Below are 53,402 nucleotides of genomic sequence, written 5' to 3'. Positions count from 1 at the left end.
AGATCGTCGGCGTGCAGACCGAGCGCTTTCCGGCGATGTACAACGCCATCAAGGGCACCCACCTGCCACAGGGCAGCAGCACGATTGCCGAGGGCATCGCCGTCGGCACGCCGGGTGTGATCACGCAGGCGATCATCCAGGACAAGGTCGACGACCTGCTGCTGGTCGACGAGGGCGACATCGAGCAGGCCATCGTGATGCTGCTGGAGATCGAGAAGACCCTGGTCGAAGGCGCGGGCGCCGCCGGACTGGCCGCCGTGCTGAAGCACCCGGAGCGTTTTGCCGGCCGCAAGGTGGGCCTGGTGCTGTGCGGCGGCAACATCGACCCGATGCTGCTGGCCTCGATCATCGAACGCGGCATGGTGCGCGCGGGCCGGCTGGCCCGCATCCAGGTGAGCGCGCGCGACGTGCCGGGCAACCTGGCGCGCATCACGGCCATCGTCGCCGAGGCCGGCGCCAACATCGACGAGGTCCACCACCAGCGCGCCTTCACCCTGCTGGCGGCGCAGAACGTGGCGGTCGAGCTGGTGCTGCAGACGCGCGGCCGCGAGCATGTGCAGCAGGTGATCGACGCGCTGCAGGCCGCCGGTTTCGACACCCAACGGATGTGACCACCCCATGAATGCGCCCGACGAGCCCCTCAGCACCGACATCCTGCAGACCTGCCTGTCCGACTGGTTCGCGCCCTGGGTCCAGGCCCTGGGCCTGCGCGTCGAGTCTTTCCAGACCGACGAGGTGGTGCTGCGACTGCCGCAGAACGATCAGCTTTCGCGCATCGGTGGCATGGTCTGCGGCCAGGCCATGATGGCGGCCGCCGACACGGCCATGGTGCTGGCCATCGTGACCCGGCTGGGCACGCGCCGACCGATGACCACCGTGCAGCAGAACAGCAGCTTCCTCAAGCCGCTGTCGAACCAGGACGCGCTGGTCACCGCCCGCGTGGTGCGGGCCGGCAAGAACCTGGTGTTCGGTGAAATCGACATCGCGGGCGCCGACGATGGCAAGAGCGTCTGCCGCGCCAGCACCACCTACGCGCTGCTGTGAGGGTTCGGCCAGGTGCGGCCTGGACCCGTCGGCTTTAGAATCCGCGTTGATTTTTCTCAATCCCGGAGACGCCCCATGGCCCACGCCCCCCACGACAGCCACGCCGATCAGCCCCAGGACGTGGTCGAGTCCATCGTTCCGCTCATGCCGATCGTGCTGCCCATCGCTGGCGGCGTGCTGATCTTCCTGCTGGCCTTCATCGCCGTGTTCATGGCCTGAAACCCGGACGATCCAGGGAACTGAAAGCCGCCCGGACGGGCGGCTTTTCTTTTGGGTGGCACTCAGCCGACGACCACCGTGCCCTGGTGGTACACCGTCTGCCAGTGCCCGGCCTCCCGACGCCACAGCGTCATGCGCCGCGTGACCCGGCCAGGCTGGTGGAGGCGGTAGGTCAGCAGCCAGACGTCCGCACCCACCCGCTGCAGGTGGTGCTGATCGGTCTGCCATGTCGCGGGAGCGGGCCGTCCCGAACGCTGTTCCAGCACCTGTCGGGCGAAGGCCCGGCTGTACCGGCGGCCGGTGGCCCCGGTTTCCCAGAAGCCGGGCGCCACCAGCCGGTCGAAGTCGGCCAGGGTCGCGTCCGGGTAGGCCGCGTGATAAAGGTCTTCCAGTGTTTTGAGCTCGGCCAGCAAGGGCGCCAGACCGGGTTCCAGGGGGAGTTCGGGTTCCATGGCGCCACTCTAGCGGCTGCGCCACTGCGTACCCCGGCCAGCGTCCATGCATCAGGTTATGCATGTCTTGCATGTAACTTGCCGGTAACTGACCGGCCTTCTTTTTTAAAATTGATTGGTTAGGCCGACACGCGGACCAGAACCCGGGATCACCCGCCCCCTTTCTGGCTGTCGCGCTGCATCCGCAACCGCCCTGCAGCCCCGAGCGCCGACCGCCCTTTTTGCCCAAGGGATCTTGCACAGCCGCCCGCCATCGTTCCGTGGCCCGCGGCTGTTGGTGTCTCTTGGCCGCCGCTTTCAAACTACCGGAGCCTTTTCGATGAACTCTCCCGTGATGCAGGGCCTCAACCTCAACACCCCCGCCTACGTCAAGCACGCCCGGCTGATCGCCTGGGTGGCCGACATGGTGGCCCTGTGCAAGCCCGACAACGTGGTCTGGTGCGATGGCAGCCAGGAAGAATACGACCGCCTGTGCCAGGAACTGGTCGACGCCGGCACCTTCAAGAAGCTCAACCCGGCCAAGCGCCCGGGCTCCTTCCTGGCCTGGACAGACCCGTCCGACGTGGCCCGCGTGGAAGACCGCACCTACATCTGCTCCGAAAAGAAGGAAGACGCCGGCCCGACCAACAACTGGATGGCCCCGGCCGAGATGCGCGCCACCCTGAACCCGCTGTTCGACGGCTGCATGAAGGGCCGCACCATGTACGTGGTGCCGTTCTCCATGGGCCCGCTGGGCTCGCACATCGCCCACATCGGCATCGAGCTGACCGACAGCGCCTACGTGGTGGTGAACCAGAAGCTCATGACCCGCATGGGCAAGGCCGTGTACGACGTGCTGGGCGACAGCGGCAACTTCGTGCCCTGCATGCACACCGTGGGTGCCCCGCTGGCCGAGGGCCAGAAGGACACCACCAGCTGGCCCTGCAACCCGACCACCAAGTACATCGTGCATTTCCCCGAAACGCGCGAGATCTGGTCCTATGGCTCGGGCTACGGCGGCAACGCGCTGCTGGGCAAGAAGTGCTTCGCGCTGCGCATCGCCTCCAACATGGGCCGCGACCAGGGCTGGCTGGCCGAGCACATGCTGATCCTGGGCGTGACCAACCCCGAGGGCAAGAAGTACCACGTCGCCGCCGCCTTCCCCAGCGCCTGCGGCAAGACCAACTTCTCCATGCTGGTGCCGCCCGAGAGCGCGTTCCCCGGCTGGAAGGTGACCACCATCGGTGACGACATCGCCTGGGTCAAGCCCCATGACGACGGCCGCATGTACGCCATCAACCCTGAAGCGGGTTACTTCGGCGTCGCCCCCGGCACCAACATGCACACCAACCCGAACTGCATGCGTTCGCTGGACAAGAACGTGATCTTCACCAACGTCGCCCTCACCGACGACGGCGATGTGTGGTGGGAAGGCATGGAGAAGGACACCGGCACGCTGCCCGAACACCTGATCGACTGGCAGGGCAAGGACTGGACCCCGGCCATCGCCAAGGAAAAAGGCACCAAGGCCGCCCACCCGAACTCGCGCTTCACCGTCGCCGCCACCAACAACCCGGCGCTGGACCCGCAGTGGGACGACGCCAACGGCGTGGCCATCGACGCCTTCCTGTTCGGCGGCCGCCGCAGCACCACCGTGCCGCTGGTGACCGAAGCCCGCAGCTGGACCGAAGGCGTCTACATGGCCGCCACCATGGGTTCCGAGACCACCGCCGCTGCCTTCGGCGCGCAGGGCGTGGTGCGCCGCGACCCGTTCGCCATGCTGCCTTTCTGCGGCTACAACATGAGCGACTACTTCCAGCACTGGCTCAACGTCGGCGAGAACGTGGCCAAGTCGGGCGCCGCCCTGCCCAAGATGTTCTGCGTGAACTGGTTCCGCAAGAACGCCGAAGGCAAGTTCGTCTGGCCGGGCTACGGCGACAACATGCGCGTGCTCAAGTGGATGATCGACCGCATCGAAGGCAAGGCCCAGGGCGAGGCCACGATGTTCGGCACCGCCCCCGCCTACGCCGAGATCAACTGGACCGGCCTGGACTTCAGCCCCGAGCAGTTTGCGCAGGTCACGAGCATTGACAAGGCCGCCTGGGCCGAAGAGTTCAAGCTGCACGACGCTCACTTCGAGCAGCTGGCCTATCACATGCCCCAGGCCCTGATCGACACCAAGAACGAACTGGAACAGCGCCTGACCGCCGCCTGATCCCGGCCCGCTAGGGCTGACCCAAACAAAAAGCCCCCCGGCATCTGCCGGGGGGCTTTTTTCATGTGCAACAGCGGTGGATTACAGGTAAGGCAGGTAGCCCGTCTGGCGGCGCACTTCCATCTGAGCCCAGCGGCGCAGCGGTGCCGAGAAGCCCGTGTCCAGACCCATGGGCGCCAGCGCGTCCGAGTAGTCATCCTTGGCCACGACGGGCGAAGGGTTCAGCGCTTCGGCCAGCTCGGCTTCGCGGGCACGGGCCTGCATGAGCTCGGCCTTGAGGCGCGGATCGGTGCGGGCCAGGTCCCAGAGGCGGGCTTCGGCACGGGCCTCGGCCAGCGACCGCGACCAGCTGTCGAGCGAGCGCAGCGTGACCTGCGCCGCACGGCGGGCCGTGCCTGCGAACAGCGCCGAGCCAGCGAAGATCACGACCCAGAGGGCGACCCAGCCCAGGAACAGGTGGCCATCGGCCCAGGAACCGATCATCTGGTCGGCCAGCACGACCAGGGCGGCCACGGCGGCGGCCAGCAACATGGTGGCCAGGCTGCGCGAGCCATCAAAACGACGGGCGCGACCGGCGCCCTTTTCGGCGGCGGGGCCCATGCCGACGGAGGAGGGAGAGGGAGAGAAGACGGTGCTCATGGCGAACTCCTTGGATAGACAGTCTTTTGGACAGGCGAATACTAGGGTGAACCCTGATGTCACGCCACTTTATTTTTGTGATGAATTACATTCACCTAAATGATGAATGAGACCAACTTCCGCACGCTGGACCTCAACCTGTTGAGGGTGTTCGACGAGGTCATGGCCGAGCGCAACCTCACCCGCGCAGCCCACAACCTGGCCATGACACAGCCGGCGGTGAGCAACGCGCTCAAGCGCCTGCGCGAGCACCTGGGCGACGAACTGGTCCGACGTTCCGGCTATGGGGTGGAGGCCACACCGGCCGCGCTGGCCCTGTGGCCGACGGTGCGCGACGCGCTGGCTCAGCTGCGCGAGTCTCTGTCGCCGGCCGACTTCGACCCGTCGACCGCGGGCAAGGCTTTCGTGCTGGCCATGGCCGACGCCACAGCCGCCAAGCTGGTGCCCGGACTGGTGGACCTGCTGGAGAAGGAGGCGCCGGGCGTGAACCTGCGCATCGTGCCGCTGACCACGCGCGACCCGCGCGAGCTGCTGGAATCCGGTTCGGCAGACCTGGCGGTCGGGCATTTTCCAGGCGTCATCGCCGAACTGACCGCGATCCACCTGCAGGAACACACCCCACGCTTCCTGCACCAGCGGCTCTACGACGGCGAGTACGTGGTGGTGATGCGCCGCGACCACCCGCTGACAGAACAACCGCTCACCCTCGACGCCTACTGCGCCGCGCGCCACCTGCTGGTGAGCTTCTCGGGGCGGCCCTTCGGCTTTGTCGACGAGGCGCTGTCGGCCATGTCGCGCCAGCGGCGCGTGGTAATCACCGTCAACCAGTTCTTCACCGCCGGACGCGTGGTAGCCAGCACCGACCTGCTGACCGTGCTGCCGCGACACTTTGTCGAGGTCACCGGCATCGAGTCGGCTCTGACCACACGCGACCTGCCGCTGCCGGTGCCGGCGGTGCACGTCGACGCCCTGTGGCACCGGCAGTCGGCGCACAGCGGCGCACACCGCTGGCTGCGGCAGGCGGTCGAGCGGGCGGCGCGGCAGGGCTTCGCGGAAGCCGCGGCAGACGCAGCACCGACAATCTCGCCATGAAGCTCCAACTGCTCAGCGACCTGCACCTCGAGACCGACGCCAGCTTTGCCGCCACACCCGCAGCAGACGCCGACCTGCTGGTGCTCGCGGGCGACATCGGCTCGTACCAGAAGCGCCGCGACGGCACGGTGATGGGCGAGCCCGACTGGGGCCTGCGCCGCTTCTCGCCCCTGCCGCAGCACGGTGGCTGGCCGACCCCGGTGCTGTTCGTGCCGGGCAACCACGAATACGACAACGTCGACTGGGACGAGGCGCACGCAGATCTGCGCCGCGCCTGCGACCGGCTCGGCATCGCCTGGCTGGAGCGCGAGGCGCTGCAGATCGACGGTGTGCGCTTCATCGGCACCACGCTCTGGAGCGACTACGACGCGCTGGCCCCGGCGAACGCCACCGAGACCGAGCGCCTGCGTCTGCGCGAGAAGGCCTTTCGCGCCGCGAACTTCTATCTGCACAAAATGGCCGGACTGCGCGGCGGCGCTCTGTTCGACGCGGCCGCCATGCGCGAGCTGGCGCTGGAATGCCAGGACTGGCTGCGCGAGGCGCTGGCCCTGCCGCACGAAGGGCCCACCGTCGTGGTGACGCACTTCGCGCCCACCCTGCACAGTGCCGACCCGCGCTATGGTCTGCCGCCTGGCACGGCCGGCTTCTGCAATGCCCTGGACGACCTGCTGCCCCTGGCCGACCTCTGGCTGCACGGACACCTGCATTGCGCGACCGACGTGCAGGTAGGCCGCTGCCGCATCGTGGCCAATCCACTGGGCTACGCGCGCAAGGGTGAGCAGGACGATTTCAGGCCCACCCTGACGGTGAATGTGGAAATCCCATAGGAAAAACCCCACACCCCGCGCGTACACTGGCGCGATTCGCCCGCCTCAGGGCCACACAACCGGAGAGAGACCATGAAGATCCTGCTCGCTGTGGACGGCAGCGCATACACCAAGAAGATGCTGGCCTACCTGACCACCCACCTGGAGGTCTTCCACGCCAACAACGAGTTCACCATCTTCACCGTGCAACTGCCGCTGCCTCCGCGCGCGCGCGCCGCCGTCGGTGCCGAAGTCGCCAACAGCTACTACGCCGAAGAGGCCGAGAAGGTGACGGCGCCCGTGGTCAAGTTCCTCAAGCGCCACGGCATCGAGCCCAAGGTCGTGCACAAGACCGGTACTCCCGGCGAACAGATCGCGAAGCAGGCCGACACCGGCAAGTTTGACCTGGTCATGATGGGCTCGCACGGCCACAGCGCCCTGGGCAACCTGGTGATGGGTTCCGTCGCCACGCAGGTGCTGGCGCACTGCGGCGTGCCGGTGATGCTGGTGCGCTGATGCGCCGCGCCAGCATCAGCGCTGGCGCAATCCGTCGAAACAGGTGCTGAGCACCATGTCGATGATCTGGCCGTCGCTGTACAGGCCGGACCCCTTGAGAAACCCCAGCACCGGGTCGCAGGCCCGGGCATAGAGGGTGTACAGCACCGCGATCGGCGGCAGGGCCGGGTTGACGCTGCCCTGCTGCTGGGCCGCCTCGATCCAGGCGCCCAGCCGGTCGCTCACATCCATCAAGCCGTCCACATAGGCCTTGTTCGTCGTCAGCGACGCACGCAGGCTGGAGTTCTCGCTGGGCAGCGAGGGCATTTCCCCGGCCAGTTGCACCTCCATGGTCCAGCGCGCCACCTGGCGCAGCAGGTCCAGCGGCGGCGCCTTCGGGTCCAGTGTGTCCAGGAAGGCACGTGCCCGGTTCATCACCTTGACCATCGCGGCAGCGGCCAGGTCTTCCTTGCTCGGGAAGTGCTTGTAGAGGCTGGCCTTGGCGATGCCCACCTCGGCGGCGACCTCGTCCACCGTCATCGCTTCAAAACCCTTTTCGGCCAGCAGCCGGTTCACCACCGAGACGATGGCGTCCTCACGCGCCAGATGCATCTGTTCGCGAAAACTGCGCTTGGGGGAAGAACGGGGGGTCGGAGAGGAAACGGCAGTGGTCATGGTCAATCTTTGGGCAGCAATCGCATTGTGCCCCAAATGGACGCCGAAGTAGATAACCATACTGACAAGTGCATCTTCTATACTGATTGGTCGCTTTTTGATCTTATGAGACTAATATCACGCCCGGACAGCAACGGACTCTGAATCCGGAGCACCCCGCCCCGGCGCCGGCTGTCTCTACACACCCCACACGCCTGAAGGAGACCGAGATGCCGATCCCGAGACGTTCCCTGTTGCTGGCCGGTGCCGCAGCGGGCCTGCTGACCGCCTGCGGTGGCAGCGACGACGACCACGCGCCGCCCAACATCGTGGCCACCGCCCAGGCCACCCCCAACCTGAGCATCCTGGTCGAGGCCGTGGTCGCCGCCGGCCTGGTCGACGCCCTCAGCGCGCCAGGACCTCTGACGGTCTTCGCCCCCACCAACGCCGCATTCGCCGCGCTGCTGGCCGAACTGGGCGTCACCAAGGAAGCGCTGCTGGCCGACAAGCCGCTGCTGACCGCAGTGCTCACCTACCACGTGGTGTCTGGCCGGGTGCTGAAAGACCAAGTGCCGGTCAACACCCCCATCGCGACCCTGCAGGGCGCGACTTTCAGTGTCGGCGGCGACCTGCGCATCACCGATGGGCGCGGTCGCCAGGCGGCCATCGTGGCCACCGACATCCTGTGCAGCAACGGTGTGGTGCACCTGATCGACCGGGTCATCCTGCCGCCGGCCTGATACCCCATTCTTTTTCCCGTCCCCTGTCCTCAACCCCTCCTAGGAGTTACCCATGAAGAAGTCCCTGATTGCCTCCGTCATCGCCCTGGCCACACTGGGTTCTGCCCACGCCAAGGACATCGTCGACACCGCGGTCGCGGCCGGCTCGTTCAAGACCCTGGCCACAGCCCTGCAGGCCGCCGGTCTGGTCGACACGCTCAAGGGCAAGGGCCCGTTCACCGTGTTCGCGCCCACCGACGAAGCCTTTGCCAAGGTGCCCAAGGCCGACCTGGACGCCCTGCTGAAGGACAAGGCCAAGCTGACCGCCGTGCTGACCTACCACGTGGTCCCGGGCAAGGTGATGGCCGCCGACGTCAAGGCCGGCAAGGTCAAGACCGTTCAGGGCAGCGAGATCACCGTGGCCACCACAGGTGGCGTGAAAGTGGATGCGGCCAACGTGGTGAAGACGGACATCGTGGCCGACAACGGCGTGATCCACGTCATCGACAGCGTGATCATGCCCAAGTGATCAGGCCGTTCCCCTGCGCTTCGAACCCCGCCCCGGCGGGGTTTTTTGTGGCGTGCCGCTTTTGAGGTGGCGCGCAGCGGCTTCGGTGAGCGCCTGCGTCAGCGCCTCCAGCACATCGGAGCTGAGGTTCCAGCAGTGCCAGTACAGCATCACGCTCAGCCGGTGGTTCGGCACCAGGTTGACCAGCTCGCCACGGGCCAGCAGATCGCGCACCAGCAACTCCGGCAGCACGCTCACGCCCCAGCCGGCCAGAACCGCGCGCAGCTGCCCGTCGCAGGACGGCACATACAGCTGCTTGAGCCCGACACGCGGCAGGCTGAAGGCATGCTCCACGAAGCCGTGCTGCTGATAGTCCTTGCGGTTGAACGCGACAAACGGCAGCTGGTGGAAATTGTGGGCGTTCAGGCCCTTGGGACAACGGCTGCGCGCGAAATCCGCCTGCGCCACGGCCACATAGTCCATGGTGCCCAGCGGCACCATCTTGCAGCCGCGCAGCGCCTGCCCCAGCGACGTGACGCAGCCCAGCACCTGGCCCTCGCGCAACCACTCCTGGGTGAATTCCTCGTTGTCGGTGATGATTTCCACCGGCAAGCCCTGTCGCGCCAGCGCGTCCAGCGCGGGCAGTGCCCAGGTGGCAATGCTGTCGGCGTTCATGGCCACCGAAATGCGCTCTTCGTCGCGGCTGGCGCCGGCCGCGCTGGGCGCCAGTTCCTTGAGGTCCTTTTCCAGGTCGGCGCGCAGCAGCCGCATCATCTTGGCGTGCTTGAGCATCAGCTGCCCCGCGGGCGTGGGCTTGAGCGGCCGGCTGCGCACGATGAGCACCGTGCCCACCTGCGCCTCCAGCGCGCGCAGGCGCTGCGACACCGCCGACTGCGTGATCGACAGGCGCTGCGCCGCGCGTTCAAAGCCGCCCTCTTCGATGATGGCGGCCAGACACTCCAGGGCGTCGGGATCAAAGGTGCTCATGCATGCTTCACTTGGGCTGTGTGGTGCAGGCATTCTAGAGAGACCCTTCCCAGGGCCCACCCGAGGGGCAAGGTCAGACCGCGAGGGCGCGCATCTCTCGGATCAGGTCGCTCTTGCCTTCGAAGCCGATGCCCGGCAGCGGCGGCAGGGTCACGTGGCCGTCCACCACCTTCACGCCATCGGGGAAACCGCCGTAGGGCTGGAACAGGTCGGGGTAGCTCTCGTTGCCACCCAGGCCCAGGCCGGCCGCAATCGCCAGCGACATCTGGTGCCCGCCGTGCGGGATGCAGCGGCTGGGCGACCAGCCGTGTTCCTTCAGCATGTCCAGCGTGCGCAGGTACTCCACCAGGCCGTAACTGAGCGCGCAGTCGAACTGCAGCCAGTCGCGGTCCTTGTGCATGCCGCCGTGGCGGATCAGGTTGCGTGCGTCCTGCATGGAGAACAGGTTCTCGCCCGTGGCCATCGGACCTGTGTAGACCTCGCCCAGCCTGGCCTGCAGTTCGTAGTCCAGCGGGTCGCCGGCCTCTTCGTACCAGAACAGGGGGTACTGCGACAGGGCCTTGCCGTAGTCGATGGCGGTCTTCAGGTCGAACCGGCCATTGGCGTCCACCGCCAGCTGCTGGCCCGGGCCGAGGATCTTGAGCACGGACTCGATGCGCTCGCAGTCCTCGGCCAGCGTGGCGCCGCCGATCTTCATCTTGACCACGCTGTAGCCGCGCGCCAGGTAGCTTTCCATCTCTGCGCGCAGGCCGTCCAGGCCCTTGCCCGGGTAGTAGTAGCCGCCAGCCGCGTAGACGAAGACGCGCGGGTTCGGCGTGCCGTTGCCATAGCGCTCGGCCAGCAGCTGGTACAGCGGCTTTCCGGCAATCTTGGCCACCGCGTCCCACACCGCCATGTCGATGGTGCCCACCGCCACCGAGCGTTCGCCATGGCCGCCGGGCTTCTCGTTGATCATCATGCGGGCCCAGACCTTGTGCGGATCCAGGTTCTCGCCCGTTTCGTCGAGCAGGCTGGCGGGATCGGCTTCAAGTACGCGCGGGATGAAGCGCTCGCGCATCAGTGCGCCCTGGCCGTAACGCCCGTTGGAGTTGAAGCCGTAGCCGATGACGGGCTTGCCGTCGCGGACCACGTCGGTGACCACGGCCACCAGGCTCAGGGTCATCTTGGAGAAGTCGATGTAGGCGTTGCGGATGTCGGACTTGATCGGCCGCGTGGATTCGAGGATGTTGACGATCTTCATGGTCGGGATCGGGAAAAGGGAAGTCAGTGCGGCAGCGAGGCGCCACCGCAGATGGCGATGTCCTGCCCGGTGATGGCGGCGGCCGCCGGCGACAGGAGGAAGTTCACGAGCGCGGCGATCTCGGCCGGTTCGATCAGCCGGCCGATGGGCGGCAGGCGCGGTGCGCTGGCGGCGCGCGCCGGATCGGCCAGCATGCCGGTGGCGGTGGCGGCGGGCGAGACCACGTTGAGCGTGACGCCCTGAGGCGCCACCTCGGCGGCCCAGCTGCGGGCCAGCGCGACCAGCGCCGCCTTGGTGCCCGCGTACAGGCCGCGCCCGGGCATGCCCTGGGCCACGCGGCTGCCGATGAACACCACACGGCCGTCGCCGCGCGCCGCCATCGCGGGCACCAGCGCCTGGCACAGACGGGTCGCGGCGTCCACATGGATGCGCCACATGAGCTGGCCGTCGTCGGCGTCGAGGCTGTCGAGCCGGCCCACGCGGAGCACGCCGGCCGCGTGCACCAGCGCTGTGGCGTCGCGCAGACGCGCTGCCACGCGCGCCACCTCGGTCGCATCGCTGAGGTTGACCTGCACGGGCTCGAACGCCTCATGGGTCAGCGTGGGCGCAGCGAGGTCCAGGCCGGACACCCGCCAGCCGCCGTCCAGCAGCGACTGCGCGATGGCGCGACCGATGCCGGCGCTGGCACCGGTCACCACCGCATGGCGCGCGTCATTCGGCACGGATGTTCCCTTCGGTGATGATCTTCTGCGAGAGCGCCATGTCGTCGGTCTGGAACTTCACGAAGTCGGCCTGCGAGCCGGAGGTGACCACCAGTCCCTGCTGGGTCAGCTTCTCCCGCATCTCGCCCGCCAGCGCCTTGTTCACCTCGGCGTTCAGCCGCTGGGCGATGTCGGCCGGCGTGCCCGCCGGCGCCCAGACGCCGTACCAGCTGTACGCCTCGAAACCCGGCAGGGTTTCCGCCACCGTCGGCACGTCCGGGAGGCTGGCTGCGCGCTTGTCGCCGGTGATCGCCACCACCCGCAACTGCCCGCTCTTGTGGAACTGCAGCGAGCCCAGGATGGGATCGATGAAGCCGTCGATGTTGCCGCCCAGCACGTCCTGGAAGGCCGGCGCCGTGCCCTTGTAGGGCACGATCATCGTCTCGAAGCCGCCCGCGCGGCGCAGCCGCTCGGTGGCCAGGTGGCCCGCCGAACCGATGGAGCCCACCGCGAACTTCAGACCGCCGGGCACCGCCTTGGCGTGCGCGATCAGCGACTTGATGTCGGTGACCGGCAGGTTCTTGTTGATCGCCACCGACAGCGGGGCCTTGGCCACCAGCGCCACTGGCACGAAGTCCTTGACCACGCTGTAGGGCACGGACTTGAGCGTCATCGGCGCCGTCGTGAATGTCGAGGCGTTGAACAGCAGGGTGTAGCCGTCGGCCGTGGACTTGGCCACGGCATGCGCACCGATGGTGCCGCTCGCGCCCGCCCGGTTCTCGACGATGAAGCTCTGCCCCATCTGTTCGCTGAGCTTCTGCGCCAGCATGCGGCCGACGGTGTCGAGCGTGCCGCCCGGCGGGAACGGGATGATGAACTTCACCGTCCGGTCGGGATAGGTCTGCGCGAAAGCGCCGGCGGCGAAACTGCCCAGCAGGGCGGCGGCGGCGAGGGTGCGGATGAAGGGGCGTCGTTGCATGGTGTTTGTCTCCGTTGGATGTTGTGGATGCGTCGCTTCAGGGGAACCGGTTCAGCGGGCCAGCAGCCCGGCCTGCTGCACGGCCGCGCGCAGGGCGGCCATTTCTTTCTCGTTCGGTGCCTCGGTCGGCGGCCGCACGGTGGGCGCGTCCAGCACGCCGGCCAGGTACATGCCGCCCTTCATGCGGGCGTGCGCCTCGCCCGTGGGTTCGCCACCGCCGTAGACCGCGTCCTTGAGCGGGGTGATGACCGCCTGGACCGCCTGGGCCTTCCTCAGGTCGCCGGCCTTCACGGCGTTCCACAGGTCGATGATCAGCTGCGGGATGAAGGTGGCAAAACCCACCAGGGCCCCGTCCACGCCCTGGACCATGGAGGCCAGCAGGTATTCGTCGTGGCAAGTCAGGATGGCCTTGCTGGCGTCGGCCTCTCGGATGGCCTGGATGTCGCGGGCGTACTTGTTCATGTCGCGCTGGCCCACCTTGAAAGCCTGCAGGTAGGGCAGCTTCGCCAGGTCGGCCAGCAGCTGCGACGAGTAGGAGGCGCGGGTCCATGCGGGGTAGACATGGCAGACCAGGTCGCAGTCGGGGGCGGCCTGGTGGATGGCCTCGAAGTACTGCAGCGCGTGGCCGGACGTGAAACCGAAGCGCAGCCAGTGGTGCGGGGGCATCACGTCCAGTGCCACGGCACCGGCGGCGCGGGCGGCGCGGGCGTGGTCCGCGGCGTCGGACAGGCCTTCGCAGACGATGGAGGAGATGACCGGGAGGCGGCCCTGGAGCTCGTCGGCCACGATGCGCGTGACTTCGGCGCGCTCGGCCGGCGTGAGCGAGAACACCTCGCCGGTGTGGCCGTTGGTCATGACGGCGACCACGCCCTCATGGCCGGCCAGCCAGCTCGCGAGCTTGCGCAGCGCGGGTTCGTCGATACGGTGATCGGGCGTGAACGGGCAGGAAATGGCGGGGATGATGCCGCGATAATTTGTGATGCTGGGCACTGCGTGTCTCCGTTGGAATGGATGTGAGGACCGCATGATTCCGCGGCGGCCCGGCAGCGTCCAATACTCGAATCGCATACAACTATCTGCAGACAGGCAGCGGAGACAAGGCACGCATGGGCCCCGGCAACCGACCGCTCGACATGGAATGGCTGGAAGACTTTCTGGCCCTGGCCGAGACCGGCAATTTCTCGCGCGCCGCCAAGGTGCGCTTCATCGCCCAGCCGGCGCTCAGCCGCCACATCCGGTCGCTGGAGGAATGGGTCGGTGTGGACCTGTTCGACCGAAGCGCGCACCCGGTCGCGCTCACGCCCGCGGGGCAGCGGTTCCGGCCGCTGCTCGAAGACGTGCTGAGCGGCCTGGAGGCCGCACGCATCAAGGCGCGCGCCGCGCACGACGAGGCCGCCGCGGGCCTGCGCTTCGCGGCCACGCACCTGCTGTCGCTGGTGTTCTTCCCGGGCTGGTTCTCGCGCCTGGAGCAGACGCTGGGCCCGCGCACGGTGCAGATGTATTCGAACAACCTGGAGGCCTGCGAAGACCTCATGCTCCAGCGCAGCGTGCAGTTCCTGCTGTGCTACGGCCACCCCGAGGTGCCCGGCCGGCTGGAGGCCGCCGGCTATCCGGTGGGCCTGATCGGCCACGACGCCCTGGTGCCGCTGGCGTCCACCCGCACCGGCGGACAGCCGCTGTGGCGCCTGTGCGCGCCGGCCGACGAGGAAGCGCCGGTGCTGGGCTACCACGCCTCGTCGGGGCTGGGCCGGGTGCTGGGGGCCTGTCTGCGGCCCGAGGCCCAGCAGCGCCTCCACGACCACACGGTCTTCACCTCGCACCATGCGGTGGTGCTCAAGGCCATGACGCTCGAAGGGCGGGGCGTGGCCTGGCTGCCGCAGAGCCTGGTGGAGGCGGAACTGCAGGACGGGCGGCTGGCGCTGGCCGGCGACGGGGACTGGTCGGTTCCGCTGGAGATCCGGCTGTACCGCCAGCCCGCGGCCATGACCGCAGCGGCGGAAGCCCTGTGGACCGAGGTGGTCAGCCGGTCTTCTTCACCTTGACCGGCAGCACCTTGGCGTCGCCTTCGGCGGGGATGACACGCTCGCTCATCCAGCGCAGCAGGTCCAGCCACATCTGGCGCATCTCGGCGTCCAGCGGCGTGCGGATGGCGCTGGGCAGCTCGATGGTCACCACCGGCATGCCCTTGTGCACGCCACCGTAGTTGCCCAGGCTGCCGGGGAAGATGCCGACCTGGTCCAGGTACAGCCGGCCCAGACGCGCCGGTGGCACGGTGGGGCCGTCGAAGTCGAGCACGCCGTAAGGCGCGTGGATGCTCACGATCAGGTCGGGCTGGAAGCGCTCCATCTCTTCGTGGAAGAACTTCGACTCGGGCTCGGACAGGGGCTTGGGACCAGGCCAGCGGCGCGGGTCTTTCTTCGTCCGCTGTTCCCAGTAGATCTTGGCGTCGCGCGCCCAGTTCGGGGTCGGGAAGTTGCGGTTGAGGTCGACGCCGCGGGCGTTGACCCGCTTCGCCGGCCGGGCCATCAGGCCGTCGGGGTTGAGGGCGGGAATGAAGCGCCAGTGCACGTTGGATGGCGTCTCCACGGCGCGCTGGATCCAGTGCAGGGCCACCGCGGCCGAGGACAGCTCGTCGCCGTGCATGGCGCCGACCACGAGCACCCGCACCTTGGCGTCGGGGGCCATCACGTCGCGCTGGTACAGCGTGCGGCCCTGCACCGACACACCGCCATTGGAGGGCTTGAGCTGCGCCGCATGGCACAGCGGTGCCTTCACATTGGGCAGGCGCGCGACGAACTCGGTGCAAGGGTCGACCGGCGCCTTCGCGGCTGACTGCGCCAGCGCCGCCGGAGGAGTCCCACCTAGGCTCAGCAGCAGGGGCAGCGCCGCCAGCAGGTGGCGCACAGGGCGAATCGGGCGTTGAGGCGAAGCGGCAGCGCGGTGAGGGGTCATCCCCGCGATTCTATGGACCCGCTCCCTCACTCGTCCTTTTCGCCGGGCTCGTAAAGGGTCTCGCGCCCCATGCGGTCGAGGATCAGCTCGGCCGTCCAGGGCAGCATCAGCGCGCCACAGCGGCTGTCGCGGTACAGGCGCTCCAGCGGCAGGTGCTTGAGCATGCTCTGTCCACCGCAGGTGCGAATCGCCAGCCGCGCCAGATCGTTGGCACCCTCCATCACCGCGTGGTGCGCGGCGTAGAGGCGCAGCTTTTCGTCCTTGCTCGGGTTGGGCTTGGCCTCGAAGATCGCGCGGGTGAACAGGCTCTTCATCGATTCCAGCTGCAGCCGCATCTGCGCCACGGTGATCTGCTTGGTCGGGAACTGGCGGCGCTTGATCGGCGGCTCGCCCGGCACCTCGCCGCGCAGGTACTGCACCGTGAAGTCGTACGCCGCGTTCGCCACGCCCAGGTAGGTGGGGGAGAGGGTGAAGAACATGGCCGGCCAGGTCTGCGCGCCCTTGAAGTAGATGCCGCGCGGCATGAGCTGCTCGTCGTCGCTCACGAACACGTCCTTGAACGTGAGATTGCGGCTGACGGTGCCGCGCATGCCCAGCGGGTCCCAGTCACCGCTGATAGAAAACCCTTCGGCCGTGGCGGGCACGCTGATGTAGAGCGTGTCGCGCGCGTCGGGGTGCTGGTCGCCCTTGTCTTCGGTGCAGAGCACCCCGTAGTAGTCGGCCGCGCCCGAAAGGCTCGCCCAGATCTTGCGGCCGTTGATCAGCCAGCCGCCCTCGACCTTCTTCGCCGTAGTGCCGAAAGGCGCGCGGCCCGCCGCCGCCGCCGTGCCCTCGCTGAACGGTTGCGCGTAAAGCTTGCCCTCGTTGACGATGCGCGCGAAGTGCAGCTTGCGCCGCGCCGCGTGTTCGGCGCGCTGCTCCTCGCTCATCGCAATGCCGTCGGCCAGCACGCCGGTCCACATGGTGCTGCAGATATGCATGTTCCAGGTGAGCGCCGTGGCGCCGCAGAAGCGCCCGATCTCGGCCGCCACCATCATGTAGGTCGGGAAGTCGGCGCCGGCGCCGCCGAACTCGACCGGCACGCAGAGCTTGAGGAAGCCCTGTTCGCGCAGGTCGCCGTAGTTGGCGAACGGAAAGCTCGCCTCTTTGTCCCATTGCGCCGCACGCGCTGCGAACTTGTCGCGGCCCAGCGCGTGGGCCTTGGCCAGCCACTCGCGCTGCAGCGGCGTGAAGGGCATGTCGCCCACCGCGGGCGTGAAGTCCAGGCCGGTGACCGGGTTGACGGGGCGGGTGCTCATCGGGGTGTCTCCTCTTGTCGGGGTGGATTCAGTGCAGGTCAGGGCGCGCCCGGGGTGCGGGCTCGCGCAGGAAGTCCAGCAGGATGCGGTCGAACTCGTCGGGCGCTTCCAGGTTCATCAGGTGGCCCACGCCGGCCATCTCGGTGTATCGCGCGTTCGGGATCTGCTGCGCCATCTGTTTCATCACCGCAGGCGCAGCCACGCGGTCGAACTCGCCCCCCACCAGCAGCGTGGGCACACCGATGTGGGCCAGCGCGGCCTTGCGATCGAAGGTGACGATGCAGTCCAGCGCGCGGCGGTAGGTGGCGGCGGGCACGCGGCCCATGCATTGCTCGGCCAGGCGCACGCCTTCGGGCAGCGAGCCCGGGCCGACCATCTGCGGCACCAGCTTCGCCGCCATGTCGGCCATGCTCTGGCCGGCGTCCAGCGGCGCGGTGCGCTGCGCGATGAACTGCTGCGCCCAGACCTCCGCACGCTGGCCGTCGCTGCGTTTGCCGAAGGCGGCCGAGGTGCCGCAGAGCATGAGCTTGCGGACCTTCTCTGGGCGCCTGGCCACGACTTCCTGCGCGACCATGCCGCCCATGCTGTGGCCGACCAGCACCACGCTTTCGCACTGCAGCGCATCGATCAGGTTGATGCAGCTCTGCGCCAGCCCCTTGAAGGTGTAGGGCTCGATGGGTGCGCTGTGGCCGTAGCCAGGCATGTCCCAGGCCACGGCGCGGTAGCCCACGCTGGCCAGGGTTTCGACCTGCGGGGCAAAGGCCAGGTGCCCGCCGCCGATGCCGTGCAGCATGAGCACGGTGGTGGCGCCGTCGCCCAGCGTCGTGAACGTAGGAAGGCTGCTCACGCGACCACCTTTCCGGCGTCGACAACGACCATGCCGTCCAGCGACACGGTGCAGTCTCGCATCGGCCAGTCGAAGTGGCCGCGGGTGTAGCGGCCCGCCGTCTCGTTGGCGCCCGTGCTGTAGAGGAAATTGCCCGCGAAGGCGCGCAGCTCGGTGCCGTTGAAGTCGCGCTTGTCGTAGAGCGCCATGCTGTCCCAGCGCGCGGCGTCGTTCAGGCCGTAGCCCACGTGCGACACCGCATACGCCTCCTTCTCGCCCCAGGCCGCGAAGTAGCTGCGCAGCAGCTCGGCGTCCACGCCGCCGCCGTCGATGTGGGTCACGTAGTCGTGCTCGATGGTCAGCGTGATAGGGCGTTCGATGTAGCGCTTGAAGGTCAGGTTCACATCGCCCTCGGCCAGCACCAGCCGGCCGCTGACGCTGCCCGCCGCCGGGAAGGCCAGCACCAGGCCGCCGGGCCAGTGCGTCAGCGTGCCGGGGCGCGTGGTGCTGCCCCAGTTGCCGCCCACCACGGCGCCCTGCAGCGAGACCGTGAGCTCGGTGCCCGCGGGCGAGGCCACGCGCATCGACTTGGCACCGCGCAGGCGCTTGACGTGTTCCTTCACCCGCGCCTCGGTCGCGTCGTCGGGCAGCAGGCGCGCCAGCGCCTCGGGGTGCTCGTTGCTCACGTAGACGATGCGCGGCTGCGTGATGCCGTTGCCCTGCAGGATGGCCGGCAGCTCGGGCGCGTGCATCAGGCCCTCGACCGTGCAATCGATCACCAAGGTGCAGGCCTGCAATGCCGCGATCACCGGCAACTGCTGTTGAATGGCCGGTGATGCCCCGGTGGAGCGGGTCACGGGTTCGCCCGCGGCGCCGAACACCGAGGGCAGGGTCAGCACGAAGGCCGGGGCGCCGATGCGCGCCGCCGCGAGGCGCGCCAGTTCGACCAGCACCGGACGGCTCTGGCTTTCGCCGAGAATCGCAACCGTGTCGCCCGGCTGCAGCGCACAACGCCGCAGCACCGCTTCAAACGCGTCGATCCAGGCGGGTTCGATCCGCTCCTGCAACATGGGTCGTCTCCTGTTTTGGGGGGCCTGCCATCGGGGAAATGGTGGCCTCGGACACATTATTCATGAATTTTCATATAAATTGCAGCCATGTCCCCGTCCCGTGCCGCCGGCCACTCCGCCCAACCGCCCGATTTTTCGCCGCGCGACTTCCGCGCGACGCTGGGCATGTTCGCGACCGGCGTCACCATCGTCACGGCGCGCAACGACCAAGGTGAACCCGTCGGCCTGACGGCCAGCTCGTTCAACTCCGTCTCGCTCGACCCGCCGCTGGTGCTGTGGAGCCTGGGCAAGGCGGCCGGCTCGATGGCGGTGTTCAGCAACGGGCGGCACTACGCGATCAACGTGCTGGCCGCCGACCAGCAGGCGCTGGCCGAGCGCTTTGCCGCGCGCGGCGTCGACCGCTGGGCCGGTGTGGCCTTCAGCGACGGCGTGGGCGGCGCGCCGCTGCTCGACGGCTGCGTCGCCAACTTCGAGTGCTTCAACCGCAGCCAGTACACCGAGGGCGACCATGTGATCTTTGTGGGCGAGGTCGAGCGCTGCGCGCGCCGGGCCGACGCCTCGCCCCTGCTCTACCACGGCGGCCGCTTCTACACCGAGCACCCGCTGCACGGCGCACCGGCCGACGCGAGCGCGCCGCAGCCGCCCGACGGCCGCTTCGTCGGCAGCTACCTGGGCTACCTGCTCGGTCAGGCCAGCCACGCGGTCTACCGCGACTTCGAGAACGCCATCGCCGCCCAGGGCCTGACCCACATCGCCTGGCGCGTGCTGGCCGTGCTGCACGACGCTGCGCTTGGCCAGCCCCACAGCCACCCCAACGGCCAGGGCGCCATCACCGTCGGCCAGCTGGCGCACGACGTGCTGGCCAAACAGCCCACCGTCACCAAGCTCGTGCAGCGCATGGCCGAGGACGGGCTGCTGGAACTGCTGGCCGACCCGGCCGACCAGCGCCGCACCCTGGTGGTCACCACCGCCGAGGGCCGGCGCATTGCCGCTGCGCTGATCGAACAGGCCCGCGCGCAGGAAAGCAGCCTGCTCTCGCGCTGGTCGGCGCACGAAGCTGAAACGCTCAAACGGCATCTGCAACGCCTCGCCTCCGGACAATGACGCACCGCGCGCGACACGCGTCGCGCCGTGCCTGCGCTACCCTCCTGCCCCCATGACCGCCGTCCAACGCAAAGACCACCTCGACACCTTCGCCATCACCGTCCTGGTGGCCTGCTGCGCCTTCTGGGGCTTCCAGCAGATCCTGATCAAGTTCGCAGGCCGTGAGATCCCGCCGTTGTGGCAGGCCTCGGTGCGCATGGCCGGCGCCACCGCCCTGCTCTGGATGTGGTGCCAGCTGCGCGGCGTGACGCTGTTCAACCGCGACGGTTCGCTCAAAGGTGGTCTGGTGGTCGGCCTGCTGTTCGCAGCCGAGTTCTGCCTGATCTACCTGGGCCTGCAGCACACCAGCGCCTCGCGCCTGACCGTGTTCCTCTACACCAGCCCGTTCTGGGTGGCCGTGCTGCTGCCGCGCTTCGTGCCCTCGGAGAAGCTGCGCAGCATCCAGTGGGTCGGCCTGGTCATCGCCTTCAGCGCCGTGGGCATCGCGTTCAGCGAAGCCTTCCTGCACGGCTCCGCACCGGGCCAGTGGAAGGGCGACGCCATGGGCCTGGCGGCGGGCATGTTCTGGGGCCTGACCACCATCGCCATCCGCACCACCAAGGTCGCCACCGTCCAGGCCGAGAAGTCTCTGTTCTACCAGCTGAGCGTGACCGCCGCGGTCTGCCCGCTGCTGTCCCTGGCGCTGGGCGAGACCTGGTCCTTCGACTACTCCGCGCTGGCATGGGGCTCGGTGTTTCTGCAGACCGCCGTGGGCGCCTTCGCCAGCTACCTGGCCTGGATGTGGATGCTGCGCCACTACCCCGCGACGCAAATGTCCACCTTCACCTTCCTCACCCCGCTGTTCGCGCTGGTGTTCGGCGTGGTGCTGCTGGGCGAACCACTGACGCTGCAGCTGGTGCTGGCGCTGGTGGGCGTGGCGACGGGGATCGTGCTGGTGAGCCGGAAGGGCTGACCAGCACGCCCCTTCACGCCCTCACCGCAGGTGGTGCACCGCCGCCTGCCCGTAGACCGGCGTGTCCAGGCCCTCGTAGCGCGCCTTGAGCTGCAGCGAGAGGAACTGCGAGTAGTGGCGGCTCTGGTGCAGGTTGCCGCCATGGATCCAGAGCTGTTTCTGGTTGGTCGGCTTCCACATGTTGCGCAGCTCACCTTCCCACGGCCCCGGGTCCTTGGTCGTGTTCGAGCCCAGGCCCCAGACCTTGCCGACGCGGTCGGCGACGTCGGGTGACACCAGGTCGGCCAGCCAGTGGTTCATCGAGCCGTAGCCGGTGGCGTAGACGATCAGGTCGGCCGGCAGCTCGGTGCCGTCGGTGAGCAGCACGCTCCTGGGGTTGATGCGCTCGATGTTCACGCCGCTCTTGAGCTTGATGCTCCCGTTGGCCACCAGCTCGCTCGCGCCCACGTCGATGTAGTAGCCCGAGCCGCGGCGCAGGTACTTCATGAACAGGCCCGAGCCGTCGTCGCCGAAGTCGAGCAGGAAGCCCGCCTTCTCCAGCCGGCTGTAGAGGTCCGCATCGCGCTTCTTCATCTCCTCGTACACGGGAATGTGGAAGGTGTGCATGATTTTGTAGGGCACGCTGGCGAAGATCAGGTCGGCCTTGTGGTGGTCGATGCCGTTCTTCACCGCCTCCTCGCTGTAGAGCCCGCCCAGGGCCAGTTGCATCAGCGAGTCCGACGGCGCGATGTGCGTGCTGCTGCGCTGGATCATGGTGACGTCGGCGCCGTGCTCCCAGAGCGCCGCGCAGATGTCGTGCGCCGAGTTGTTGGAGCCGAGCACCACGCACTTCTTGCCCGCGTACTTCTCGGGGCCGGGGTGCTTGCTGGAGTGGTGCTGGTCGCCCTCAAAGGTCTCGGCGCCCGCGATCTTGGGCACGTTGGCGTAGCCGGAGACCCCCAGCGCGAACACCAGCTGCTTGGGCCGCAGCGTCACTTCTTCGCCGTTGCGGTCCACCACCACGGTCCACTCGCCTTTGGCCTCGTCGAAGCTGGCCTTCTTCGCGGTGGTGGAGCCCCAGTAGTTGATCTCCATGACCTTTGTGTACATCTCCAGCCAGTCGCCCACCTTGTCCTTGGGCGCGAACACCGGCCAGTCGTCCGGGAAGGGCATGTAGGGCAGGTGGTCGTACCAGACCGGGTCGTGCAGGCACAGGCTCTTGTAGCGGTTGCGCCAGCTGTCGCCGGGCCTCGGGTTCTTCTCCACCACGATGGTCGGCACGCCCAGGCGGCGCAGCCGCGCGGCCAGGATGATGCCGCCCTGTCCGCCGCCGATGATGACGACGTAGGGCTGCTCTTCGTAGCCCAGGCGCGCCTGCTCGTCCTGCCGCAGTTCGAGCCAGCTCTTGCGGCCCTTGTGCACGCCGTGCTCGGCGCCCTTGATGCGGTTGGCGCCCTTCTTCTCTTCAAAGCCCTTGAGCTCGACCATGGTGGTCAGCAGGGTCCAGGCCTTGTCACCTTTGAGGCGCAGATGGCCGCGGCCGCGCGAGACTTTGGTCTCGAAAGTGAACCAGGCTTCGGTCACGCCGTCGGCCTCGGTGGCCTCGCCTTCGAGCTGGAAGTTGGACGCGCCCGCGTCGGCCTGGCGCGCGGCGAGCATGTCGCGCACCGCGTCGTGGCCTTCCTGCGTGCGGATGTTCCAGGTGAAGGACACAAGGTCGCGCCAGTAGCAGTCGGCGTCAAACAGCGGCAGCACGTTGTCGGGGTTGCCGGAGGCCAGGGCGGCTCCGAAAGCGTCCAGCCAGCGCTGGGCCCGCTGGGAGGGCGTGTTTGCAGTCATGGGTTGTCTCCTGTGATGCCGGCCTCGGTGCGGGCCGGTGCCTTGTGCATCACAAGACGCGTGCCATGCGGGCGGCGCGCGCAAGTGCTTGATCTGCTTGCAGATTTCAAGCAGCGATGGGTGTCACACCCCGTGCACCTGTCACCCACCCCGAGTGACAGCTGTCACTCCCCCACGCGTTTACTCCATGCGGTTGGGCGGCACGATGCCGGCGCGCTTCATCCGGCGGTAGAGCGTCATGCGCGAGAGCCCCATCGCCCGCGCCACCGCGCTCACGTTCCAGTGCGCGGCGCGCAGCGCCTGCAGCAGCGCCTCCGGCCCGTCGTCGTGCGCCGCCTCACCCGCATCCGTGCGCGCCGGCAGCCGCGCCACCTGCAGCTCTGGCAGATCGTCCAGGTCGATGGCCCCGTCCGCGCACAGGCTGGCCGCGTAGTCGAGTACGTTGCGCAGCTCGCGCAGGTTGCCCGGCCAGCGGTGCGCCAGCAGGCGTTGCAGCGCCGCGGGCGTGATGGCGCGGCCGCCCAGCAGGCGCGTGATCATCGCGCCCAGGTCGCTGCGCTCGCGCAGCGGCGGCAGCTGGATGTGCGCGCCCTTGAGGCGGTAGTACAGGTCGTCGCGGAAGCGCCCCGCCAGCACCAGCGATTCGAGCGGCGCGTGCGTCGCCGCGATCACGCGGATGTTCACCGGGACTGGTTTCGTCGCGCCCACTGGCAACACCTCGCGCTCGGACAGCACGCGCAGCAGCCGCGCCTGCAACGCCAGCGGCATGTCGCCGATCTCGTCGAGGAACAGCGTGCCGCCGTCGGCCTCGGCGATCAGGCCGCGCTTGCCTTTGGGCGAGGCGCCCGAGAAGCTGCCCGGCAGGTGGCCGAACAGCTCGCTCTCGATCAGGTGCTCGGGAATCGCCGCGCAGTTCACCGCGACGAAGGGCCGGCCGCGCCGCTCGCTCGCGCTGTGCACCGCCTTCGCGAAATACTCCTTGCCCGAGCCGGTCTCGCCGGTGATCAGCAGGCTGATGGGCGTGTTCACCAGCCGCGCCACGCGCTCGACCTGCCGGTCCAGCGCCGCGTCGCCGGCCGACAGCGCCGCCAGCGGCGCCGACACGCGGCGCTCCTCGCGCGGCGCGCTCGCCACCGGGCGCGCTGGCGGTGGCACCGCCGAGAGAAACAGCAACTGCTGGCCACCCGCCAGCATCACCGCCCGCTGGTCCGAGGGCTGGGTCATCACGAAGCGCCCGATCTGGCCGAAGGGCAGACCGAAGAGCTGCTCGAAGCCCATGCCCAGCAGCGGCTGCGAGCCCGACAGCGCCAGTTGCGCCCGCCGGTTGTGGCCCACCACGCGGCCGTTGGCATCCAGCGCCAGCAAGTAGTCCGGCTGCACGTCCAGGAACTGCGGCGCGTGCGACAGGCGCAGCACCCAATCGTGCCGGTGGCGGTGCAGGAAAGCCGCGTTCTCGATGTCGTGCGCGTGCATCTTCACCAGCTGCAGCGCCAGGTGCTGGCTCTCCTTGGGCTGCTGCGAACTCAGCTGCGAAATGTCCAGCACCGCGCTCAGCTGCCCCGCGCTGTCGTAGACCGGCGCGGTGGTGCAGGTCAGCGGAATGTGGGTCGCGTCGAAGTGGTCGTCCAGGTGCACCGTCAGCGCCTGGCCGGTGCTGATGCAGGTGCCCACGCCGCAGGTGCCGGCGTGGTGCTCGCTCCAGTCCGCGCCGAGGTACAGGCCCGCCTTGCGCAGGCTGGGCTCGAACACCAGGTCGCCCAGAAAGTCCACCGTCACGCCGCGCGCGTCGGTCAGCAGCACCACATACCCCAGCCCCGCGACCTTGCTGTAGAGCGATTCCAGCCCGTGGCGCGCGATCTGCAGCAGCGCCTCCATCTGGTCCTGGTGCTCGCGCAGCCGCGCCTGCGGCAGGATGACGGCCTCCTGCATGCGCGTCGGGTCCAGCCGGTGCTGCTGCACACAGCGCAGCCACGAATCGCGGATCACCTGCTCATGCCGCGCCGCCGCCTGCGCCCCCACCCCGTCCGCGGCCACCTGCATCACGGTGGCGATGTGCTGGTGCGGGCTGGTGGCGGTGTGTGGCATGGCGCGTCTCCGGAGGGAAGGCTGGCGGGCTGCGGAAAGCCTTGCACCTTCGGATCAGCGCGGGGTGGTGTCAATGGCGGGTTTACCCGGGGAAGCTAAACAGACCAATTGTTCGGAACTGGCAAAGGGCTGATCAACTGCTTCATTGCCCGCGGTTTGACTGGACCAAGAAGTGCCGGCAGCGCGTCGCTTGCAGACTCAATCGTCGCAACGACATCAGCCGCAATCGCCTCAATGTTGGTCGAACGCACCTCGAAACCATGGGCGCTCTCATGAACCAGTCGGACGGCATTCCCGACTGCGTGGCAATGTTTCCAAAAGCCTTTCGCTCCTGCGAGCGGTGGCACGTCTGGAAAGAAAACACCGACTTCAACGGAGAACAACCAAGGCTCGTCCCCGGAATTCCATTGCGATCCCAGAATCAGAAACCGCTCCACGTATTCGTGCCGATTTCGACTGAACGTCTGTCCGTTCTTCGAGAAGCCGAGTGGCTTGAGCTTTGCATGAGCAAGCTTCAGTACTTCGGAACCAAGATGGCGCACGGTCATGGATGACTTTCAAGCAGACACATGTTCAACCCAGACGGCGGCGTGGGGATGATGTTCGGCTATGGTTTCGAGCGCACCTTTGATCACCTCCGGAGGTTCCCCCGCCAACGGGTAGTCAAAGCGCGATACGTCAACACCACTCAGGTCTTCCCAGCCGGATTCGCTGATGGCATCAGCGCCACACCAAATGACCATAGGTGCTCGTTGGGAAAGTGCGATTGCCTGACGCAAACCCAAGGGAGTTACGGCGAGAAAGACCATGGCGTTGTTGTATCTGATTGGACCAATCCATGCGGGCCTACGACTGCGGACCGAACCCGAAGACGTGCAGCTCTTGGGCACAACGGCAGTCCTTCGCACTGCCCACCGCCGCCGGTTCACCCGCAGGCACCTACATGACTGCGCTGGGGAGTGGTTTCAAGTTCTTGGACATGGGGTTCCGCAGCAGGCTTTGACGACGGCGCGACGCTGTTTGCTATTCAGCGATCCACATGGACAGCAGCGGCTGGCTTGCTACTGGGCGTCCGTTCAACAGACGGCATGGGCTTCGCCGCTGCGTAGCCGAAACCGACCACGAGAAAGATGAAGAACGCCATCGCTTGCATGGCTGCGAACAAGCCCTGCCATTGCATGCTCTTGACGATTGGTATGTAGCCAATCTGGGAGTCTCCTCGGTACTTTTTTAGCTGCCGTTGCGCCAACCACTCAACCCACTTAGGTAAAGGCTTGAAGAACTCGGCGAGTATGCGTTCCAGCCGCACTCCTGTTTCCAGAGTGATGCCCCACGCCGCAGCACTCTCTTCAATCTTCCGCTCCTCCTCCATATGCCTTGCCAAATGCTCTGCAAAGGTCTTTCGGACAGCGATACCCGTTTGAATTTGAATCCTGCACTTGAGCGCTAAAACACGCGAGACCATGCCAAACAGACAAGACAGGCAGAGAAAACCTCCGCACACAAGGAACCCTTGCTGTCCAATGAACGGAACGAGCTTCTCAGCGTTGGCAATCAAGAACGACGCAACAGCGGCAGCCCCAACAAGAAGCCACGTGGAGAATGCCTCGACAGGCTCGCTGCTCTGGAAGCCCGCCTCAAACATTGACGAAACGATCGCGTCTTCTGCGTTTTGCCTCGCAAGGCGATTCCATTCCAGCAGAGGCTGGATGCGTGGCTCGGTATCAAGGGTCATTGAGCAGCCTCACTTTTGTCGAACGAAAGGGATCGGGTAATCATGCCGCTGCAGAGATACCGGATCGACTGTCTTCGGCGGCAATCATCCGGTATCGGTCATTGACAAGCAATTCAGGGCGCCAGCAGCAGCCCCTCATCCATCAGCCCCTGCACCGTCTGCGCCTGCAACGCATCCCGCCTGCGCTTGGACGGCTCCCGGTTGGGGCGATCCGCCAGCCAGCGCTTGAATTCGACAAAGGTCACCGGGGAGATGGTGTGCATCACGGCCATCTTGCCGGTGGCGCCAATCACCACGTGTGAAAAGCGCGGCGCCTCGGTCAGCAGCTTGGCCCGCTCGGCCATGACGGGCCAGAGTTCGTCTTCTGCTTCCGAGAGCTTGAAGGGGTGGGGATCGTCGCCTTCCTGCATGCGGCGCAGGAAGTCCACCTCGAAGCCTTTGGCGTTGATGGCGGTCTCGGCCTGCAGGTCCTTGCGCACGAAGGTGGGGTCCACCTCCTGCAGCAGTTGCAGCATGGATTTGTCCAGGCGCTTGATGTCGGCGAGGAAGCGCACCCGCTGGCGAGCGTCCCACAGCAGGTCGACGTCCTGGGTGGCGAGCGCACCAGCGACGATGCGAACGCCCGCCGCCGCTTCGTAGGCGTAGAGCGCGTGCGTGCCAACCACGGTGAAGTGCTGGCTCAGGCCGCTGTCTTCCAGTTTGTTGAGCAGGTCCACCACCAGGGTAGGCACGCGCCCTGCCTTGACGGCCTTGTTGAGCCGTTGCGCAGTGGTGGCTGCGGCCTTGAGACTGGCCAGACGGGCTTCCGTCTCTGCTTTGCGCGCCTTGAAGGCGGTGTAGGTGGCTTCCAGCTCCGGGCTGCGGGCGCCCAACCGCTGTTGCCGGTTGCCCCGCCCGGTCTTGATCAGGTACTCGTAGGCGCCTTCCTGCTTCCAGTACATGCCACCTTCGACCTGGCGGGCGAGCGCCTTCACTCGCGTCAGTTCGGCCAGGATGGTCTGGGCGTCAATGACCTGGCGGGCGGCCTCATCAGGCAGAGGGAGGTAGTTCATTCACCTGTTGCAATCAAAAAATGCAATCTAACAGGTGAATCTTTTTAAATCAATGAGATACGACGATATTCGCGCAGGTGACAGCTGTCATCCGCCCATTGGCTAAGCTCTGCCGCGCAGCGTTTTGGTCATTGGCTGCGCCTCAAGTCCTGCCCACGAACGCACCGGGCCGCAGAATGAATACCCGTTGCGGGTGTAGAAGGGAAGTGCAGTTCTCGTGCTGTCCAGCGTCAGCACTTCAACCCCGCGCGCCAACGCGGCTTTTTCAACCGACTGCAGAAGCGCCTTGCCGACGCCCTGGTACAGCGCCCGAGAGGCGATGTAGCACAGTGCAAGCTCGTGCCCGGAGAGCAAGGCGACACCAAGCAGGTCATCTCCGCGCGAGGCAACAAGGGCCACCGAGTCCGGAGCAGCCACCCACTTCTTGACGTTGTCCGTCGTTTTGTTGGCGAGCCAGCGCGCAACGATGGCCGGGTCGTCATGGTGGTCTGCCTTGCAGCACACCCGAATGGACTCATGCAGCACGTCGCGGATTGCTGCTGCATCCTCTGGAACTGCGGCTCGGATGTCGAATGTCATCTGGTAAAGCTTAGGTGCTCTGCTGTCCCATCGGCGTATTCGTTGTACTCATGGGCGACCACCAACATCCCGGCGTGAAGCGTGATTTCGCTCCCGTCTTCACACTGGGCGCGATCGGTCTTCGCAAGCAGCACCAGGTCCGAACCGGCCAATTCATTGAAATCAACGCGGATGCGGGGCAGGGGCTCAAGCGCCATGACCGTTTGAGTTCACCCGCAGCCCGCTGCAGGCTTTCGAGTGCAATGCTACGTGACCGAAGGCGCCCATGGCCCTGCAACGAAGACGGCTTCGCCCTCGCCGGGCCACGGCGGCATGGTGATGGCGACGGCTGACACAGGATCGCTCGCTGAGGCTCGAAACTGAAAGTGCGTGCCGACGGGGATCGTGAGGCAGAGGCCGGGCGCGAGGGCCACGACCTCCTCCCGATCGCCCTGACGCCGCCACATGTCGCCCCGGCCAGCGACCACGTACCAGACTTCTTCGACCGTTCGATGCACCACGGCACGGGCGACCTTGCCGGCGCCGAGCTCGAAGTGGGCCATGCTCCCGCCTGGCAGCCCGAGGAGGACGCGGACGTCAGAGCCGTCCGGGGCGACGACTGTGGGGTGAAGCGGCAAGGAGGTGGTGGCGAATGCGGTCATGGGCGTGGTGAGCCAGGGGCTTGTGTGCGGCCTTTTACGTTCGAGCGGAGCGCATGACCACGACAGGACGCCTGGGCCGTGGACAGTCCGCTCTCGAGCGAGGGAATATGTGGCATGCCGTAGCTCACGAGAGCAAGAGGTAGATGAGTGCCACCACAGTGACGGCGCCATCGACTCTTGACTGAGCGCCGGGGCTGAACAGCTCTGCAAGAGATCGCCCAATCTCCCAATCTGCACCACCGAGCGCTTTGCCAAGAGCAACGACTGTCGCATTGGGAAGATGGACGGAGCCACATGCCGCGCACTCAAACACGACGCCATCTCGCGCCCGCCTCGCTCGAAACCTTGAGTCATCGCACTCCGGGCAAAGCAGTGAAAGGTCACTTGCCGGGCCCGCGGGATCGTCCTCAGCGAGACTTCCGCTCGCCAGGCCTCCACGCCTGCTTGCCAAGGCGCCTTGTGCGCGTGAAGCTGGCAGCCAGGCACCGTCACAGTAGACGCAGGACCAGACGCCAACCATTCCCGCTTCAACCGAGGACATGCGCTCCCGACAGGATGGGCACAGGGGCGGACTCATGCGGCTAACGTCGGAGATGTCCGACGGACGGTAGGCCGGCGAAGCCGGCCGATAGCCCGTCCGTGTCGATCGACTTGTTAGCCCTCACTTGCCCATACCTCTGAGCACATCAGCCAGCTCAGGCAAACGGACCCAAACCTCACTAGAGAATTCGTTTGTCTCAGTGATCTTCGCTGGGATAGTGGGGATGGTGCTTGGCAAGACGACATAGCGCGTGGGCACCGCGACGCCGTCCTTGTATTGGAAGTCAGTAACCCAATGAACTCTCAATGCACCGTTTCCGCTGTGCATTACCGTGTTCCTGCGAAGCCGGGAGGCACACCGCTTTTCGTGCTCGGCCTGAGCGTCGCGATGCATTGAATTGGTACTCATCACTGGTTCGTGCTTGCGCCCAGGCCCTACAAGAAACAGGACGTAGCGGCTTCCAATTTCGTAGCCATAGTAGTTCCCGAATTCGATAGTTTCCCCGGCTGAAACGCCTTTGAATCCATCGACTACCAAGGCCGCGTACTTGGCGCCGCAAGACTTCTCCCCCGTTCCGATCGTCTCACCAGACGCCACCTCCACCAAAGCGACAATGTCCGCATCTCGAAAGAGCTGCGAGAGTTCAATCGACGGCAGAGTCGTGGCTTGGACGAGGAAGTGCAGGCTGAGCGCGCAGGCTAAAAACAATCGCTTCATGGTAAGGGCCAACTTTGGTCTAAACGGCAAAACGCTAGATACCCACAACCGTTGCCGTTAAACAAAGTGGTCTCCCTCGCAGAAACGCTCTTTTATATCAAGGCTGTAGAACGTCAACAGCGCCGCCACGGCAGGCATGACAAACGCCAAAAAACCGGCCCTCATCACGCCGCCGGATAAGCCCCAGTTCCGCTCGGCCACGCTGTCAGCACCTCGCAACCGTCCGCCGTCACCGCCACCATGTGCTCCCACTGCGCCGAGAGCGAGCGGTCCTTGGTCACCACCGTCCAGCCGTCGGCCAGTTGCCGGGTCTCGCGCTTGCCGGCGTTGAGCATGGGTTCGATGGTGAAGACCATGCCGGCCTCCAGCCGCAGGCCCTGGCCACGCTGGCCGTAGTGCAGCACGTTGGGTTCGTCGTGGTAGATCTGGCCGATGCCGTGGCCGCAGTATTCGCGCACCACGCTGAAGTGCTCGCGGTGCGCGACGCTCTGGATGGCGTGGCCCACGTCGCCGAGCGTGGCGCCGGGCCGCACCTGCCGGATGCCGGCCAGCAGGGCTTCGTAGGTGGTGTCGACCAGCCGCCGCGCCAGCGTGCTGGGCGTGCCGACGCAGAACATGCGGCTGGTGTCGCCGAACCAGCCGTCCTTGAGCACGGCGACGTCGATGTTGACGATGTCGCCGGCCTTGAGGATCTTGTCGGCCGCGGGGATGCCGTGGCAGACCACGTGGTTGACCGAGGTGAGGATGGTCTTGGGGTAGCCGTGGTACCCGAGGTTGGCCGGGATGGCGCCCTGCACGTTCACGATGTGTTCGTGGGCGAGGCGGTCCAGCGCTTCGGTGCTGACACCGGGCACGACGTGCGGCTCGATCATGGCCAGCACCTCGGCGGCCAGCTGCGCAGAGCGCCTTGCCATGACCAGTTCGTCGGCGCTGCGGATGGGGACGCTGCGCGCCATCAGTGGCGGCCTTTGGCGGTGGCCGCGGCGGCGGTCTTGGGTGGCGCGGCCGTGCCGAGGGTGGCGGCGTTGGTGAGGTCCAGCCCGCCGTTGAGTTCGGCCTGGATCAGCAGCTGGCAGATGGCGCGGTAGTCGAGGTCGGGGTGCATCTCGGTCAGCATGCCGACGCGCATCCAGTGCTCGGCCTGCGCGTTGATGGACCGGCTCAGCGCCGTGCCGGCGACCCGCAGGTTCTCATGCATCTGGTCGGAAATCTTGACGATGCCCATGGGTGAACTCCATATGAAACATATACGAATTGTATGTGTTTTATATTTCAACGCTCAGCATGACAACTGGCACTTGACCGGCTTTACTCCTGCTGCGCGGTCAGCTCCCGCTTCGACGGATCAAATCCTTTGGCCTGCGACCGTCCCAGCAGGGCTCGGCAGGCCGCCGCGGACGAGGTTCATCGCCCCTTCATAACCACCTGGTCGTCGATCAGTTCCAGCAGATCGCTCGCACTTGCGGCACGGGCATCGCGCCCATTCGCCAGCAACGCGATGTGGTCTCGCATGCCTTGGATGAATGCCTGGAGCGTTTGCTGCACCGAGGCGCCCAAATGGTTTTCGTGACCTACCTCGGGTACGAATGAGCCTCCCAGATCAATGAGTGCTTCCATCGTTGCGCGTTGGGCCCAAGCTGCCCCACTCACGAGGATCTGTTCAATCTCGGGGAGAACCGCCAGGATGACCGGGTAGTAAGTGCCGGCGTGGTTGTTGCCCACGGCCCAGAGAAAGGCATCGTAGGCCTCCTTGGAGGTGGGCTCATCGCGTGCGCAGCGCAGGGCCTGAAGCGCTGCGTCTACAGCGCCAGCGTCGTTCGATTCGGGCTGAGGGAACTGGCCAAACACATTGGCACCGGATCCTTCAAAGTCAGGCATATGCAATTTCCTGGTTCTACGTTGAGTCACCACTCAGGGCGCCGTATCGACACTGAAGGCGCGTCGCCCACACGATGGCTTCTTCGCCCGATGAATCAAAACACCAGTGAGTGGTTGTCGCGATACTCGCTGACGAGCTGTTGTTCGACGCATGAGGTGCCTCCCGTTTGAACGCCTGCGTGGCAGGCCCCGCATGTTCTTCCGGTTGGCCACGCGCCTGTATATAAGCTATGTCTGGCCCTGCCGGCAGTCCTATGCCCCAAGACGTTCGAAGTACCGCTGGTAGAAGCCCAGGTAGCGGGTGTTCACCTGCAGGCAGGTCAGTTGTGAGAACTTCAGGCGGTCGTTCTTTGGTGCCCACTTGCCGATCCCGCTGAAGGTCTGGAACTCGACCTGCGCAGCGGTGATGCGAACGGGCCGACCTATGGCGAACTCCGGCGCCGGTCCGAGTTCACGCTCCAGGATCATCAAAGAGCAGTGCGCAGAAAGTTGCCGGATCAGCGCACCCCAGCCATCGAGTTCCAGCACCACAGGCATTTGCGGTCCGGGGCGAATGCCTTCTTTCTTCAGAAGGCGTTCCTGAAACTCATCTGTGGCGGTTCGCCGGACTTCGCTGATGTCGGATCGGCGAAGGACCATGAGCCCGTCAATCTGGAAGTCATAGACGTATTCGATGGCCAGCAGGTCATCGGACATTCCGACAAGGAAGCCCTGTATGCCGTAGTCATCGACATCTCGTCGGCGGATCGAAACGAGACTTCTTGACTTCAGGAAAGCGGACAGCGTCTGTGACAACTTAAGCCCCCAGCCTTGAACGCAAGTCTCCAACGGACACCAGCCAAGCATCGTATTCGTCGCTGTCTTTCCAAAGCTCATGGAGCTCGGAGTTGTTCGCGAGGATGCGGGAGATGACGACTTGCGCTTTGTCGATGAGATCAGCTGTTGGCTTGGCGGTTGCCCTCGCAACCCAGTTGTCAACAGCCTCGGTGTAGGCATTCTTCTCACCTGGGTGGCCCATCAGCCGGGCAAGTGCTTCTGCTGCAGCGAGCGCGACTGTTGCTTCGGACGCCTCCAAGTACTCGTTGCCCACCTCAAGGACAGACGCAAAGGCCTCTTTGATCGGACCAAGATCATCTGCGCCCTCCAGTTCATACGCCCAATCCGCGGCGTCATCGTTTCCAAAGGCATCAACTGACCAAGCTCCCATGAGTACTCCTTAGGTGGGTGTTGAGGGGTGCGTTAGAAACCTGGCAAGAGCATGAACTGCTTTTGACAGGGGCCATGAAGCGACTGCGCGCCAATTTACCCGCTGGCTTGGTCCACACACCATGCCAGCTTCCAACCGTCGCCTCAGGGCCACTCCCCCGCCAACCACCAGATCCCCACCGCCAACACCACCAGACCAACGATCTCCACCAGGACGGCCGTGCCCGTCTCCGCGTCGTCCACCCCGCCGAAGCGCTCCTGCGGATAACGCCCCAGCGTCACAACACGCAGCGCGCACCAGCCGATTGACCAGCCCACGGTCTGGACGCACACATCCCAGGCCAGCCACCAGAGGAATCGCAGCACGCCGACAACGAGGCCTCTGGGCGCATCCAGCCAGTCGGGGACATCGATCAATTCGCACTCCCAGGCTGCGCCGTCTTCTCCAGCTTCGACAGGTCAAACCCCTTGGCCTGCAAGCGCCCCATCAAGGCCTGGTACACCGCTGCGTCCACCGTGGGCGTGCGCGACAGCACCCACAGGTACTCGCGGCTCGGCTCGCTGACGGCGACGAGCTGGTAGGCCGGGTCGAGGTCGATGACCCAGTAGTCGCCCCATACCATGGGCAGCCACGACAGCCAAGCGGGGGCGAAGCGCACCTCCAGCTTCGGTGAATCGGCGGCGCCGATCTGGCGCGCTCGGCCCACGGCCTCGGTCATTTCGCCATTGGCCTGGCGGCAGCGGTTGACGACATCGATCTGCCCGTCGTCGCGCCGCCGGTACAGCGCCTGCGTATCGGCCACGCACTTCGCCTGGAAGCGGTTGGGGTATTTCGCGATCTCGTACCAGGTGCCCAGGTAGCGGCCGACGTCGAGGCGCTCGATGGTCTGGAGCGGTTCGGGCGCGGTGCCGGTCTGCGCGGGTGCGGCGAGTGGCGTGAGCAGGGTCATGGCCAAGGCCAGGTGAAACACGTGGCGCAACGGGAATGGTGTGGGGATGTGCATGCGGTCAGGCTGCCCGGTGGGCGCGCCCCTTGAGTTCAATGACGTTGCCGTCGGGGTCGCAGAGGTAGAGGGAGAGCCCCTCCCCCTCTGCACCAAAGTTGGTGCTCGCCGGGCCTCTGGGAACGACGCCGTGTTCGGCGAGGTGCGCCACGATGCGCTGCTCGTCAAAAGGCTCCACCCGCAAGCAGAGGTGGTCGACGTTGCACCCTTCCGCCTTCGGCCCTTCTCCGCCCACCCGACCCAGCGGTCCGTCGATGGACACGAGGTCCACCATGGACGCGCCGGCCCGCAGGTGCATGAGGCCAAGGTCCGGCCGCTCGCGCACGAGGTGGCAGCCCAGCACACGCTCGTAGAACGCCACGCTGGCGGCGAGGTCGCGCACACGGAACACGACGTGATCGATGCGTTCGACGGTGAATGGAAGCATGGGTGGCGTTGGGAAGGATCGCCGCATTCTGGCGTCAAACCAGCGCCGCCAGTTTGATGACCGTGCCCCAGTTGCGGGTGGTGACGCCCTTGCCCGCTTGGCCCAGCAGCGCCTCTCGGGCCCGACTCCATCGCGAAGGCCACGAGGAAGCGCGCGTGTTCCACTTCAGGGAGAACGATGGGGTTGCCGTCCACGATCGCCTGGAGCTCGCTGGCGGACTTGACGATGACGGGCGTGGTGACGCCGAAGCGTTCTCGCAGTTGGCCTCGCCGACATTGACACCACGGAGGAGAACGACGAAGCGGGGCATGGGTCACCTGTTCAGCTTGGCGCTGCGCCACCAAACGGCGTGGTGCCCCTAGAGCCCAACCGGGACTCCAGGTCTGCCCACGCAATGTGGCAGTAGGCCTCGAACTCAGGCCAGTCTTTGGGATCGGCCTCAAGCTCCAGGGCGGGATCAAGCTCCAATGGGGCGCCGGAGAAGGTCTTGCTGATGACGAAGCCCGTATGGGGTGATCGCACCAAGACCAATTCCGACATCGGACGAAAGCTGCTGGTGAGCGGGTCTTGTTCGTAAATGCCAAGGTCCTGGCTCTCGGCGTCGAACATGGTGAACACCTTGCCTTGCACCGTGTTCAGGAAATAGATCAGCCCCCCATGCTCGGGCTCCTGGAACCGTTTTGCCGCAGTGAAGGCATAGCGCTCTTCCAAGACTGTCCCAGCGCTCAGGTCAGCCTGAATTAGTGGGCGATAGTCCTTCCAGGCTCTGACCCAGCGCACGCTATAGATGGCCGCATAGATGCCACACAGAGGGATCACCACAATGACCGCCCAGACTCCGACCGGGCTCGACAACCCCCAGTGGACATCGGCCACCTTGCCAGCCACCCATGCGATGACCGACCAGATCACGACAAAGCAAAGAGATGTCACAGCCCAGAGAACGACCGCGTTTTCGACACCTTGCTTGAACCGCTGATAGCTGGTCGGCGCATCGCGAAGCATGTTCGCCAGGCACTCAAGCTCTTCATCGGTGGCCTTGCGTTGTGTGACGAGGGCGGGCATGGAGCGCGATCGAACGGGAGCCTTGGTCAGCTGACTACTTCGAGAACAGCCATATCTGCACCGCCAGCTGCAAGCAGCGCGAGAGACCGCGCAAAAGTGCCAAGCATCTCGTAGGTGGTGAGCAACTCGACCGCCAAGGAACATTGGCTTTCCTGCCGGTCGGTCATATGAACCGGGGTGCTCAGCACCACACGGCAACCGACCCGACCAACCGCACCCACAGGGTAGAACGTGAGTCCGACATGTTCCTGTTCCAAACCATCACCGGACTTGCTCAAGAAGCCCCCATGTATTCCAAGCGGTGAATCGGCCGGCAACGGAAATGCAGCGCCAAGTCTCTTTGCCAAATCCACAAGTGCAGACACGGCGAACCATGCGGACCCAGAGCCCGCGTAGCCATTGCAATGGACTCGCGCGAAGAGCTCGCCCGTACCGTCGGTGTCAGGTTTGAACTGGAGGAGAAGGGCGTCGGGCATCTTGGTGCAGCAGCCTATCAGACCGCCACACCCTCCACCACCGCCTCCCAGGCCCCCCGCGCCGTCTGCAGCCTCTGCACATCCACCGCCTCCGGCAACGCCACCTCCGCGTACCGCGCGCCCTCCCCCGCCGGTTCGTCCCAGCGGGTGCTGAGCCAGGCGCCGCGCGCCGTGCCTTCCACCTCATCCACGCTGCGCAGCAGGCGCATAGGCGCGAGCAGTGCGGCCAGCGCGGCGACGAAGGCGGGGTTGTCGGTCATGGGGCCTTCGAGCACGACGGTGTGTGCGGCCTCCGCGGCCAGCCCCTGGGGCAGCAGTTCGCGCAGGGTCTGCGCGGTCATGAGGGCGCAGTACCAGGCGCCGAGCGCGGGGCGCAGGTGCAGCGGCACCTCGCCGGGGCGGTTGCCGATGCGGCGTTCGCACTGGCGCAGTTCGGCCACGCGGCCGTGCGCCGCGCCGGGCTGGGCGCTGTCTTCGGGCAACACCATCCAGCCCGCTTCGATCACGTCGCGCAGCGCGCGCAGCGTGGCCAGCGAGGGGTCGGCGCCGTGGCAAAGGTGGGCGAATTCGCGGCCGCCCATGAAGCGCGCGGTGGGCACTGGTTGGCCCTCCACCGACTGGTTGAAAAGCTGGTCGCGCAGCGGGTCGAGCGTGAGTGCGTCGGTGGGCACGCCGGGCGCCATGACCACGGTCCAGGTGCCGGTGGAGACCACGCTGGCGCCGGGCAGCGCGTGCAGGTGGCGTGCGAGGCAGGCGTTGCTGTCGTGCAGGCCGACGTGCACGCGGCAGTCGGGCGCAAGCCCGAGTGTGGCGGCCAGCTCGGGCCGCAGCGGGCCCAGCACTTCGTGCGCCAGGCGCAGCGGCGCGAAGCGGTCGGTCAGGCCCTGGCGCACGGCCCAGGGGGCGAAGGCGTTGCGCGCGGGTTGCCAGAGGTGGGTGTGGCAACCCAGGGACGTGGCTTCGTTCGCGGCCACCCCCGTGAGCCACCAGGCCCAGTACTGCGGGTAGGGCAGCCAGTGGCGCACGCGCGCCCAGGCTTCGGGCCGGTTCTGCTGCAGCCAGTAGAGCTGCAGGCCGGCGTTCAGGCCCAGCGGCAGCAGCGGCGAGCCGGTCACCTCAAAGCCGTCGAGCAGGGCCACGTAGCGCTCGCGCCAGGGGCCGTAGCCGTCCCACTCGTAGTCCATCGGCGGCAGCGCCAGGCCCTCGTCGCCGAGGGCGCAGAAGGCCGCGCCGTGCGTGGTGATGCCGATGCGGCCGATCTGCCGGCGCTCGGGCAGCGTGGGCATGGCGTCGAGCAGCCAGGCCTGCAGGGCGTCGGTGCCGAGCGCGGTGTAGCCGTCGGTCTCGACCGGGGCGTTGGCGTGAACACGCCGCGCCAGCACGTCGCCCTCGGCACTGAACAGCACCAGCTTGGCGTTGCTCTTGCCGATGTCCAGCACCAGGGTGTGGGCGTGGCGGTCCATGGTCAATCCATATGGAAGAGACAAGGCAGGTCTTCGGCGACCGGCGAACCGTCCGGGTTGCTGCGCATGATGTCCTTCATGTGCTGCCACCAGCGCTGCATCACCGGGTGCTGCGGCAGGCTGGCCATGGTGTGGCCGGCGCGGCGGCGCAGCACCGCGAACAGCACATGGTGTTCGGCGTCGAGGTAGATGCTGTAGTCCTCGATGCCACTCTCTTTCAGCAGGCTGACCAGCTCGGGCCAGATGGCGTCGTGGCGGCGGCGGTATTCGTCGACGCAGCCCGGGTTGAGGAACATGCGGAAGGCGTGCTTTTCCGTGGCGCGCGTGTTCGTGCTCATGTGAAGCTCCCGCGCACCGGCTGCGCCGGGCGGACACGCGCCATGAAGCGGCGCAGGTAGATCGGCAGCACCATGGCCACGATCAGCAGGCCGCCGACCACCATGGAGACCACGATGCCGGTGACGTTGAGCATGCCCATGGCGAAGGTGAAGCTGCCCAGCAGCACAGCGGCCAGCAGGGTGCCGACGATGCTGCCCTTGCCTCCCAGGATGGACACGCCGCCGAGGATGACGATGGTCACCGCGTCCAGCTCCCAGCCCATGGCGAGGTTGGGCCGGGTGCTGCCGATGCGGCCGGTGAGCAGCACGGCGGCCAGCGCGGCCATGACGCCCGCGAAGATGAACAGACCCATGCGGTAGCGGTCGACAGCGATGCCAGAGAAGCGCGCGGCCGTGGCATTGGCGCCGATGGCGTAGACGCGCCGGCCATGCACCGTGGCGTGCAGGAACAGGCCGACCAGCAGGGCCGCCACGAGCATCACCGCGAACTCGATGGGCACGATCAGCCAGGGCAGGCCGAGCAGATCGCCCAGGTAGCCGTTGCCCCAGGTGACCAGCGTCTCGGGGTAGCCGGTGAGGGCCTGGTCCCCCAGCACGACCTGCGCCAGGCCGCGGTAGAGCGAAAGCGTGCCGATGGTGACGACGATGGAGGGCAGCTTCCAGCGCGTGACCAGCCAGCCGTTGAGCGCGCCGCAGGCCACACCGGTGGCGAGCGCCGCGAGCACCATGGTGCCGGTGTCGGCGCCGGCCTTCATCGCGAAGCCCATGGCCATGGACGCCAGGGCCATGGTGGCGGCAATCGAGAGGTCGATCTCGCCCGCGATCACCAGCAGCGCCATGGCCAGCGCGATCAGCGCCTTCTCGGAGAAGTTGTAGGTGCTGTCCGCCAGCGCGTAGGGCGTGAAGAAGCCCTCGATGCCCAGGCCGAAGCCCAGGTAGACCAGCACGATCAGCGCAATCAGGATGCGCTCCCAGGTGTCGAGTGCCTTCATGCGGCCGCTCCTTGAGGTTGGCCCTGGCCCTTGTCGAGAATCTGACGGCCCTGCGTGCGGTCGGCGCGGGCGTTGAGCACGACCGAGACCAGGATGACCGCGCCGGCAATCGCCTGCTGCCAGAACGGCGAGACCTGGATCACCGGCAGCGCGCCGTTGACCACGCCGATGAACAGCACACCCAGCAGCGCGCCGGCAATCGTGCCGACACCGCCGCCGATGCTGACGCCGCCGATCACGCAGGCGGCGATCACGGTCAGCTCGTAGCCCGAGGCGAGTTCGGTGAAGGCAATCGAATAACGTCCCACCCACAGCAGGCCCGCGAGCCCGGCCAGCAAGCCCGAGAGCGTGTAGGCCATGACCAGGCGCTGGCGCACCGGGATGCCGGCGTACAGCGCGGCGTGCGGGTTGCCGCCGTAGGCGTAGAGCTCGCGCCCTTCGCGGCGCCAGCGCAGCAGCCAGGCGGTGGCCAGCGCGACGGCAAACGCGAACCAGATCAGTGCCGGCAGGCCCAGCCAGGTCTCGCGCGGCAGGCCCTTGATGAGCGGGTGGATCTCGTGGTCAGAAATCCAGGCACCGCCGCTGGCCACGAAGATCGCGCCGCGGTAGGCCGAGAGCGTGCCCAGTGTGACCACGATGGGCGGCAGGGAGAACCGCATGATCAGCCAGCCGTTGACCGCGCCGAGCAGCGCACCGATGGCGCAGGCCATGAGCAGCATCAGCACCAGCGGCATGCCTGGCCAGGCCCGCGCGGCCAGCGCGCAGAGCATGCCGGTGAGCGCAAGGTTGGAGGCCACCGACAGGTCGACGCCGCGTGTGAGCAGCACCAGCATCTGGCCCATCACGAGGATGACGAGGATGGCCGAGTCGTTGCCGATGTCCAGCGCGTTGCGCGCGCTCAGGAACACCGGCGCGCGCCAGCCCACGGCCAGCACGATGAGGACGATGATGGCCGCGAGCAGCCATTCGCGGCGGCGGGCGTGCCAATGATTCGTGAATGCGGCGGTCAATGAAATACCTCCGTGCTGCGCACTGCGGTGCGAGCTTGCTTGGGAACGGCCCGGCGCGGCGCTCATGCGGCCAGCTCCTTCGGTGCGGCGGTGTAGGAGGCGTGTTCGACGGCTTCGTGCGCGAGGCCCGAGGCGGCCGCGACGATGGTCTCGGCGTCGGCCTCGCCCTGTTCAAAGGTCGCGACCATGCGGCCGCGCCGCATGACCACGGTGCGGTGCGCGAGGTGCATGACCTCGGGCAGCTCGCTGGACACCAGGATGACGGCCAGGCCTTGCGCGACCATGTCGGCGATCAGCTGGTAGACCGCCTGTTTGGCGCCGACGTCGATGCCCTTGGTGGGCTCGTCGAGGATGACGATGCGCGGGTTCAGGCCCAGCCACTTGGCGATCACCACCTTCTGCTGGTTGCCGCCCGACAGGCCCGAGAGCGGCGTGTCGTGGCTCGCGGTCTTGATGCGCAGGCGGCCGATCATGGAATCGGTCAGCGCGGCCTCGCGCGCGGCCGAGAGCCAGGGCCCGCGCGAGAGCGGCGCGGCCTGCGTCACCGGGCCGGCCAGGCCCGCGAGCGAGATGTTGTGGCGCACCGAAAAGTCCAGGATGCCGCCCTGCCGCTGGCGCTCTTCGGGCACGTAGGCCAGGCCGGCGGCAATCGCATCGGCCGGCTCGCGCACCTTCAGCGCCTGGCCGCCGACGCGGATGTCGCCGCGCGCCTGCGGGTTCAGGCCCATGAGCGCGAGCATGGCCTCGCTGCGGCCGGCGCCGACCAGGCCGTAGAAGCCCAGGATCTCGCCGGCTCGCAGCGAGAAGTTCAGGCTGTCGAATTCGGTGGGGTGCGAGAGGTTCTGCACCTCCAGCACCACCTCGCCCGCCTGGCGCGGGATGTGGGGGTAGATCTTGCTGATCTCGCGGCCGGCCATGAGGCGGACCAGCTCGTTTTCCTTCGCGTCGGCGATGCGGCCGTGGCCGACCGAGGCGCCGTCGCGCAGCACCACGTAGCGGTCGGCGACGGCGAAGATTTCGTCGAACTTGTGGGTGATGAACAGCACAGCCACGCCCTGCGCCTTCAGGCCCCGCACCAGGCCATAGAAGTCGCGGATCTCGGCCTGCGAGAGCGCGGCCGTGGGTTCGTCGAGGATCACCACCTTGGCCTGCTGCGAGAGCGCGCGGGCGATCTCGATCAGGTGGCGCTGCGCCAGGCTCAGCTGCTTGACCGGCGTGGTGGCGGCAAAACCCGCGCCCACCTGGTCGAGCACGGCCTGCGCTTCGGTGTTCATGCGCGCCCAGTCGATGACCGACAGCGGGCCGAGGCGGCGCATGGGCTGGCGGCCGATGAAGATGTTCTCGGCCGCGGACAGCTCCTCGAACATCACGGTTTCCTGGTGCACCGCGACGATGCCGGCCGCCTGCGCGTCCTGCGCGCGGCCGAAGCGCACCGGCTCGCCGCCGAGCAGGATCTGCCCTTCGTCGACCGGGTACACACCGGTCAGCAGCTTCACCAGCGTGGACTTGCCGGCGCCGTTCTCGCCGATGAGGGCGAGCACCTCGCCCGGCACCAGTTCGAGGTCCACGCCCCGCAGGGCGTGGGTCGGGCCGAAGCGTTTGTGGATGCCTTGCAGCCGGAGCCAGGCGGAGGGATTCTCAGAGGTCATGGCCACCAGTCGCACGGTGCAAGGCTTTCGGGATCAGAAGATCTTGGCAAACTTCTCGACGTTGGTCGCGTCGTAGGTGAAGGGCTCGGCCATCGCGGCTTCGCCGTTCTCGTCCAGCGTGGCCTTGCCGACGCGGCCCAGCGAAATCACCTCGCCCTTGGCGCCCTTGGCGGTGCCCTTCATGAAGGCGTGCACGGCGTGGATGGACGAATAGCCCAGGTCGATGGGGTTCCAGATCGCGAAGGACTTGACCGCACCGCTCTTGACGTGGCCGGCCATTTCCGAAGGAAGGCCCAGGCCGGTCACGAAGATCTGGCCGACCTTCTTCTCGTCCTGCACGGCCTTGGCGGCAGCGGCGATGCCCACCGTGGTCGGGGCGACGATGGCCTTGAGGTTCGGGTAGCTCTTGAACAGGCCCTGCGCTTCGCGGTAGCTCTTGTCGGTCTGGTCATCGCCATAGACCACGCTGACCAGCTTCAGGCCGCTGTATTCGGGCTTGGCCAGCACCTTCTTCATCTCGCCGATCCAGATGTTCTGGTTGGTGGCCTGTGCGGTGGCCGACAGCACCGCGATCTCGCCCGTCTTGCCCACCACCTGCTCGCTCATCTTGGCCAGCTTCTCGCCGATCAGCGCGTTGTTCGAAGGGTTCAGCTGCATCAGGCGGCCTTCCTTCTTCACGCCGGAGTCGAAGGAGATGACCTTGATGCCGCGCTGCATGGCCTTCTTGAGCGAGGGCACCAGGGCGTCGGGGTCGTTGGCGGAGATGACGATGGCCTTGACGTTCTGGGCGATCAGCGAGTTGACGATTTCGATCTGGCCTTCGGCGGTGGCCTTGGCGGGGCCGGTGTAGATGATCTCGACGTCCTTGAGCTCCTTGGCGGCTTCGAGCGCGCCCTGGTGGGCGGCGTCGAAGAAGCCGTTGCCCAGGCTCTTGACCACCAGAGCGATCTTGTCGGCGGCGAAGGCGGGCTGGGCCAGGGCAAGCGCCAGGGCGGCGGCGGTCAGTGCGAAGCGGGATTTCATGTTGATGTCTCCAGAAGTTGTCGTCGCGGTGGGTGATGATCGACCCGGTGGGGCCTGGGGTCCTGTCGCCGGCGTGGTGCCCGCGAGCGGGATGGGGGCCGGTGCTGCGCTCAAGCGGCACCGGGTGTGGGGTTCAGACGATGCCGCCGCCGCCACCGGCCGCAGCCGGGCGCTCGCCGGCGACGCGCTGGCGGTAGCCGCTGGCGCGGTAGGCGGCCACCGGGTCGATGGCGCCGCCCGCGTCCAGTCGCACGCGCTGCAGCAGAGGGGTCACGTCGGTCTGGAAGGCCTGCTTGAGCAGGTGCGTCGCGGTGAGCGCGTCGTTCGCGTCCTGCGCGGCGTCCAGCGCGGCGCGGTCCACCAGCAGGGCCTGGGCATAACTGCGCTGCACCTGGACGGCGCTGGTCATCAGGCTCTCGATGGGGTCGGTGACGTTGTGGCTCTGGTCCAGCATGTAGGCCGGGTCGAAGGCCACACCCTCGTGCGCCGCCGCCACCAGCTCGTTGAACACCAGGAACAGGCGGTAGGGGCTGACGCTGCCAGCGTCGAGGTCGTCGTCGCCGTACTTGCTGTCGTTGAAGTGGAAGCCCGCGAGCTTGCCGGCGGCGATCAGGCGCGCGACGATCAGCTCGATGTTGACGTTGGGCGCGTGGTGGCCGAGGTCCACCAGGCACTGCGCTTTCGGGCCCAGGGTCTGCGCGGCCAGGAAGCTGGAGCCCCAGTCCTGGATCACGGTGGCGTAGAAGGCCGGCTCGCAGATTTTGTGCTCCAGCATCATGCGCCAGTCGCCCGGCAGCGCGGCGTAGATCTGCTGCGCGCTCTCCAGGTAGCGATCGAAGGCGCGGCGGAAGTGCTGCTGGCCCGGGAAGTTGCTGCCGTCACCGATCCAGACCGTCAGCGCCTTCGATCCCAGCGCCTTGCCGATTTCGATGCACTCGAGGTTGTGCGCCACGGCCTGCGCGCGGGTGGCGGCGTCGGTGTGCGTGAGGCTGCCGAACTTGTAGCTGTGGGCCTGGCCAGGCTGGTCGCTGAAGGTGTTGGAGTTCATGGCGTCGAAGGCGAGGCCCGCACTGGCCGCCGCGTCACGCAGCTCGCTCCAGTCGCTGCACTTGTCCCAGGGGATGTGCAGGCTCACCGTGGGCGTGGCGCGCGCCAGTTGCTGGATCACGCCGCAGTCCTGCAGCTTGTCGAACACGTTTCTCGGCTCGCCCTGACCAGGGAAGCGCGCGAAGCGCGTGCCGCCCGTGCCCACGCCCCAGCTGGGGATGGCGACACCGAAGGCCGCCACCTGCTGGCGCACGGTGTCGATGTCGATATGGCGGCGCGCCAGCTGCTCGCCCAAGTGCTCGTAGTCGTTGCGCACGTGGCGCAGCAGCGGCTCGTTGTGCGCGGTGATCGCGTCGGCGGAAATGAGGTTCATGGTGGTCTCCAGTGCTCGGCGCGGGTTCAGCGGGTGAACGCGGCGAGGTTGCCGGCGTCGACGTTGAGGATGTTGCCCGTGCTCTTGGCACTGAGGTCCTCGCAGGCGAAGAAATAGGTGGCCTCGGCGATGTCTTCCGGGAACACACTGCGCTTGAGCATCGAGCGGTCGCGGTAGAAGGCTTCGAGGTCGCCCTCTTCGATCTTGTTGGCGGCGGCGCGTTCTTCGCTCCACTTGCCGGTCCAGATCTTGGAGCCGCGGATCACGGCGTCGGGGTTGACCACGTTGGAGCGGATGCCCAGCGGCGCGCCTTCGAGCGCGAAGCTGCGCGAGAGCTGGATCTCGGCGGCCTTGGCGGCGCAGTAGGCCGTGGCCTGCGCGCTGGCGACCATGCCGTTCTTGCTGGCGATCATCACGATGGAGCCGCCCACGCCCTGCGCCTTCATGACCTTGAAGGCCTCACGACCGACCAGGAAGTAGCCGGTGGCCAGGATGCTCTGGTTGCGGTTCCACAGCTCCAGCGTGGTTTCGTCGATGGGTGCGGCCGAGGCGATGCCGGCGTTGCTGACCAGGATGTCCACGCCACCGAATTCCACCGCCGCGCGGCCGTAGGCGGCGATCACCGAGGCCTCGTCGGTCACGTTGCACAGCACGCCGCGCACATGGTCCTTGCCGTGGGCCTTGGCCAGCGCCGCGGTCACGCTGTCCAGCGCGGTCTGGTCGATGTCGGCCAGCACCACGCAGGCGCCTTCCTGCAGCATGCGGCGCGCAATCGCCTGGCCGATGCCGCCCGCACCACCGGTGATGAAGGCCACGCGGCCGACCAGGGGCTTGGGCTTGGGCATGCGCTGCAGCTTGGCTTCTTCGAGCAACCAGTACTCGATGTCGAAGGCTTCCTGCTCGGGCAGGCCGACGTAGCGGTCCACCGCGTTGGCCTCGCGCATCACGTTGACGGCGTTCACATAGAACTCGCCGGCGATGCGGGCCGTGGCCTTGTCCTTGGCAATCGTCACCATGCCGATGCGCGGCAGCAGCAGCACCACCGGGTTGGGGTCGCGCAGGGCCGGGCTGGTGGCGCGCTTGCAGCGTTCGTAGTAGGCCGCGTAGTCGGCGCGGTAGCCGGCCAGCAGCTGGTTGAGCGCGTCCTTGAGCGCGGCGCCCTCGAGGCTGTAGACCGACTCGGGCACGATCAGCGGGCGAATCTTGGTGCGCAGGAAGTGGTCGGGGCAGGAGGTGCCCAGCGCCGCCAGCGGCTCCAGCTCGGCGGAGTTGACGAACTGCATCACTTCGGCCGAGGTGTTGAGGTGCAGCAGCTTGTGGCCGCCGGCCGCGCTGGCCAGCCCGCGCAACACCGGCAGCACACGCGCCAGCGTGGCGTCGCGCTGGGCGTCGGGCAGCGATTCGAAGCGCGCACCGCCGAACACCTGCACCTTCTTCTCGGCGCGCTCGGCGGCCAGCCAGTTCTGGGCGGTCTCGATCAGGTCCACCGTGTTCTCGTAGCAGGCCTTGGAGGTCTCGCCCCAGCTGAACAGGCCGTGGCCACCCAGCACAATGCCGCGCAGGCCGGGGTGGGCTTCGTTGTAGGCCTTGAGCTGCTGGCCCAGTTCGTAGCCCGGGCGCAGCCAGGGCATCCAGCCCACGGTGCCGCCGAAGACTTGTCGTGTGATGGCCTCGGAGTTCGCCATGGCCGCGATCGCGATCACCGCGTCGGGGTGCATGTGGTCGACGTGGGTGTAGGGCAGCGAGGAGTGCAGCGGCGTGTCGATGGACGCGGCGCGGGTGTTGAGGTTGAAGGTGCAGTGCGGCAGGTAGCCGACCATCTCGTCCTCGTGCTCCAGACCGCGGTACAGGCCCTGCAGCGCGCGCAGCTTGTCCATGTAGAGGGTGGAGAAACCGTCGAGCTTCATCGAGCCGACGTCGCCACCCGAGCCCTTGACCCACAGCACTTCCACGTCCCGGCCGGTCAGCGGGTCCTTGTGGACGATCTTGGCCGAGGTGTTGCCGCCGCCGTAGTTGGTGATGCGCAGGTCCGAACCCAGCAGGTTGGAGCGGTACAGGAGCAGGTGGGGCTCGTCCATGCCGGCGGTGGCGGCGTCGTCCCAGCGGGGAAAAGGGGTGGTGGCTGTGTTCATGGGCCGCGATGCTAGGGACCGCACAGTATTCGGGCTATTGATGGCTTTTTATTCGAACCATCAGATCGATTTATAGTTAGCCCCAAAACCCGCCAAACACGCCCCATCGCAGTGCAGCATGGGCCGTTTTCTGCGGGAATGTCCCGAGGAGATCCCGCCATGATGCAGTTGAAGGTGCGCCAGCTGCGCGTGTTTGAGGCCGTGGCCACCAGCGCCAGCTTCTCGCGCGCGGCCGAGCAGCTGGAGATGACCCAGCCTGCGGTGTCGATGGCGGTGCGCCAGATCGAGCAGGCGCTGGGCACCGCCCTGTTCGACCCGGCCGACCGCCGCCGCCTGAGCGACGCCGGGCAGGAGCTGCTGATGCACGCGCGCATCATCCTGGCGCAGGTGCGCGCGGCCGAAGAGGCCATGGCCTTCTACGCCAGCGACGGCAGCAAGGAAACCTCGCGCGGGCTGCGCGGCCTGTTGCACCTGGGCGTGGTGCAGACGGCCAACTACTTCGCGCCGCGCCTGCTCAGCGAGTTCCACCAGCGCCACCCAGACGTGCACCTCAAGCTCACGGTGGCCAAGCGCGGCGAGATCCTGGACCTGCTGGCCGAGCGGCGGCTGGACATCGCCATCACCGGCTACCCGCCGTCGGAGGCGGACGTGGAGGCGCACAGCTTCGCGCGCCACCCGCACTGCATCGTGGCCTCGGTGACCCACCCGCTGGCCAAACGCAACGCGCTGGAATGGACCGACCTTCGGCAGGAGGACTTCATCTTCCGCGAGCCGGGTTCGTCGACCCGGCTGTTTCTCGAACAGCTGCTGCAGGCGCAATCGATCCAGGTGCGCCAGCGGCTGGAACTCTCGGGCAACGAGACCGTGAAACACGCGGTGATGGAAGGCCTGGGCATCAGCTTCCTCTCGGCCCACGTGTTCCAGGTGGAGCTGGAAGCCGGCCGCATCACGGTGCTCGACCTGGCCGACATGCCCAAGTACATCGACTGGTGCTTCATCCACCGCCGCGACGCCGCGCTCAACGGAGTGAACCAGGCGTTCAAGGACTTCGTGTTCGCGGAGGGGACGCGGATCGCGGCTTGTCTGGTGCGGGGGTGAACGACTGGTTCCCGCTCAGGCCAACGCCGCCCGGTACACCGCGAGGTCGGCCGCCGAGAAGCAGCAGAAGGTGACGGACTGCACCGGGCATCCGGCCGCCAGCACCTGGCGCACCGTCCCAACGGCCACCGTCGACGCCTCTTCGATGGGGTAGCCGAAGATGCCTGTGCTGATGCTCGGGAACGCCAGCGACTCCACCCCGGCGGCCGCCGCCACTTCCAGCGACCGCCGGTAGCAGGACGCGAGCAGTGCGGGCTCCCCGTGCTCGCCGCCACGCCAGACCGGTCCGACCGTGTGAATGATGAACCGGGCGGGCAGTCGATACCCCTTGGTCAGCTTAGCGTCGCCCGTCTTGCAACCTCCGAGCAGGCGGCATTCGTGCAGCAGATCGGGCCCCGCGGCCCTGTGGATGGCCCCGTCCACCCCGCCGCCACTGAGCAACGACGAGTTGGCCGCGTTGACGATGGCGTCGACGCGCAGCTTGGTGATGTCACCCTGGATGGCGCACAGAAGCATCTGGATTGGCAATGGTTGGAACACAACAGGGTGTGCAAACGACTTCGGAGACTTCAGTCCCCGCTGGCTGAAGCGCTCTATTCATGCGGGAGACAGTGTATCGAGCGGACTTCTGTGGCCTCGCACAACGTGCGACCCATAGCCTAAGATGCCTTTCCATGTTGTCGCGCCTGTCCACACCCTCGCTGCGCACCCTGCTGCTACAGGGCCGGGGCAGGACCGCGCGCCTTCCGCCTGCAACTGCAGGCTGCTGATCCCCCTGCCCCGTTTGACCACCGGCTGCCGCAGCGGCCGGCAGGGATGTGACGCGCGAACCCTTTCCGCCCTCACTCCTCGGGATCAACGAACATGAACGATCACCTTTCCCTTCGCGAACCGACGGCGCTCGCCGCCCTTTTGGCCGACACCTGCGCAGCCGGTTTCACCATGGCCTCCGAACCGCTCACGGGCAGCCTGCTGCGCACCCTGGCGGCCAGCAAGCCTGGCGGACGCCTGCTCGAAATCGGCACAGGCACCGGCCTGTCCACCGCCTGGCTGCTGGACGGCATGGACGCGCACGCCACGCTCACCACGGTGGACAACGACCAAGCCGTGCTGGCCATCGCGCAACGTCACCTCGGGCACGACCCGCGTCTGTCGGTGGTGTGCGCCGATGGCGATGCGTGGCTGGACACGCTCCCGCCCGGCTCGTTCGACCTGGTCTTTGCGGACTCGTGGCCCGGCAAGTACCGTCGGCTGCACGAGACCCTGGCGCTGCTGCTGCCGGGCGGCGTGTACGTGGTGGACGACATGCGGCCGCAGCCGAACTGGCCCGAGGGCCACGACCTCAAGGCCCAGGCGTTGTTGCGGACACTGACCACACTGCCCGGCTTCCACACGACCGTGCTGTCGTGGGCCACGGGCATCGTGCTGTCTGTGCGCTGCGCCGCTTGACGCGTCGCCCCGTCAGCTTTTCTTCGCCAGCCCCAGCCGCTCGATGGTCGCCTTCTCGGCCTTGAAGGTGCGCTCGGCGTAGGCGGTGTAGTCGGCCGTGTTCATGTAGATCACGGGCTGGAAAAACTTGTCCAGCGTGGCGAGCACGGCCGGGTCTTCCAGGGTCTTCCTGAACGCGTCGTGCAGCACCTTGACAGTGGCCGGGTCCATGCCCTTGGGTCCGCCGATGCCAAACGGCGATTCGCTGATGGTGTCCCAGCCGCTTTCCTTGACGGTGGGCACATCGGGGAAGGCCTTGTTGCGCTGGCTGCCCAGCGTGGCCAGCAGGCGCAGCTTGCCGCTCTGCACGTGCGGCGCGAACTCGGTGGTGCCGCTCATCATGCGGATGTGGCCACCGAGGATGGCCTGCATGATTTCGGCCGAACCCTTGAACGGGACCGGGTTGAGCTGGATGCCGGCCTTGTCGCTGAACTCCTCGATGGCCAGGTGCGGCGTGGTGCCGGTGCCGGTGTGGCCGTATTCGAGCTTGCCCGGGTTGGCCTTGGCGTAGGCCACCATGTCTTTGAGCGTCTTGAAGGGCGCATCGGCGGTGCAGGCGATGCCGAAGGTGTAGCCCGTGAGGCAGACGATGTGGGTGAGGTCCTTCACCGGGTCGAAGTTCATCGCCTGCATGTGCGGCAGGCGGTAGATGCCCAGCGGCAGCTGCGTCAGCGTGTAGCCGTCGGGCGCGGCGCTGACCATGGCGGAAGCGCCCAGCGTGCCGCCTGCGCCGGGTTTGTTCTCCACGATGACCGTAGCGCCCAGGGCCTTGCCCGCGCTGTCGGCGAAGGCCCGCATCACGGCGTCGCTGCTGCCGCCGGTGGGCCAGGGTGCGATGAGCTTGATCGGGCGGCTGGGGAATTTGTCCTGCGCCAGCACATGGGCCGGCAGCAGGGCCGGCGCGGCAAGCGCGGCGGCTGAGGCGAGGACCTGGCGGCGGCTCAGGGCATGGGGGCGGCGGGGATGGCTCATGCGTGTCTCCTGCGGGGGGTGTTGGACCGACCCGCCAACATAGCCCGCCAGACCCCCGCTGGGAACCGGGGCCGCCCCGAAGCCGGCGCGGTTTCAGTCGCGCCGGAGACGCTGCCCGCGCGCCGGGTTCACGCGCTGGCCTGCTCGCCCACCAGGTAGTCGGCCTTGCCCAGGTCCACGCCGTTGTGGCGCAGCAGGGCGTAGGCGGTGGTGACGTGGAAGAACAGGTTGGGGATGGCCCAGTGCTTCAGATACGCCTCGCCGGTCATGGTGCGGGTCTTGTCGCGGCCGACCGGGAAGGTGATCTGGGCTTCTTCGCGGCCGTCGATGGAAGCGGCCGGTACGGTGGCCAGCCAGTCCAGGGTCTTGGTGATGCGGGCCTGCAGTTCGGCGAAGGTGGTTTCGTTGTCCTCGAACTTCGGCGCCTCGACGCCGGCCAGGCGCGCGGTGCCGTTCTTGGCCGCGTCGCAGGCGATGCGGATCTGGGCGGCAAACGGCAGCATGTCGGGCGCCAGGCGCGCCGTGACGAACACGTTGGGATCGAACTTGCGCGCGGCCGCGTTGGCCTCGGCTTTTTTCAGGCAGTGCAGCAGGTTGGACAGGGCGGTCTGGAAGACGGGCAGGCTGGCGGACGAGAGGGTGATGGGCATGGGCTTGCGGGTGGGTGGTGGAGAAAGTCCGGCATGCTACGCCAGACCCCGCACCCGTGCAGGCGCCCTCACCTCAATGCGTCGGGCACGGTCGGGATGTGTTCTGGCGCCACCACAGCCGCGCCATGTGGCTCGCCGTCGTCCAGGGTCTGCCAGTCGCTCGTCAGCAGGTCCATCAGCGCGTGGTCCAGGCTATCGATGTCAATGTCCAGGGGCTCGAACAGGCCTTCGGGCTCTACAGGAGAAATGCCGCGGTTCATCTGCGTCCTCCGATCTGATCGGTGGCTGCGCGCTGGAATGGGCACTGCGCAGTGCGATCACCCGAAAGTGTTCATCAAAGCGGCCGGCTTGACCAGTAACAAGCGGTTTCACCATGTACACGACCGGGGCTTCAGGCCGGGGTGGCGCCGGCCCGCTGGCGGGCGTAGGCCGCGTACCAGTCCAGGCAACCCGGGTTGGCCATGGCCTCCCGGTTGATCACCTTGTCCAGCGACTGGCCGAGCAGCAGCTTCTTGATCGGCAGCTCCTGCTTCTTGCCCGAGAGCGTGCGCGGGATTTCGGCCACCTGCAGGATCTGGTCGGGCACGAAGCGCGGCGAGAGCGCGGTGCGGATGGCGCCGCTGATCTTCGCGGAGAGCGCCTCGTCCAAGGTGAGCCCGGGGCGCAGCACCACGAACAGCGGCATGAAGCTCTCGCGGCCGAGGTATTCGAGGTCCACCACCATGCTGTCGAGCACCTCGGGCAGGGCCTCGACCGCGCTGTACAGCTCGCTGGTGCCCATGCGCAGGCCGTGGCGGTTGATGGTGGCATCCGACCGGCCGTAGATGACGCAGGAACCGTCTGGGAAGATGCGCAGCCAGTCGCCATGGCGCCAGACGGCGCCGGCTTCCTTGCCCAGATCGCCGCCGCCAGGTCGTCGGCCGTGGCCCGGTGGGTACATGTCGAAGTAGCTGCCGATCAGGCGCTGGTGGTCGGTGTCGCCGACAAAGTACAGCGGCATGGACGGGATGGGTTGCGCGCAGACCAGTTCCCCCACGGCATCGGTGACCGGGCGGCCTTGCTCGTCCCAGGCCTCGACCGCACAACCCAGCAAGCGGCACTGCATGCGGCCGGGGGTCTGCGGCAGCTCGCGATTCCCGCCGATGAAGGCGCCGGCAAAGTCCGTGCCGCCGGAAATGTTGCACCACCAGATGTCTTTCTGCACCTCGGTCTTCGCGATGGCGGCGAACTGGGATGTGCCCCAGCGCTGCGCATCTTCCGACAGCGGCGAGCCGGTGGTGCCGAGCGCGCGCACGCTTGAGAGGTCGCCACAGGTCGAGAGGTCCACACCCGCCTTGAGGCAGTTGGCAAAGAACGCCGCACCCGCGCCGAAGAAGGTGACGCCCTCGCGCGCCGCAAAGCGCCAGAGCACGGTCCAGTCGGGCTTGTCTTTTGAGCCGCCCGGGTTGCCGTCGTAGATGACGCAGGTGGTGCCGGCCAGCAGGCCGCTGACCTGCGCGTTCCACATCACCCAGCCAGTGGAGCTGTACCAGTGGTAGCGCTCGCCCCAGCTGTTGGGCGCGTAGCTGCAACCCACGTCGTTGTGCAGGGTCTTGAGCGCCATGGCCACGATGACGGTGCCGCCGTGGCCATGCACGATGGGTTTGGGCAGGCCCGTGGTGCCGCTGCTGTAGACGATCCACAGCGGGTGGTCGAAGGGCAGCCACAGCGGCTCGAAGGCCGCCACCGCCGCGTCGTTGCGCGCGGTAGCGGTGTGGAAGTCGTCGCAAGGCTGCGCCAACTCCAGCGCACGGTCGATGTCCGCGGGCTCCTGCGCCAGGTTGGTGTGCAGGATCACGTGGCGCACCGTCGGCAGCGCCGCGCGCAGCTCGGCCACCACGGCCAGGCGGTCGTGGTCCTTGCCGCCGTAGCTCACGCCGTCGCAAGCGATCAGCGCCACCGGCTCGATCTGCTTGAAGCGGTCGAGCACCGCATTCGTTCCCATGTCGGGCGCGCACACGCTCCACACGCCGCCGATGCTGACCACCGCGAGGAAGGCGACCATGGTCTCGGGGATGTTGGGCAGATAGGCGGCCACCCGGTCGCCGGGTTTCACGCCCTGGGCCCGCAGGTGCAGCGCGAGCGACGCGACCTGGCGCCGCAGCTCGGGCCAGCTCAGTTCGCGGCGCTGGCACTTTTCGTTGTCCGAGATCACGGCGGGAAAACCCGCCGCGTGCGCCGCGTCGACATGGCGGAACACCTGCTGCGCGTAGTTGAACTGCGCGCCGGGGAACCAGCGCGCGCCGGGCATCACGTTGCGTTCGAGCACGGCCGTGTGCGGCGTGGGCGAGCGCAGATCGAAGTAGTCCCAGATGCTCTGCCAGAAGGCGTCCAGCTCGGTGGTGGACCAGCGCCAGAGCGCGTCGTAACTGTCGAAGCGCAGGCCGCGCTCGCGGGCCAGCCACTCCTGGTAAAGGCGGATCTGGGGAACGTACGGGGGCGGTGTCGTGGCCATGTTTTTTGTCTCCTGCGGCGCAGGGTAGCAGCGGGTGCGCGGCGGCAGCTATCGCGCAGTTGTCAGGTCGGCGGGCGCAAGGGTTTGTACGGATGTTCAACTTTTTTGTACAAACGTTCAATACCGCTCCATGGCCACCCGCCCCGCCCCCCGAACATCCCGCGCCCGGTCCACCGCCGCGCAGGGCACACCGCAGCGGCCCGACCGGCAGATGGCCATCCTGCTCGCGGCCGAGAAGCTGTTCGCGCAGCACGGCTACCACGGCGTGTCGATCCGCCAGATCGCGGAGGAGGCCCAGGTGCCGCTGGCGCTGGTGGGCTACTACTACGGCCCCAAGAGCGAGCTGTTCCACGCCATCTTCCAGCACTGGCAAGGCACCATCCAGGAACGCCTGGCGCTGCTGCAGCAGGTGCTGACCGGGCCGCCGACAGAGGCCTTCCTGCGCCAGGTGGTGGAGGCTTTCGTGCGGCCGGTGCTGGTGCAGCGCGCGAGCGCCGAGGGCGAGTACTACGCCCAGC

Annotated in this window: 61 protein-coding genes and 1 pseudogene (2 of these 62 cut by a window edge); 16 read left to right on the top strand and 46 right to left on the bottom strand. The window is 67.1% G+C overall.

The window, feature by feature from the left end:
* The 3 genes from ACFOPI_RS02405 to ACFOPI_RS02395 form a co-directional block, all read left to right on the top strand.
* On the top strand, nt 1–611 hold the 3' portion of the coding sequence (locus ACFOPI_RS02405) for a threonine ammonia-lyase (RefSeq protein WP_382170362.1). The gene continues 589 nt to the left of window position 1, outside the view; the window shows 611 of its 1,200 coding nt (coding positions 590–1,200); its start codon lies beyond the left edge, outside the window; the stop codon is at nt 609–611.
* 7 nt (nt 612–618) lie between these two features.
* Nucleotides 619–1,044 carry a PaaI family thioesterase gene (locus ACFOPI_RS02400; protein WP_382170360.1) on the top strand — a complete coding sequence of 142 codons (426 nt, stop codon included), beginning with the start codon at nt 619–621 and terminating at the stop codon, nt 1,042–1,044.
* A gap of 75 nt (nt 1,045–1,119) precedes the next feature.
* Entirely contained in the window at nt 1,120–1,263 is a 144-nt protein-coding gene (locus tag ACFOPI_RS02395) for a hypothetical protein (protein ID WP_169802357.1), read from the top strand.
* A 62-nt stretch (nt 1,264–1,325) separates the two neighbouring features.
* Here the strand turns inward: ACFOPI_RS02395 and ACFOPI_RS02390 are convergent, their stop codons facing one another.
* Nucleotides 1,326–1,715, bottom strand: a complete 390-nt coding sequence (locus tag ACFOPI_RS02390; protein WP_382170358.1) for a nuclear transport factor 2 family protein — start codon at nt 1,713–1,715, stop codon at nt 1,326–1,328.
* A gap of 319 nt (nt 1,716–2,034) precedes the next feature.
* Between ACFOPI_RS02390 and ACFOPI_RS02385 the strand changes: the two genes are divergently transcribed.
* Nucleotides 2,035–3,909: a phosphoenolpyruvate carboxykinase (GTP) gene (locus ACFOPI_RS02385; RefSeq protein ID WP_382170356.1), complete on the top strand. Its 1,875-nt coding sequence runs from the start codon at nt 2,035–2,037 to the stop codon at nt 3,907–3,909.
* A gap of 81 nt (nt 3,910–3,990) precedes the next feature.
* Here ACFOPI_RS02385 and ACFOPI_RS02380 read toward each other — a convergent pair whose 3' ends face one another.
* Nucleotides 3,991–4,548: a hypothetical protein gene (locus ACFOPI_RS02380; RefSeq protein ID WP_382170354.1), complete on the bottom strand. Its 558-nt coding sequence runs from the start codon at nt 4,546–4,548 to the stop codon at nt 3,991–3,993.
* 102 nt (nt 4,549–4,650) lie between these two features.
* Between ACFOPI_RS02380 and ACFOPI_RS02375 the strand changes: the two genes are divergently transcribed.
* From ACFOPI_RS02375 to ACFOPI_RS02365, 3 genes are all read left to right on the top strand, one after another.
* Nucleotides 4,651–5,640: a LysR family transcriptional regulator gene (locus ACFOPI_RS02375; RefSeq protein WP_382170352.1), complete on the top strand. Its 990-nt coding sequence runs from the start codon at nt 4,651–4,653 to the stop codon at nt 5,638–5,640.
* The gene (locus ACFOPI_RS02370; RefSeq protein ID WP_382170350.1) at nt 5,637–6,467 is read left to right on the top strand and encodes a metallophosphoesterase; all 831 of its coding nucleotides are present in this window, start codon (nt 5,637–5,639) and stop codon (nt 6,465–6,467) included. Before ACFOPI_RS02375 ends, ACFOPI_RS02370 begins: the two co-directional genes overlap by 4 nt.
* A 72-nt stretch (nt 6,468–6,539) precedes the next feature.
* Entirely contained in the window at nt 6,540–6,962 is a 423-nt protein-coding gene (locus tag ACFOPI_RS02365; RefSeq protein WP_382170348.1) for a universal stress protein, read from the top strand.
* Between the two features lie 15 nt (nt 6,963–6,977).
* Here ACFOPI_RS02365 and ACFOPI_RS02360 read toward each other — a convergent pair whose 3' ends face one another.
* Nucleotides 6,978–7,616 carry a TetR/AcrR family transcriptional regulator gene (locus ACFOPI_RS02360; RefSeq protein WP_382170346.1) on the bottom strand — a complete coding sequence of 213 codons (639 nt, stop codon included), beginning with the start codon at nt 7,614–7,616 and terminating at the stop codon, nt 6,978–6,980.
* 209 nt (nt 7,617–7,825) lie between these two features.
* Between ACFOPI_RS02360 and ACFOPI_RS02355 the strand changes: the two genes are divergently transcribed.
* Nucleotides 7,826–8,335 carry a fasciclin domain-containing protein gene (locus ACFOPI_RS02355; protein WP_382170344.1) on the top strand — a complete coding sequence of 170 codons (510 nt, stop codon included), beginning with the start codon at nt 7,826–7,828 and terminating at the stop codon, nt 8,333–8,335.
* A 52-nt stretch (nt 8,336–8,387) separates the two neighbouring features.
* Nucleotides 8,388–8,843, top strand: a complete 456-nt coding sequence (locus tag ACFOPI_RS02350; RefSeq protein ID WP_308329607.1) for a fasciclin domain-containing protein — start codon at nt 8,388–8,390, stop codon at nt 8,841–8,843.
* Here ACFOPI_RS02350 and ACFOPI_RS02345 read toward each other — a convergent pair whose 3' ends face one another.
* The 5 genes from ACFOPI_RS02345 to ACFOPI_RS02325 form a co-directional block, all read right to left on the bottom strand.
* Entirely contained in the window at nt 8,844–9,809 is a 966-nt protein-coding gene (locus ACFOPI_RS02345) for a LysR family transcriptional regulator ArgP (protein WP_382170342.1), read from the bottom strand.
* Between the two features lie 73 nt (nt 9,810–9,882).
* A complete protein-coding gene (locus ACFOPI_RS02340) occupies nt 9,883–11,049 on the bottom strand; it encodes a mandelate racemase/muconate lactonizing enzyme family protein (RefSeq protein ID WP_382170340.1) in 1,167 nt (388 codons plus the stop codon).
* 23 nt (nt 11,050–11,072) lie between these two features.
* Nucleotides 11,073–11,771 (bottom strand): SDR family NAD(P)-dependent oxidoreductase, encoded by a 699-nt coding sequence (locus tag ACFOPI_RS02335; protein ID WP_382170338.1) that lies wholly within the window; start codon nt 11,769–11,771, stop codon nt 11,073–11,075.
* Entirely contained in the window at nt 11,761–12,729 is a 969-nt protein-coding gene (locus ACFOPI_RS02330) for a Bug family tripartite tricarboxylate transporter substrate binding protein (protein WP_382170336.1), read from the bottom strand. The genes ACFOPI_RS02335 and ACFOPI_RS02330 overlap by 11 nt, the downstream gene beginning before the upstream one ends.
* 51 nt (nt 12,730–12,780) lie before the next feature.
* The gene (locus ACFOPI_RS02325) at nt 12,781–13,719 is read right to left on the bottom strand and encodes a dihydrodipicolinate synthase family protein (RefSeq protein WP_382170334.1); all 939 of its coding nucleotides are present in this window, start codon (nt 13,717–13,719) and stop codon (nt 12,781–12,783) included.
* Between the two features lie 116 nt (nt 13,720–13,835).
* On the opposite strand from ACFOPI_RS02325, the gene ACFOPI_RS02320 reads away from it, so the two are divergent.
* Complete coding sequence (locus tag ACFOPI_RS02320) at nt 13,836–14,771, top strand: LysR family transcriptional regulator (protein ID WP_382170332.1); 936 nt, start codon at nt 13,836–13,838, stop codon at nt 14,769–14,771.
* On the opposite strand, the gene ACFOPI_RS02315 is transcribed toward ACFOPI_RS02320, so the two are convergent.
* The 4 genes from ACFOPI_RS02315 to ACFOPI_RS02300 are packed head-to-tail and all read right to left on the bottom strand — an operon-like array spanning nt 14,749 to nt 18,875.
* On the bottom strand, nt 14,749–15,681 hold the full coding sequence (locus ACFOPI_RS02315; RefSeq protein WP_382170330.1) for a M14 family zinc carboxypeptidase: 933 nt from the start codon (nt 15,679–15,681) through the stop codon (nt 14,749–14,751). The two genes, ACFOPI_RS02320 and ACFOPI_RS02315, sit on opposite strands and share 23 nt — an antisense overlap.
* A gap of 26 nt (nt 15,682–15,707) precedes the next feature.
* Nucleotides 15,708–16,979, bottom strand: a complete 1,272-nt coding sequence (locus ACFOPI_RS02310) for an acyl-CoA dehydrogenase family protein (protein WP_382170328.1) — start codon at nt 16,977–16,979, stop codon at nt 15,708–15,710.
* Nucleotides 16,980–17,007: 28 nt separating this feature from the next.
* Nucleotides 17,008–17,826 carry an alpha/beta fold hydrolase gene (locus ACFOPI_RS02305; protein WP_382170326.1) on the bottom strand — a complete coding sequence of 273 codons (819 nt, stop codon included), beginning with the start codon at nt 17,824–17,826 and terminating at the stop codon, nt 17,008–17,010.
* The gene (locus ACFOPI_RS02300) at nt 17,823–18,875 is read right to left on the bottom strand and encodes a peptidase M29 (RefSeq protein WP_382170324.1); all 1,053 of its coding nucleotides are present in this window, start codon (nt 18,873–18,875) and stop codon (nt 17,823–17,825) included. Before ACFOPI_RS02300 ends, ACFOPI_RS02305 begins: the two co-directional genes overlap by 4 nt.
* Nucleotides 18,876–18,962: 87 nt before the next feature.
* Here ACFOPI_RS02300 and ACFOPI_RS02295 point away from each other — a divergent pair.
* From ACFOPI_RS02295 to ACFOPI_RS02285, 3 genes and pseudogenes are all read left to right on the top strand, one after another.
* Nucleotides 18,963–19,481, top strand: a pseudogene (locus ACFOPI_RS02295) (flavin reductase family protein); the annotation flags it as partial.
* Between the two features lie 156 nt (nt 19,482–19,637).
* Nucleotides 19,638–19,979, top strand: coding sequence for a MarR family winged helix-turn-helix transcriptional regulator (locus ACFOPI_RS02290; RefSeq protein ID WP_382170936.1), 342 nt, complete (start codon nt 19,638–19,640; stop codon nt 19,977–19,979).
* A gap of 52 nt (nt 19,980–20,031) precedes the next feature.
* Nucleotides 20,032–20,931 (top strand): DMT family transporter, encoded by a 900-nt coding sequence (locus ACFOPI_RS02285; RefSeq protein WP_382170323.1) that lies wholly within the window; start codon nt 20,032–20,034, stop codon nt 20,929–20,931.
* 21 nt (nt 20,932–20,952) lie between these two features.
* Here ACFOPI_RS02285 and ACFOPI_RS02280 read toward each other — a convergent pair whose 3' ends face one another.
* The 29 genes from ACFOPI_RS02280 to ACFOPI_RS02140 form a co-directional block, all read right to left on the bottom strand.
* Complete coding sequence (locus ACFOPI_RS02280; RefSeq protein WP_382170322.1) at nt 20,953–22,749, bottom strand: NAD(P)/FAD-dependent oxidoreductase; 1,797 nt, start codon at nt 22,747–22,749, stop codon at nt 20,953–20,955.
* A 180-nt stretch (nt 22,750–22,929) separates the two neighbouring features.
* Nucleotides 22,930–24,834, bottom strand: a complete 1,905-nt coding sequence (locus ACFOPI_RS02275) for a sigma-54-dependent Fis family transcriptional regulator (protein WP_382170321.1) — start codon at nt 24,832–24,834, stop codon at nt 22,930–22,932.
* Between the two features lie 95 nt (nt 24,835–24,929).
* Nucleotides 24,930–25,382, bottom strand: a complete 453-nt coding sequence (locus tag ACFOPI_RS02270) for a DUF4304 domain-containing protein (RefSeq protein WP_382170320.1) — start codon at nt 25,380–25,382, stop codon at nt 24,930–24,932.
* Between the two features lie 9 nt (nt 25,383–25,391).
* On the bottom strand, nt 25,392–25,643 hold the full coding sequence (locus ACFOPI_RS02265; protein ID WP_382170319.1) for a hypothetical protein: 252 nt from the start codon (nt 25,641–25,643) through the stop codon (nt 25,392–25,394).
* Between the two features lie 218 nt (nt 25,644–25,861).
* Complete coding sequence (locus ACFOPI_RS02260; RefSeq protein ID WP_382170318.1) at nt 25,862–26,569, bottom strand: hypothetical protein; 708 nt, start codon at nt 26,567–26,569, stop codon at nt 25,862–25,864.
* Nucleotides 26,570–26,682: 113 nt separating this feature from the next.
* Nucleotides 26,683–27,621: a GSU2403 family nucleotidyltransferase fold protein gene (locus ACFOPI_RS02255; RefSeq protein ID WP_382170316.1), complete on the bottom strand. Its 939-nt coding sequence runs from the start codon at nt 27,619–27,621 to the stop codon at nt 26,683–26,685.
* A 102-nt stretch (nt 27,622–27,723) separates the two neighbouring features.
* A complete protein-coding gene (locus ACFOPI_RS02250; protein WP_382170315.1) occupies nt 27,724–28,200 on the bottom strand; it encodes a GNAT family N-acetyltransferase in 477 nt (158 codons plus the stop codon).
* Nucleotides 28,197–28,397, bottom strand: a complete 201-nt coding sequence (locus ACFOPI_RS02245) for a hypothetical protein (RefSeq protein ID WP_382170313.1) — start codon at nt 28,395–28,397, stop codon at nt 28,197–28,199. Before ACFOPI_RS02245 ends, ACFOPI_RS02250 begins: the two co-directional genes overlap by 4 nt.
* A 48-nt stretch (nt 28,398–28,445) precedes the next feature.
* Nucleotides 28,446–28,841, bottom strand: a complete 396-nt coding sequence (locus tag ACFOPI_RS02240; RefSeq protein WP_382170311.1) for a cupin domain-containing protein — start codon at nt 28,839–28,841, stop codon at nt 28,446–28,448.
* Nucleotides 28,842–28,965: 124 nt separating this feature from the next.
* On the bottom strand, nt 28,966–29,418 hold the full coding sequence (locus ACFOPI_RS02235; RefSeq protein WP_382170310.1) for a zf-TFIIB domain-containing protein: 453 nt from the start codon (nt 29,416–29,418) through the stop codon (nt 28,966–28,968).
* 84 nt (nt 29,419–29,502) lie between these two features.
* On the bottom strand, nt 29,503–30,099 hold the full coding sequence (locus ACFOPI_RS02230) for a hypothetical protein (RefSeq protein ID WP_382170308.1): 597 nt from the start codon (nt 30,097–30,099) through the stop codon (nt 29,503–29,505).
* Nucleotides 30,100–30,263: 164 nt separating this feature from the next.
* On the bottom strand, nt 30,264–31,055 hold the full coding sequence (gene map, locus ACFOPI_RS02225) for a type I methionyl aminopeptidase (RefSeq protein ID WP_382170306.1): 792 nt from the start codon (nt 31,053–31,055) through the stop codon (nt 30,264–30,266).
* On the bottom strand, nt 31,055–31,324 hold the full coding sequence (locus ACFOPI_RS02220; protein WP_382170304.1) for a ParD-like family protein: 270 nt from the start codon (nt 31,322–31,324) through the stop codon (nt 31,055–31,057). The genes map and ACFOPI_RS02220 overlap by 1 nt, the downstream gene beginning before the upstream one ends.
* Before the next feature lie 179 nt (nt 31,325–31,503).
* Nucleotides 31,504–31,977, bottom strand: a complete 474-nt coding sequence (locus ACFOPI_RS02215) for a hypothetical protein (protein WP_382170303.1) — start codon at nt 31,975–31,977, stop codon at nt 31,504–31,506.
* 252 nt (nt 31,978–32,229) lie between these two features.
* Nucleotides 32,230–32,673 carry a hypothetical protein gene (locus ACFOPI_RS02210; RefSeq protein ID WP_382170301.1) on the bottom strand — a complete coding sequence of 148 codons (444 nt, stop codon included), beginning with the start codon at nt 32,671–32,673 and terminating at the stop codon, nt 32,230–32,232.
* A 100-nt stretch (nt 32,674–32,773) separates the two neighbouring features.
* A complete protein-coding gene (locus ACFOPI_RS02205; RefSeq protein ID WP_382170300.1) occupies nt 32,774–33,184 on the bottom strand; it encodes a DUF4259 domain-containing protein in 411 nt (136 codons plus the stop codon).
* 143 nt (nt 33,185–33,327) lie between these two features.
* Nucleotides 33,328–33,600, bottom strand: coding sequence for a hypothetical protein (locus ACFOPI_RS02200; RefSeq protein ID WP_382170298.1), 273 nt, complete (start codon nt 33,598–33,600; stop codon nt 33,328–33,330).
* A complete protein-coding gene (locus tag ACFOPI_RS02195; RefSeq protein WP_382170296.1) occupies nt 33,597–34,187 on the bottom strand; it encodes a lipocalin family protein in 591 nt (196 codons plus the stop codon). Before ACFOPI_RS02195 ends, ACFOPI_RS02200 begins: the two co-directional genes overlap by 4 nt.
* A gap of 4 nt (nt 34,188–34,191) precedes the next feature.
* Nucleotides 34,192–34,614: a VOC family protein gene (locus ACFOPI_RS02190; protein ID WP_382170294.1), complete on the bottom strand. Its 423-nt coding sequence runs from the start codon at nt 34,612–34,614 to the stop codon at nt 34,192–34,194.
* A gap of 321 nt (nt 34,615–34,935) precedes the next feature.
* The gene (locus ACFOPI_RS02185; RefSeq protein WP_382170292.1) at nt 34,936–35,679 is read right to left on the bottom strand and encodes a hypothetical protein; all 744 of its coding nucleotides are present in this window, start codon (nt 35,677–35,679) and stop codon (nt 34,936–34,938) included.
* Between the two features lie 26 nt (nt 35,680–35,705).
* Nucleotides 35,706–36,155 carry a hypothetical protein gene (locus ACFOPI_RS02180; protein ID WP_382170290.1) on the bottom strand — a complete coding sequence of 150 codons (450 nt, stop codon included), beginning with the start codon at nt 36,153–36,155 and terminating at the stop codon, nt 35,706–35,708.
* A 17-nt stretch (nt 36,156–36,172) separates the two neighbouring features.
* Nucleotides 36,173–37,618, bottom strand: a complete 1,446-nt coding sequence (locus ACFOPI_RS02175; protein ID WP_382170288.1) for an FGGY-family carbohydrate kinase — start codon at nt 37,616–37,618, stop codon at nt 36,173–36,175.
* Nucleotides 37,619–37,620: 2 nt separating this feature from the next.
* The gene (rhaM, locus tag ACFOPI_RS02170; protein WP_382170286.1) at nt 37,621–37,956 is read right to left on the bottom strand and encodes an L-rhamnose mutarotase; all 336 of its coding nucleotides are present in this window, start codon (nt 37,954–37,956) and stop codon (nt 37,621–37,623) included.
* Complete coding sequence (locus ACFOPI_RS02165) at nt 37,953–38,948, bottom strand: ABC transporter permease (protein ID WP_382170284.1); 996 nt, start codon at nt 38,946–38,948, stop codon at nt 37,953–37,955. The genes rhaM and ACFOPI_RS02165 overlap by 4 nt, the downstream gene beginning before the upstream one ends.
* Complete coding sequence (locus tag ACFOPI_RS02160) at nt 38,945–39,958, bottom strand: ABC transporter permease (RefSeq protein WP_382170282.1); 1,014 nt, start codon at nt 39,956–39,958, stop codon at nt 38,945–38,947. Before ACFOPI_RS02160 ends, ACFOPI_RS02165 begins: the two co-directional genes overlap by 4 nt.
* 62 nt (nt 39,959–40,020) lie before the next feature.
* The gene (locus tag ACFOPI_RS02155) at nt 40,021–41,607 is read right to left on the bottom strand and encodes a sugar ABC transporter ATP-binding protein (protein WP_382170280.1); all 1,587 of its coding nucleotides are present in this window, start codon (nt 41,605–41,607) and stop codon (nt 40,021–40,023) included.
* 33 nt (nt 41,608–41,640) lie between these two features.
* Nucleotides 41,641–42,630: a rhamnose ABC transporter substrate-binding protein gene (gene rhaS / locus ACFOPI_RS02150; protein ID WP_382170278.1), complete on the bottom strand. Its 990-nt coding sequence runs from the start codon at nt 42,628–42,630 to the stop codon at nt 41,641–41,643.
* Between the two features lie 133 nt (nt 42,631–42,763).
* Nucleotides 42,764–44,050: an L-rhamnose catabolism isomerase gene (gene rhaI, locus ACFOPI_RS02145; RefSeq protein ID WP_382170276.1), complete on the bottom strand. Its 1,287-nt coding sequence runs from the start codon at nt 44,048–44,050 to the stop codon at nt 42,764–42,766.
* Nucleotides 44,051–44,076: 26 nt separating this feature from the next.
* Nucleotides 44,077–46,182 (bottom strand): bifunctional rhamnulose-1-phosphate aldolase/short-chain dehydrogenase, encoded by a 2,106-nt coding sequence (locus tag ACFOPI_RS02140; protein WP_382170274.1) that lies wholly within the window; start codon nt 46,180–46,182, stop codon nt 44,077–44,079.
* A 159-nt stretch (nt 46,183–46,341) separates the two neighbouring features.
* On the opposite strand from ACFOPI_RS02140, the gene ACFOPI_RS02135 reads away from it, so the two are divergent.
* Nucleotides 46,342–47,280, top strand: a complete 939-nt coding sequence (locus tag ACFOPI_RS02135; RefSeq protein WP_382170272.1) for a LysR family transcriptional regulator — start codon at nt 46,342–46,344, stop codon at nt 47,278–47,280.
* A 15-nt stretch (nt 47,281–47,295) separates the two neighbouring features.
* Here ACFOPI_RS02135 and ACFOPI_RS02130 read toward each other — a convergent pair whose 3' ends face one another.
* Nucleotides 47,296–47,796: an O-acetyl-ADP-ribose deacetylase gene (locus ACFOPI_RS02130; RefSeq protein WP_382170269.1), complete on the bottom strand. Its 501-nt coding sequence runs from the start codon at nt 47,794–47,796 to the stop codon at nt 47,296–47,298.
* 348 nt (nt 47,797–48,144) lie between these two features.
* Between ACFOPI_RS02130 and ACFOPI_RS02125 the strand changes: the two genes are divergently transcribed.
* Complete coding sequence (locus ACFOPI_RS02125; RefSeq protein ID WP_382170267.1) at nt 48,145–48,729, top strand: O-methyltransferase; 585 nt, start codon at nt 48,145–48,147, stop codon at nt 48,727–48,729.
* Between the two features lie 12 nt (nt 48,730–48,741).
* Here ACFOPI_RS02125 and ACFOPI_RS02120 read toward each other — a convergent pair whose 3' ends face one another.
* The 4 genes from ACFOPI_RS02120 to ACFOPI_RS02105 all read right to left on the bottom strand — a co-directional run bounded on the left by ACFOPI_RS02120 (nt 48,742) and on the right by ACFOPI_RS02105 (nt 52,884).
* Nucleotides 48,742–49,740, bottom strand: a complete 999-nt coding sequence (locus ACFOPI_RS02120; RefSeq protein WP_382170265.1) for a tripartite tricarboxylate transporter substrate binding protein — start codon at nt 49,738–49,740, stop codon at nt 48,742–48,744.
* Nucleotides 49,741–49,868: 128 nt separating this feature from the next.
* Nucleotides 49,869–50,390, bottom strand: coding sequence for a DUF1993 domain-containing protein (locus tag ACFOPI_RS02115; RefSeq protein WP_382170263.1), 522 nt, complete (start codon nt 50,388–50,390; stop codon nt 49,869–49,871).
* 68 nt (nt 50,391–50,458) lie between these two features.
* A complete protein-coding gene (locus ACFOPI_RS02110; RefSeq protein ID WP_382170261.1) occupies nt 50,459–50,650 on the bottom strand; it encodes a hypothetical protein in 192 nt (63 codons plus the stop codon).
* A gap of 131 nt (nt 50,651–50,781) precedes the next feature.
* Nucleotides 50,782–52,884, bottom strand: a complete 2,103-nt coding sequence (locus ACFOPI_RS02105; RefSeq protein ID WP_382170259.1) for an acetoacetate--CoA ligase — start codon at nt 52,882–52,884, stop codon at nt 50,782–50,784.
* Between the two features lie 130 nt (nt 52,885–53,014).
* On the opposite strand from ACFOPI_RS02105, the gene ACFOPI_RS02100 reads away from it, so the two are divergent.
* Nucleotides 53,015–53,402: the 5' portion of a TetR family transcriptional regulator gene (locus ACFOPI_RS02100; protein ID WP_382170257.1), read on the top strand. Its footprint extends 362 nt past the window's final position; the window shows 388 of its 750 coding nt (coding positions 1–388); its start codon is at nt 53,015–53,017; the stop codon falls past the right edge of the window.

Origin of the sequence: Hydrogenophaga luteola, assembly GCF_042648585.1 — a bacterium.
Taxonomy (GTDB): domain Bacteria; phylum Pseudomonadota; class Gammaproteobacteria; order Burkholderiales; family Burkholderiaceae_C; genus Hydrogenophaga; species Hydrogenophaga luteola.
This window is presented reverse-complemented; position numbering and strand designations above follow the sequence as displayed.

Excerpts from the sequence above, each read along its gene's own strand:
- ACFOPI_RS02120 (WP_382170265.1), bottom strand. The coding sequence starts at position 49,740 with ATGAGCCATCCCCGCCGCCCCCATGCCCTGAGCCGCCGCCAGGTCCTC.
- ACFOPI_RS02205 (WP_382170300.1), bottom strand. The coding sequence starts at position 33,184 with ATGGGAGCTTGGTCAGTTGATGCCTTTGGAAACGATGACGCCGCGGAT.
- ACFOPI_RS02270 (WP_382170320.1), bottom strand. The coding sequence starts at position 25,382 with ATGACCGTGCGCCATCTTGGTTCCGAAGTACTGAAGCTTGCTCATGCA.
- ACFOPI_RS02345 (WP_382170342.1), bottom strand. The coding sequence starts at position 9,809 with ATGAGCACCTTTGATCCCGACGCCCTGGAGTGTCTGGCCGCCATCATC.
- ACFOPI_RS02115 (WP_382170263.1), bottom strand. The coding sequence starts at position 50,390 with ATGCCCATCACCCTCTCGTCCGCCAGCCTGCCCGTCTTCCAGACCGCC.
- ACFOPI_RS02375 (WP_382170352.1), top strand. The coding sequence starts at position 4,651 with ATGAATGAGACCAACTTCCGCACGCTGGACCTCAACCTGTTGAGGGTG.
- ACFOPI_RS02250 (WP_382170315.1), bottom strand. The coding sequence starts at position 28,200 with ATGACATTCGACATCCGAGCCGCAGTTCCAGAGGATGCAGCAGCAATC.
- ACFOPI_RS02175 (WP_382170288.1), bottom strand. The coding sequence starts at position 37,618 with ATGGACCGCCACGCCCACACCCTGGTGCTGGACATCGGCAAGAGCAAC.
- ACFOPI_RS02365 (WP_382170348.1), top strand. The coding sequence starts at position 6,540 with ATGAAGATCCTGCTCGCTGTGGACGGCAGCGCATACACCAAGAAGATG.
- ACFOPI_RS02400 (WP_382170360.1), top strand. The coding sequence starts at position 619 with ATGAATGCGCCCGACGAGCCCCTCAGCACCGACATCCTGCAGACCTGC.
- ACFOPI_RS02300 (WP_382170324.1), bottom strand. The coding sequence starts at position 18,875 with ATGTTGCAGGAGCGGATCGAACCCGCCTGGATCGACGCGTTTGAAGCG.
- ACFOPI_RS02235 (WP_382170310.1), bottom strand. The coding sequence starts at position 29,418 with ATGAGTCCGCCCCTGTGCCCATCCTGTCGGGAGCGCATGTCCTCGGTT.
- ACFOPI_RS02190 (WP_382170294.1), bottom strand. The coding sequence starts at position 34,614 with ATGCTTCCATTCACCGTCGAACGCATCGATCACGTCGTGTTCCGTGTG.
- ACFOPI_RS02285 (WP_382170323.1), top strand. The coding sequence starts at position 20,032 with ATGACCGCCGTCCAACGCAAAGACCACCTCGACACCTTCGCCATCACC.
- ACFOPI_RS02110 (WP_382170261.1), bottom strand. The coding sequence starts at position 50,650 with ATGAACCGCGGCATTTCTCCTGTAGAGCCCGAAGGCCTGTTCGAGCCC.
- ACFOPI_RS02230 (WP_382170308.1), bottom strand. The coding sequence starts at position 30,099 with ATGAAGCGATTGTTTTTAGCCTGCGCGCTCAGCCTGCACTTCCTCGTC.
- ACFOPI_RS02215 (WP_382170303.1), bottom strand. The coding sequence starts at position 31,977 with ATGCCTGACTTTGAAGGATCCGGTGCCAATGTGTTTGGCCAGTTCCCT.
- ACFOPI_RS02220 (WP_382170304.1), bottom strand. The coding sequence starts at position 31,324 with ATGGGCATCGTCAAGATTTCCGACCAGATGCATGAGAACCTGCGGGTC.
- ACFOPI_RS02135 (WP_382170272.1), top strand. The coding sequence starts at position 46,342 with ATGATGCAGTTGAAGGTGCGCCAGCTGCGCGTGTTTGAGGCCGTGGCC.
- rhaS (WP_382170278.1), bottom strand. The coding sequence starts at position 42,630 with ATGAAATCCCGCTTCGCACTGACCGCCGCCGCCCTGGCGCTTGCCCTG.
- ACFOPI_RS02105 (WP_382170259.1), bottom strand. The coding sequence starts at position 52,884 with ATGGCCACGACACCGCCCCCGTACGTTCCCCAGATCCGCCTTTACCAG.
- ACFOPI_RS02350 (WP_308329607.1), top strand. The coding sequence starts at position 8,388 with ATGAAGAAGTCCCTGATTGCCTCCGTCATCGCCCTGGCCACACTGGGT.
- ACFOPI_RS02240 (WP_382170311.1), bottom strand. The coding sequence starts at position 28,841 with ATGACCGCATTCGCCACCACCTCCTTGCCGCTTCACCCCACAGTCGTC.
- ACFOPI_RS02355 (WP_382170344.1), top strand. The coding sequence starts at position 7,826 with ATGCCGATCCCGAGACGTTCCCTGTTGCTGGCCGGTGCCGCAGCGGGC.
- ACFOPI_RS02155 (WP_382170280.1), bottom strand. The coding sequence starts at position 41,607 with ATGACCTCTGAGAATCCCTCCGCCTGGCTCCGGCTGCAAGGCATCCAC.
- ACFOPI_RS02265 (WP_382170319.1), bottom strand. The coding sequence starts at position 25,643 with ATGGTCTTTCTCGCCGTAACTCCCTTGGGTTTGCGTCAGGCAATCGCA.
- ACFOPI_RS02165 (WP_382170284.1), bottom strand. The coding sequence starts at position 38,948 with ATGAAGGCACTCGACACCTGGGAGCGCATCCTGATTGCGCTGATCGTG.
- ACFOPI_RS02255 (WP_382170316.1), bottom strand. The coding sequence starts at position 27,621 with ATGAACTACCTCCCTCTGCCTGATGAGGCCGCCCGCCAGGTCATTGAC.
- ACFOPI_RS02380 (WP_382170354.1), bottom strand. The coding sequence starts at position 4,548 with ATGAGCACCGTCTTCTCTCCCTCTCCCTCCTCCGTCGGCATGGGCCCC.
- ACFOPI_RS02245 (WP_382170313.1), bottom strand. The coding sequence starts at position 28,397 with ATGGCGCTTGAGCCCCTGCCCCGCATCCGCGTTGATTTCAATGAATTG.
- ACFOPI_RS02395 (WP_169802357.1), top strand. The coding sequence starts at position 1,120 with ATGGCCCACGCCCCCCACGACAGCCACGCCGATCAGCCCCAGGACGTG.
- ACFOPI_RS02315 (WP_382170330.1), bottom strand. The coding sequence starts at position 15,681 with ATGACCCCTCACCGCGCTGCCGCTTCGCCTCAACGCCCGATTCGCCCT.
- ACFOPI_RS02195 (WP_382170296.1), bottom strand. The coding sequence starts at position 34,187 with ATGCACATCCCCACACCATTCCCGTTGCGCCACGTGTTTCACCTGGCC.
- ACFOPI_RS02370 (WP_382170350.1), top strand. The coding sequence starts at position 5,637 with ATGAAGCTCCAACTGCTCAGCGACCTGCACCTCGAGACCGACGCCAGC.
- ACFOPI_RS02180 (WP_382170290.1), bottom strand. The coding sequence starts at position 36,155 with ATGCCCGACGCCCTTCTCCTCCAGTTCAAACCTGACACCGACGGTACG.
- rhaM (WP_382170286.1), bottom strand. The coding sequence starts at position 37,956 with ATGAGCACGAACACGCGCGCCACGGAAAAGCACGCCTTCCGCATGTTC.
- ACFOPI_RS02185 (WP_382170292.1), bottom strand. The coding sequence starts at position 35,679 with ATGCCCGCCCTCGTCACACAACGCAAGGCCACCGATGAAGAGCTTGAG.
- ACFOPI_RS02140 (WP_382170274.1), bottom strand. The coding sequence starts at position 46,182 with ATGAACACAGCCACCACCCCTTTTCCCCGCTGGGACGACGCCGCCACC.
- ACFOPI_RS02320 (WP_382170332.1), top strand. The coding sequence starts at position 13,836 with ATGGGCCCCGGCAACCGACCGCTCGACATGGAATGGCTGGAAGACTTT.
- rhaI (WP_382170276.1), bottom strand. The coding sequence starts at position 44,050 with ATGAACCTCATTTCCGCCGACGCGATCACCGCGCACAACGAGCCGCTG.
- ACFOPI_RS02385 (WP_382170356.1), top strand. The coding sequence starts at position 2,035 with ATGAACTCTCCCGTGATGCAGGGCCTCAACCTCAACACCCCCGCCTAC.
- ACFOPI_RS02260 (WP_382170318.1), bottom strand. The coding sequence starts at position 26,569 with ATGACCCTTGATACCGAGCCACGCATCCAGCCTCTGCTGGAATGGAAT.
- ACFOPI_RS02360 (WP_382170346.1), bottom strand. The coding sequence starts at position 7,616 with ATGACCACTGCCGTTTCCTCTCCGACCCCCCGTTCTTCCCCCAAGCGC.
- ACFOPI_RS02130 (WP_382170269.1), bottom strand. The coding sequence starts at position 47,796 with ATGCTTCTGTGCGCCATCCAGGGTGACATCACCAAGCTGCGCGTCGAC.
- ACFOPI_RS02340 (WP_382170340.1), bottom strand. The coding sequence starts at position 11,049 with ATGAAGATCGTCAACATCCTCGAATCCACGCGGCCGATCAAGTCCGAC.
- ACFOPI_RS02210 (WP_382170301.1), bottom strand. The coding sequence starts at position 32,673 with ATGTCCGATGACCTGCTGGCCATCGAATACGTCTATGACTTCCAGATT.
- ACFOPI_RS02280 (WP_382170322.1), bottom strand. The coding sequence starts at position 22,749 with ATGACTGCAAACACGCCCTCCCAGCGGGCCCAGCGCTGGCTGGACGCT.
- ACFOPI_RS02310 (WP_382170328.1), bottom strand. The coding sequence starts at position 16,979 with ATGAGCACCCGCCCCGTCAACCCGGTCACCGGCCTGGACTTCACGCCC.
- ACFOPI_RS02330 (WP_382170336.1), bottom strand. The coding sequence starts at position 12,729 with ATGCAACGACGCCCCTTCATCCGCACCCTCGCCGCCGCCGCCCTGCTG.
- ACFOPI_RS02275 (WP_382170321.1), bottom strand. The coding sequence starts at position 24,834 with ATGCCACACACCGCCACCAGCCCGCACCAGCACATCGCCACCGTGATG.
- ACFOPI_RS02125 (WP_382170267.1), top strand. The coding sequence starts at position 48,145 with ATGAACGATCACCTTTCCCTTCGCGAACCGACGGCGCTCGCCGCCCTT.
- map (WP_382170306.1), bottom strand. The coding sequence starts at position 31,055 with ATGGCGCGCAGCGTCCCCATCCGCAGCGCCGACGAACTGGTCATGGCA.
- ACFOPI_RS02390 (WP_382170358.1), bottom strand. The coding sequence starts at position 1,715 with ATGGAACCCGAACTCCCCCTGGAACCCGGTCTGGCGCCCTTGCTGGCC.